The 56,527-nt window shown below is 64.4% G+C and carries 55 protein-coding genes and 1 pseudogene (2 of these 56 running past the window's edge); 39 read left to right on the top strand and 17 right to left on the bottom strand.

Annotated features, from left to right (window positions below; all coding sequences use genetic code 11):
• The 3 genes in view from ureC to SE92_RS10340 are tightly spaced (each overlapping or abutting the next) and all read left to right on the top strand, a layout consistent with a single transcriptional unit that may run on beyond the window.
• Window positions 1–1,673, top strand: the 3' portion of a protein-coding gene (gene ureC, locus SE92_RS10350) for an urease subunit alpha (RefSeq protein WP_063195612.1). Its footprint begins 34 nt before the window's first position; 1,673 of the gene's 1,707 nt are visible here — the last part of the coding sequence; its start codon lies beyond the left edge, outside the window; its stop codon occupies window positions 1,671–1,673.
• On the top strand, window positions 1,670–2,320 hold the full coding sequence (gene ureG / locus SE92_RS10345) for an urease accessory protein UreG (RefSeq protein ID WP_063195611.1): 651 nt from the start codon (window positions 1,670–1,672) through the stop codon (window positions 2,318–2,320). The genes ureC and ureG overlap by 4 nt, the downstream gene beginning before the upstream one ends.
• Window positions 2,317–3,135, top strand: coding sequence for an urease accessory protein UreD (locus SE92_RS10340; RefSeq protein WP_245324528.1), 819 nt, complete (start codon window positions 2,317–2,319; stop codon window positions 3,133–3,135). The genes ureG and SE92_RS10340 overlap by 4 nt, the downstream gene beginning before the upstream one ends.
• Here the strand turns inward: SE92_RS10340 and SE92_RS37100 are convergent.
• A pseudogene (locus SE92_RS37100) lies at window positions 3,099–3,236 on the bottom strand (hypothetical protein); the annotation flags it as partial. The gene SE92_RS10340 and the pseudogene SE92_RS37100 overlap by 37 nt on opposite strands.
• A 7-nt stretch (window positions 3,237–3,243) precedes the next feature.
• Between SE92_RS37100 and SE92_RS10335 the strand changes: the two are divergent.
• The 11 genes from SE92_RS10335 (at window position 3,244) to SE92_RS10285 (ending at window position 13,841) form a co-directional block, all read left to right on the top strand.
• On the top strand, window positions 3,244–3,480 hold the full coding sequence (locus SE92_RS10335) for a penicillin acylase family protein (RefSeq protein WP_157095300.1): 237 nt from the start codon (window positions 3,244–3,246) through the stop codon (window positions 3,478–3,480).
• A 245-nt stretch (window positions 3,481–3,725) separates the two neighbouring features.
• The gene (locus SE92_RS10330) at window positions 3,726–4,886 is read left to right on the top strand and encodes a transporter substrate-binding domain-containing protein (RefSeq protein ID WP_063195609.1); all 1,161 of its coding nucleotides are present in this window, start codon (window positions 3,726–3,728) and stop codon (window positions 4,884–4,886) included.
• Window positions 4,883–5,548 (top strand): ANTAR domain-containing response regulator, encoded by a 666-nt coding sequence (locus tag SE92_RS10325; RefSeq protein ID WP_063195608.1) that lies wholly within the window; start codon window positions 4,883–4,885, stop codon window positions 5,546–5,548. Before SE92_RS10330 ends, SE92_RS10325 begins: the two co-directional genes overlap by 4 nt.
• Before the next feature lie 10 nt (window positions 5,549–5,558).
• Window positions 5,559–6,812 carry an urea ABC transporter substrate-binding protein gene (locus SE92_RS10320; protein WP_063195607.1) on the top strand — a complete coding sequence of 418 codons (1,254 nt, stop codon included), beginning with the start codon at window positions 5,559–5,561 and terminating at the stop codon, window positions 6,810–6,812.
• 84 nt (window positions 6,813–6,896) lie between these two features.
• Entirely contained in the window at window positions 6,897–7,769 is an 873-nt protein-coding gene (locus SE92_RS10315) for an ABC transporter permease subunit (RefSeq protein WP_063195606.1), read from the top strand.
• Window positions 7,770–7,784: 15 nt separating this feature from the next.
• Window positions 7,785–8,849, top strand: coding sequence for a branched-chain amino acid ABC transporter permease (locus SE92_RS10310; protein WP_063195605.1), 1,065 nt, complete (start codon window positions 7,785–7,787; stop codon window positions 8,847–8,849).
• A complete protein-coding gene (locus SE92_RS10305; protein ID WP_063195604.1) occupies window positions 8,849–9,565 on the top strand; it encodes an ABC transporter ATP-binding protein in 717 nt (238 codons plus the stop codon). Before SE92_RS10310 ends, SE92_RS10305 begins: the two co-directional genes overlap by 1 nt.
• A gap of 1 nt (window position 9,566) precedes the next feature.
• A complete protein-coding gene (locus SE92_RS10300) occupies window positions 9,567–10,286 on the top strand; it encodes an ABC transporter ATP-binding protein (RefSeq protein WP_063195603.1) in 720 nt (239 codons plus the stop codon).
• 31 nt (window positions 10,287–10,317) lie between these two features.
• Window positions 10,318–11,307, top strand: a complete 990-nt coding sequence (locus tag SE92_RS10295; RefSeq protein WP_063195602.1) for an acetamidase/formamidase family protein — start codon at window positions 10,318–10,320, stop codon at window positions 11,305–11,307.
• Between the two features lie 13 nt (window positions 11,308–11,320).
• Window positions 11,321–13,060: a nitrilase-related carbon-nitrogen hydrolase gene (locus SE92_RS10290; protein WP_063195601.1), complete on the top strand. Its 1,740-nt coding sequence runs from the start codon at window positions 11,321–11,323 to the stop codon at window positions 13,058–13,060.
• A 19-nt stretch (window positions 13,061–13,079) separates the two neighbouring features.
• Complete coding sequence (locus tag SE92_RS10285; protein WP_063195600.1) at window positions 13,080–13,841, top strand: SDR family NAD(P)-dependent oxidoreductase; 762 nt, start codon at window positions 13,080–13,082, stop codon at window positions 13,839–13,841.
• A 100-nt stretch (window positions 13,842–13,941) separates the two neighbouring features.
• Here SE92_RS10285 and SE92_RS10280 read toward each other — a convergent pair whose 3' ends face one another.
• The 6 genes from SE92_RS10280 to SE92_RS10255 are packed head-to-tail and all read right to left on the bottom strand — an operon-like array spanning window position 13,942 to window position 19,527.
• Window positions 13,942–15,246 carry an LLM class flavin-dependent oxidoreductase gene (locus SE92_RS10280; protein ID WP_063195599.1) on the bottom strand — a complete coding sequence of 435 codons (1,305 nt, stop codon included), beginning with the start codon at window positions 15,244–15,246 and terminating at the stop codon, window positions 13,942–13,944.
• 28 nt (window positions 15,247–15,274) lie between these two features.
• Window positions 15,275–16,033: an ABC transporter permease gene (locus SE92_RS10275; protein ID WP_063195598.1), complete on the bottom strand. Its 759-nt coding sequence runs from the start codon at window positions 16,031–16,033 to the stop codon at window positions 15,275–15,277.
• A complete protein-coding gene (locus SE92_RS10270) occupies window positions 16,030–16,839 on the bottom strand; it encodes an ABC transporter permease (RefSeq protein WP_063195597.1) in 810 nt (269 codons plus the stop codon). The genes SE92_RS10275 and SE92_RS10270 overlap by 4 nt, the downstream gene beginning before the upstream one ends.
• Window positions 16,836–17,852, bottom strand: coding sequence for an ABC transporter substrate-binding protein (locus SE92_RS10265; protein ID WP_063195596.1), 1,017 nt, complete (start codon window positions 17,850–17,852; stop codon window positions 16,836–16,838). Before SE92_RS10265 ends, SE92_RS10270 begins: the two co-directional genes overlap by 4 nt.
• A gap of 23 nt (window positions 17,853–17,875) precedes the next feature.
• Entirely contained in the window at window positions 17,876–18,667 is a 792-nt protein-coding gene (locus tag SE92_RS10260) for a class II aldolase/adducin family protein (protein ID WP_063195595.1), read from the bottom strand.
• Window positions 18,664–19,527 (bottom strand): ABC transporter ATP-binding protein, encoded by an 864-nt coding sequence (locus tag SE92_RS10255; RefSeq protein WP_084251786.1) that lies wholly within the window; start codon window positions 19,525–19,527, stop codon window positions 18,664–18,666. Before SE92_RS10255 ends, SE92_RS10260 begins: the two co-directional genes overlap by 4 nt.
• Before the next feature lie 263 nt (window positions 19,528–19,790).
• Between SE92_RS10255 and SE92_RS10250 the strand changes: the two genes are divergently transcribed.
• From SE92_RS10250 to SE92_RS10225, 6 genes are all read left to right on the top strand, one after another.
• Window positions 19,791–20,468, top strand: coding sequence for a GntR family transcriptional regulator (locus SE92_RS10250; RefSeq protein ID WP_198172605.1), 678 nt, complete (start codon window positions 19,791–19,793; stop codon window positions 20,466–20,468).
• Window positions 20,469–20,536: 68 nt separating this feature from the next.
• On the top strand, window positions 20,537–21,316 hold the full coding sequence (locus SE92_RS10245) for an SDR family oxidoreductase (protein ID WP_063195593.1): 780 nt from the start codon (window positions 20,537–20,539) through the stop codon (window positions 21,314–21,316).
• A 7-nt stretch (window positions 21,317–21,323) separates the two neighbouring features.
• Window positions 21,324–22,469, top strand: a complete 1,146-nt coding sequence (locus tag SE92_RS10240) for a pyridoxal phosphate-dependent aminotransferase (protein WP_063195592.1) — start codon at window positions 21,324–21,326, stop codon at window positions 22,467–22,469.
• An 11-nt stretch (window positions 22,470–22,480) separates the two neighbouring features.
• On the top strand, window positions 22,481–23,362 hold the full coding sequence (locus SE92_RS10235) for an alpha/beta fold hydrolase (protein WP_063203439.1): 882 nt from the start codon (window positions 22,481–22,483) through the stop codon (window positions 23,360–23,362).
• A gap of 4 nt (window positions 23,363–23,366) precedes the next feature.
• Window positions 23,367–24,620 carry a Zn-dependent hydrolase gene (locus SE92_RS10230; protein ID WP_063195591.1) on the top strand — a complete coding sequence of 418 codons (1,254 nt, stop codon included), beginning with the start codon at window positions 23,367–23,369 and terminating at the stop codon, window positions 24,618–24,620.
• An 8-nt stretch (window positions 24,621–24,628) separates the two neighbouring features.
• Window positions 24,629–25,123 carry a flavin reductase gene (locus SE92_RS10225; RefSeq protein ID WP_063203438.1) on the top strand — a complete coding sequence of 165 codons (495 nt, stop codon included), beginning with the start codon at window positions 24,629–24,631 and terminating at the stop codon, window positions 25,121–25,123.
• 90 nt (window positions 25,124–25,213) lie between these two features.
• On the opposite strand, the gene SE92_RS10220 is transcribed toward SE92_RS10225, so the two are convergent.
• Together SE92_RS10220 and SE92_RS10215 are read right to left on the bottom strand one after the other, a co-directional pair.
• On the bottom strand, window positions 25,214–26,632 hold the full coding sequence (locus SE92_RS10220; protein WP_063195590.1) for a cytosine permease: 1,419 nt from the start codon (window positions 26,630–26,632) through the stop codon (window positions 25,214–25,216).
• 265 nt (window positions 26,633–26,897) lie between these two features.
• Window positions 26,898–27,341: a MarR family winged helix-turn-helix transcriptional regulator gene (locus SE92_RS10215; RefSeq protein WP_063195589.1), complete on the bottom strand. Its 444-nt coding sequence runs from the start codon at window positions 27,339–27,341 to the stop codon at window positions 26,898–26,900.
• 236 nt (window positions 27,342–27,577) lie between these two features.
• Here SE92_RS10215 and SE92_RS10210 point away from each other — a divergent pair, with 236 nt between their 5' ends.
• The 10 genes from SE92_RS10210 (at window position 27,578) to SE92_RS10165 (ending at window position 38,318) form a co-directional block, all read left to right on the top strand.
• Entirely contained in the window at window positions 27,578–28,885 is a 1,308-nt protein-coding gene (locus tag SE92_RS10210; protein ID WP_063195588.1) for an amidohydrolase/deacetylase family metallohydrolase, read from the top strand.
• A gap of 9 nt (window positions 28,886–28,894) precedes the next feature.
• Window positions 28,895–31,288: a xanthine dehydrogenase family protein molybdopterin-binding subunit gene (locus SE92_RS10205; RefSeq protein WP_063195587.1), complete on the top strand. Its 2,394-nt coding sequence runs from the start codon at window positions 28,895–28,897 to the stop codon at window positions 31,286–31,288.
• Window positions 31,285–32,121 carry an FAD binding domain-containing protein gene (locus tag SE92_RS10200; protein WP_063195586.1) on the top strand — a complete coding sequence of 279 codons (837 nt, stop codon included), beginning with the start codon at window positions 31,285–31,287 and terminating at the stop codon, window positions 32,119–32,121. The genes SE92_RS10205 and SE92_RS10200 overlap by 4 nt, the downstream gene beginning before the upstream one ends.
• Window positions 32,118–33,305, top strand: a complete 1,188-nt coding sequence (locus SE92_RS10195) for a xanthine dehydrogenase family Fe-S subunit (RefSeq protein ID WP_063195585.1) — start codon at window positions 32,118–32,120, stop codon at window positions 33,303–33,305. The genes SE92_RS10200 and SE92_RS10195 overlap by 4 nt, the downstream gene beginning before the upstream one ends.
• A gap of 77 nt (window positions 33,306–33,382) precedes the next feature.
• Window positions 33,383–34,537, top strand: a complete 1,155-nt coding sequence (locus SE92_RS10190; RefSeq protein ID WP_063195584.1) for an ABC transporter substrate-binding protein — start codon at window positions 33,383–33,385, stop codon at window positions 34,535–34,537.
• 61 nt (window positions 34,538–34,598) lie between these two features.
• The gene (locus SE92_RS10185; RefSeq protein WP_063195583.1) at window positions 34,599–35,471 is read left to right on the top strand and encodes a branched-chain amino acid ABC transporter permease; all 873 of its coding nucleotides are present in this window, start codon (window positions 34,599–34,601) and stop codon (window positions 35,469–35,471) included.
• Window positions 35,468–36,514, top strand: coding sequence for a branched-chain amino acid ABC transporter permease (locus SE92_RS10180; RefSeq protein ID WP_063195582.1), 1,047 nt, complete (start codon window positions 35,468–35,470; stop codon window positions 36,512–36,514). Before SE92_RS10185 ends, SE92_RS10180 begins: the two co-directional genes overlap by 4 nt.
• A complete protein-coding gene (locus SE92_RS10175; protein WP_063195581.1) occupies window positions 36,514–37,296 on the top strand; it encodes an ABC transporter ATP-binding protein in 783 nt (260 codons plus the stop codon). Before SE92_RS10180 ends, SE92_RS10175 begins: the two co-directional genes overlap by 1 nt.
• Window positions 37,289–37,993, top strand: coding sequence for an ABC transporter ATP-binding protein (locus SE92_RS10170; RefSeq protein ID WP_063203436.1), 705 nt, complete (start codon window positions 37,289–37,291; stop codon window positions 37,991–37,993). The genes SE92_RS10175 and SE92_RS10170 overlap by 8 nt, the downstream gene beginning before the upstream one ends.
• A complete protein-coding gene (locus tag SE92_RS10165; protein ID WP_084251785.1) occupies window positions 37,965–38,318 on the top strand; it encodes a Rieske (2Fe-2S) protein in 354 nt (117 codons plus the stop codon). Before SE92_RS10170 ends, SE92_RS10165 begins: the two co-directional genes overlap by 29 nt.
• 120 nt (window positions 38,319–38,438) lie before the next feature.
• Here SE92_RS10165 and SE92_RS10160 read toward each other — a convergent pair whose 3' ends face one another.
• Both SE92_RS10160 and SE92_RS10155 read right to left on the bottom strand, forming a co-directional pair.
• On the bottom strand, window positions 38,439–39,299 hold the full coding sequence (locus tag SE92_RS10160) for an alpha/beta hydrolase (RefSeq protein ID WP_063195580.1): 861 nt from the start codon (window positions 39,297–39,299) through the stop codon (window positions 38,439–38,441).
• A gap of 244 nt (window positions 39,300–39,543) precedes the next feature.
• Complete coding sequence (locus SE92_RS10155; protein WP_198172603.1) at window positions 39,544–40,767, bottom strand: glycosyltransferase; 1,224 nt, start codon at window positions 40,765–40,767, stop codon at window positions 39,544–39,546.
• Between the two features lie 231 nt (window positions 40,768–40,998).
• Between SE92_RS10155 and SE92_RS10150 the strand changes: the two genes are divergently transcribed.
• From SE92_RS10150 to SE92_RS10135, 4 genes are read left to right on the top strand one after another with little or no spacing between them, the layout of a single operon-like run.
• Window positions 40,999–42,249: an efflux RND transporter periplasmic adaptor subunit gene (locus SE92_RS10150; protein WP_063195578.1), complete on the top strand. Its 1,251-nt coding sequence runs from the start codon at window positions 40,999–41,001 to the stop codon at window positions 42,247–42,249.
• Window positions 42,246–42,977 (top strand): ABC transporter ATP-binding protein, encoded by a 732-nt coding sequence (locus SE92_RS10145; protein WP_063195577.1) that lies wholly within the window; start codon window positions 42,246–42,248, stop codon window positions 42,975–42,977. Before SE92_RS10150 ends, SE92_RS10145 begins: the two co-directional genes overlap by 4 nt.
• A 9-nt stretch (window positions 42,978–42,986) precedes the next feature.
• Window positions 42,987–44,147 (top strand): ABC transporter permease, encoded by a 1,161-nt coding sequence (locus SE92_RS10140; RefSeq protein WP_063195576.1) that lies wholly within the window; start codon window positions 42,987–42,989, stop codon window positions 44,145–44,147.
• A 2-nt stretch (window positions 44,148–44,149) separates the two neighbouring features.
• Window positions 44,150–45,316 carry an ABC transporter permease gene (locus SE92_RS10135; RefSeq protein WP_063195575.1) on the top strand — a complete coding sequence of 389 codons (1,167 nt, stop codon included), beginning with the start codon at window positions 44,150–44,152 and terminating at the stop codon, window positions 45,314–45,316.
• A 132-nt stretch (window positions 45,317–45,448) separates the two neighbouring features.
• On the opposite strand, the gene SE92_RS10130 is transcribed toward SE92_RS10135, so the two are convergent.
• From SE92_RS10130 to SE92_RS36590, 6 genes are all read right to left on the bottom strand, one after another.
• Window positions 45,449–46,822, bottom strand: a complete 1,374-nt coding sequence (locus SE92_RS10130; protein WP_157095292.1) for a hypothetical protein — start codon at window positions 46,820–46,822, stop codon at window positions 45,449–45,451.
• A 93-nt stretch (window positions 46,823–46,915) separates the two neighbouring features.
• Complete coding sequence (locus SE92_RS10125; protein WP_063195573.1) at window positions 46,916–48,304, bottom strand: hypothetical protein; 1,389 nt, start codon at window positions 48,302–48,304, stop codon at window positions 46,916–46,918.
• Complete coding sequence (locus SE92_RS10120) at window positions 48,297–49,685, bottom strand: WS/DGAT/MGAT family O-acyltransferase (protein WP_063195572.1); 1,389 nt, start codon at window positions 49,683–49,685, stop codon at window positions 48,297–48,299. The genes SE92_RS10125 and SE92_RS10120 overlap by 8 nt, the downstream gene beginning before the upstream one ends.
• Before the next feature lie 2 nt (window positions 49,686–49,687).
• A complete protein-coding gene (locus SE92_RS10115; RefSeq protein ID WP_084251784.1) occupies window positions 49,688–51,106 on the bottom strand; it encodes a condensation domain-containing protein in 1,419 nt (472 codons plus the stop codon).
• Window positions 51,107–51,937: 831 nt separating this feature from the next.
• Entirely contained in the window at window positions 51,938–52,306 is a 369-nt protein-coding gene (locus SE92_RS10110) for a hypothetical protein (RefSeq protein ID WP_063195570.1), read from the bottom strand.
• 262 nt (window positions 52,307–52,568) lie between these two features.
• Window positions 52,569–52,814, bottom strand: coding sequence for a hypothetical protein (locus SE92_RS36590; protein WP_063195569.1), 246 nt, complete (start codon window positions 52,812–52,814; stop codon window positions 52,569–52,571).
• A 234-nt stretch (window positions 52,815–53,048) separates the two neighbouring features.
• On the opposite strand from SE92_RS36590, the gene SE92_RS36585 reads away from it, so the two are divergent.
• The 5 genes from SE92_RS36585 to SE92_RS10080 all read left to right on the top strand — a co-directional run.
• Complete coding sequence (locus tag SE92_RS36585; RefSeq protein WP_063195568.1) at window positions 53,049–53,234, top strand: hypothetical protein; 186 nt, start codon at window positions 53,049–53,051, stop codon at window positions 53,232–53,234.
• Between the two features lie 71 nt (window positions 53,235–53,305).
• Complete coding sequence (locus tag SE92_RS10095; protein WP_063203435.1) at window positions 53,306–53,986, top strand: response regulator transcription factor; 681 nt, start codon at window positions 53,306–53,308, stop codon at window positions 53,984–53,986.
• A gap of 9 nt (window positions 53,987–53,995) precedes the next feature.
• Window positions 53,996–55,420 (top strand): sensor histidine kinase, encoded by a 1,425-nt coding sequence (locus tag SE92_RS10090; protein WP_063195567.1) that lies wholly within the window; start codon window positions 53,996–53,998, stop codon window positions 55,418–55,420.
• Between the two features lie 52 nt (window positions 55,421–55,472).
• Window positions 55,473–56,396 carry an RNA polymerase sigma factor RpoH gene (rpoH, locus tag SE92_RS10085; RefSeq protein WP_063195566.1) on the top strand — a complete coding sequence of 308 codons (924 nt, stop codon included), beginning with the start codon at window positions 55,473–55,475 and terminating at the stop codon, window positions 56,394–56,396.
• Window positions 56,397–56,476: 80 nt separating this feature from the next.
• Window positions 56,477–56,527, top strand: the 5' end (the start) of a protein-coding gene (locus SE92_RS10080) for an efflux RND transporter permease subunit (protein ID WP_063195565.1). It continues 3,132 nt past the right edge of the window; the window shows 51 of its 3,183 coding nt (coding positions 1–51); it begins with the start codon at window positions 56,477–56,479; its stop codon lies off the right edge, out of view.

Below are 56,527 nucleotides of genomic sequence, written 5' to 3'. Positions count from 1 at the left end.
TCTACGGACCGACCAGGGGCGATCTGGTCCGGCTGGCCGATACCAAGCTGCTTGCCGAGATCGAGCACGACTACACGACCTACGGACACGAGCTGCTGGTTGGGGCCGGAAAGAACCTGCGCGACGGCGAGGGCGTCAACGCGCACAGCACCTCGTCGCACAAGGCCCTCGACGTCGTGATCAAGAACGCGACCATCGTCGACGCTGTTACCGGCATCGTGAAGGCCGACATCGGCATCCGCGACGGCCGCATCGTCGGAATCGGTAAGGCGGGCAATCCCGACGTGATGCCGGACGTGCATCCTGACATGGTCGTGGGTCACAGCACCGCACCGATCGCCGGCGGTCCCTTCATCGTCACGGCCGGCGCGATCGAGTCGCACGCTCATTTGATCTCACCAGAGCAGTCGGATCACGCCCTGGCCGGCGGCATCACGACGATGATCGGCAACGGGTCGGGCCCCGTCTTCGACGTCGGGACGGGTGCGGCCGCGACGTTCGGGCGATTCCTTCAGGCAATCGAGTTCTCGCCGCTCAATTGCGCGCTGTTCGGACGCGGCGGGTCCAATCCCGAAGCGGTCGAGGAGGCGGTCGCCTCGGGCGGCATGTCGGTCAAGATCCATGAAGATTTCGGCGCGGCGCCCGACGTGATCGACAAGAGTCTGGTCGCGGCCGACCGCAACGATTTTGCGGTTCACCTCCATACTGACTCCATCAACGAGTACGGCTTCTGCGAGGACACGATGGCTGCGGTGGACGGGCGCACCATCCACATGTACCACGTCGAGGGCGCCGGCGGCGGTCACGCGCCGGACCTGCTCAAGGTCGTGTCGTGGGACAACGTTATCCCGTCCTCCACCAATCCAACCAACCCCTATACTTCCTACGGCATGGAGGAGGGGGTGCCGATGACGATGATCTGTCATCAGCTCAACTACAACGCACCCGAGGACGTCATGTTTGGCGAGGCGCGCGTGCGCGCGCAATCCATGGCCGCGGAAGACTTTCTCCATGACATGGGTGCGATCTCGATCTTCGGCACGGACACCCAGGGCATGGGCCGTCTCGCCGAGAACGTCGCCAAATGCTGGCAGCTTGCCAGCGTGATGAAGGATCGCATCGGCCGCCTGCCTGAAGAGACGACGGCGCGGGCCGACAATGAGCGCATCAAGCGTTACATTGCAAAACTCACCATCAACCCAGCCATCGCGGTCGGTATCGACCACGAGATCGGCTCGGTCGAGGTCGGCAAGATGGCCGATCTTGTGCTGTGGCCGCGTGCTTCGTTCGGCATCAAGCCCTACATGGTGATCAAGAACGGCTTCGTCGTCTGGGCCGCAATGGGTGACGGCAATGGCAGCCTCGGCCTGTCGGAACCGATGATCCAGAAGCGGATGTGGGGCGCGCTGGGCGCCGCGCCGGCGCGGCTGGGCGTCAACTTCGTGTCAAAGCTTGCGCTAGAGGCCGATATCGGGCGCAAGCATGGACTGACCCGCGATCTCGTTCAGATCAAGAATGTCCGGAAGCTGCGCAAGACCGATATGGTCCGCAACGTCGCCAAGCCGCATGTGGAGGTTGATCCGCAGACATTCGAAGTGCGGGCGGATGGCAAGCTTCTGATGTGTCCGCCCGCAACCAGGGTGCCGCTCGCGCGGAGGTACATGCTGCGATGAGCCGGATTGCATTGAGGAGTGCTACGGCCGAGCCGCAGATCGCGGCCGCGCGGGTCGGGATTGGAGGTCCGGTCGGCTCTGGCAAGACGGCGCTGGTCGAGCGTCTGATCCCGGCGCTTCTGACGCGCGGGATCGACATCGCCGTCATCACCAACGATCTCGTCACGGCCGAGGACGCCGAGCGGATCAGGCGCTCCGGGTTGATCGATCCGGCGCGCGTTTCGGCGGTCGAGGCGGGTGCCTGCCCCCACACGGTCATTCGCGAGGATCCCACCCTGAACATCGAGGCCGCGGACGAGCTCGAGCGCCGCTTCCCCGGCGTCGAATTGATCCTGCTGGAAAGCGGCGGCGACAATCTCGCTTCGACCTTCTCAAGGGATCTGACCGACTTCTGGATGTTCGTGATCGACGTTGCCGGTGGGGACGACATTCCGCGCAAGCGAGGTCCCGGCGTCATTCGGGCCGACCTCCTCGTCATCAACAAGATCGATCTGGCGCCGCATGTCGGTGTCGACCTGGATCGGATGCATCGCGAGGCCCTGGGCGTCCGTGGCGAACGACCGGTACTGCTCACCAATTGCCGGCGCGGCGAAGGGATCGATGCAATCGTCGATCTCCTCGAGCGTGAAGTGCTGTTCCGGACGTGACGCGCGACGCGACAACGGACGAGCCGCGGCTCGATCTCAGCTTCGTTCGCCGGGCCGGTCGGACGGTCATTGAGCGGCGCATGTTCGCGTGGCCGTTCGTTCTGACGCGCAGTTTCCATGTCGATGCGGACCGGCCGGGTCGCCTGAGCGTCATCGTGCAGACCGGAAGCGGCGCAGTCCACGGCGAAGACTGCCTGACGCAGCGCTTCGTACTCCATCCCGGTACGGATGTCTGCTTGACCAATCAGGGCGCAACATCCGTGCACCGCGCGGATCCGGCCGTCCTTGCAACGGAGACGGTGAAGCTGCACGTCTCGAGTGGCAGCAGCCTCGAATATCTGCCCGAGCCGCGCATCATGTTCCCTGATGCCGCACTCCGCCAATGCATCGAGCTCGATTGCGCCGACGACGCCAGCGCGCTTGTCGTCGATGCCTTCACGATGCATGATCCAGGCGGTCATGCTCGCGGCTTTCGCGAGCTGGAATCGGTGTTCCGTCTGCGGCGATCGGTTCCCGAGCCGTTGATGGTCGATCGCTCCCGTCTGTACCGTCCGCAGGACGCTATATTTCGTGGTTACCGTGCCTTTGGATCGGCGTATCTCGTGCGGCCGTCGCCGCACGATCTGGTAGCCACTCAGGCGGCGCTCATGGTCGCGTTGGACGAAATATCCGGGCTGTATGCCGCTGCAAGCGTGATGCCGGCTTCCTCGGGGCTCGGCGTGCGGCTCGCGGCGCTGGACCTCAGATCGCTGCGAGCAGCAGTCGAGATCATCAAGAGGGCCCATCGTCGAACCTGTGCGTCGGCGGCCTGGTAGAGCGTGTGGTGGGATTGCCAGTTTACTTCCACGGCCTCACGCCAGCGCCCGCCGCGTTCTGCTGACGCCAGCGCCTGATGATATTTCTCGAGGTTGGCGATATCGGCCTTGGAGATCCGGATGGTCGTATGCTCGACGGCCTATGGCGCGGTCGCACGCTACATCTTGGATGTCGGCAACTGGGACAGTGGCACCTTTGTCGTGTTCACGGCGCATCGAGGCGCCCGCCAGCCCGCATACGTCGATCAGCATGCTGCATGGGCCGCGGCCGAAATGGTTCCGATGCTGCATGACTGGAGCGTCATCGCGATGGCGGGCGACCGGCTTGTTCGATGGCCGGCATAGCACGCGCCTCCTCTGCACAGTTTTGCCGCACCTCGATAAGATTCGTGGCAATCTCCGCTGCAACAACGCGCTTGACATCGCATTCGATCTCAACGACCGTAACGGGCAAGCGTCGGGCAAGACAGCCCGTCAACGCGACAAGTTCAAACCATTTCCAACGCCACGCGCAAGCGCGTGTTTGGTTGGCGGCGAGGGCGCCCTCGGCTTGACAGCCGGTGGGCGTTTTTTTGTTTTTGGATCGAGTGATGACGCGCAAGCACTATCGTATCGGCGTGATGTTCTCGACGACGGGCTCCTATAGCGTCGTTGCGCGTTCGATCCTCAATGGCGCATTGTTGGCGTTTCAGGAGGTCAATGCCTGCAGCTCCGACGTCGAGCTCGAGCCGGTCGTCGTCAATCCCTCCGGCGAGCTGCCGCGCTACCGTTCGCTCAGCCTGGAGCTGCTTGGCTCCGGCATCCGCCAGGTGGTCGGCTGCTACACTTCGTCGAGCCGCAAGGAAGTGATTCCGTGCTTCGAGAAGTTCGACGGGCTGTTGTGGTATCCCTCGCATTACGAAGGCTTCGAGAGTTCCGACAACGTCATCTACACCGGTGCGGCGCCAAACCAGCACGTGTTGCCACTTGTCGACTATCTCGCATCCCGCGTCGGTTTGCGGGCCTTCTGCGTTGGCTCGAACTATATCTGGGCCTGGGAGAACAACCGGATCTTCCGCGAGGCGCTGATTGCGCACGGAGGCACGGTGCTCGCCGAACGCTATCTCTCGGTAGGCGACATCGAGGTCGACCAGGTCATCGAGGCGATCATCGACCAGCGCCCGGACTTCGTCTTCAACAATCTGATCGGCACCAGCGCCTATGCGTTCTTCCGCGCGTTCCGCGCCGCCTGCCGAGCGCGTGGCATCGATCAGGCTGCGGAAATTCCGGTCGCGAGCTGCACGCTATCAGAACCGGAATTGCCGGAGATCGGCCTCGACGCGGTCGACGGGCATCTGTCGTCAAGCGTCTATTTCTCGTCGCTGAATTCGCCGGAGAATGCCGCGTTCATCGAGGCCTATGCGCAATCCTTCCCGGACGGGCCGGTCTCGTCGGCCGATGCGGAGTCCTCCTACATCGCCGTCAAGCTGCTCGCAGCCGCGCTGTCTCAGGCCGGCACTGACGATGCGCGCAAGGTGCGCGCTGCCGTGGCCGACCGACGGCTCCGCGCGCCGCAAGGCGAAGTCCGTATCGACCGACAGACCTTTCACGCCTGGCTCACGCCACGGATCGGCCGCTCGGCTGCGAACGGGCAGTTCGAAGTGCTGCTGGAATCCCGTGAGCCGATCGCGCCCGATCCCTATCTCGTCCAGTCGTCGCCGCGCTTTGCCAGCGCAATGCGCTCTCCGCTTTTGAAAGTGGTGCAATCATGAGCTCTCGACTGCTTCAGAACTTCAAGGGTGGCCGCGCCATCGTCATCACCCGGCGCGGTGGATGGGAGAGCGCGCTCGAAACGACACTGGCCAAGCTCGGCGTCTCCACAGAATACCCCGAGATCGTCGATGGCCGCGCCCAGATCGACATTGCGAGTCTCCAGGCCGACCGCGATATCCTTTTCGTCGACGGCGATCTCGAGGGCGCTGTCGTGATCGAGCTCAATCCGACCTCGCATCTGCCGCCCGTGCCGGTGATCGGCCTCGTCGGCGTCGAGGCGCCGAGCCGGCTGAAAGCGCTGGTCAATCTCGGTGCGACCTCGTTCCTGCGCAAGCCGGTGCATGGCGGCGCCGTCTACACGTCTCTGTTCATGGGCATCAACCAGTTCCTGCTGCGCGCCGAAATGAGCGACCGCCTGCAGGACCTCGAGGAGCGCCGCCGCGGCCGCCGCGCGGTGATCCGGGCCGTGATCCTGCTGATGCAGCAGGGCGGCCTCGACGAGGAAAGTGCCTATTCCCAGCTCCGTCGCGAAAGCATGCGCGCGCGGCAGAACATGGAACTCTACTGCGAAGAGTTTCTGAGCAAGCGGGTGAAGCCACCCGACACGACCGGCCGCACGACCGGCATCATGCTGCAAGGCGGCAACAAGCGAGCCATTTAGGAGAAGCAAAATGAGCAAGTCTGTATTGCGGGGGCTGCGTGCCGCAGCCCTCACGGGGACGCTTGTCCTCGGATCACCTGTCGGATCACAGTTTGCAATCGCAGCGGAGAATCCGATCAAGCTCGGGGTGCTGGAGGATCAGTCCGGCGACTTCGCGGCGGCCACGATCGGCAAGGTCCACGCCATCCAGCTCGCCGCGGACGAGATCAACAAGGCGGGCGGCATCATGGGCCGGCCGCTGGAGCTCGTCCCTTACGACACCCAGTCCGACAACACCCGCTACCAGGAGTTCATGCGCCGCGTGCTCCAGCGCGACAAGGTCGATGTCGTGTTCGCGGGATTTTCCTCGGCTTCGCGCGAGGCGTATCGGCCGATCGTCGACCAGTTCAACGGCTTTGCCTTCTACAACAACCAGTACGAAGGCGGCGTTTGCGACGGCCACATGATCGTCACTGGCGCAGTACCGGAGCAACAGTTCTCGACGCTCATTCCCTACATGATGGAGAAGTACGGGAAGAACGTCTACACGCTCGCCGCCGACTACAATTTCGGCCAGATCTCGGCGGAATGGGTCCGCAAGATCGTCAAGGAGAACGGCGGCAAGATGGCCGGCGAGGAGTTCATCCCGCTCGGCGTGTCGCAGTTCTCGCAGAGCATCCAGAACATCCAGAAGGCCAAGCCAGACTTCGTAGTCACGCTGTTGGTCGGCACAGCGCAGGCCTCCTATTATGAGCAGGCGGCTTCTGCCAACGTCAACCTGCCGATGGCATCCTCCGTCAACGTCGGCCAGGGCTACGAGCACAAGCGCTTCAAGCCGCCGAGCCTGAAGGACATGTACGTCACCACAAACTACATCGAGGAAATCGACTCGCCGAAGAGCAAGGAGTTTTACGCCAAGTTCAAGGCGAAGTTCCCGAGTGAACCCTACGTGAACCAGGAGGCCGAGAACTCCTATCTGGCTGTCTATCTCTACAAGCAGATGGTGGAGCGGGCGAAGTCGACCAAGCGCGAGGACATTCGGAAGGTGATCGCGATGGGCGACGTCTGCATGGACGCGCCGGAAGGCAAGGTCTGCATCGACCCGAAGAGTCAGCACATGTCCCACACGATCTATCTCGCCAAGGTCGGCGCCGATCATTCGATCTCCTTTCCGAAGACCTGGGAGGACATCAAGCCGTACTGGCTGGGGGAAGCCGGCTGCGATCTCACCAAGAAAGATCCGATGGCGCAGTACACGCCGTCGAATCCGCCGCCGAAACCCTGACCGGCGGTTGATCGTCCCGACCCTCGCGGCGGGCCGGGACGATCACGGATATCTCACCGCGTCTTCCCACACATCGGTTGGTTCATGGACATCGCGACCCACGTCTTTTCGGCGCTCTATCAATTCGGCGACGCCTTTGCGTTTCTGGTGCTGTCGGCCTGCGGGCTCGCAGTGATCTTCGGCATGATGGGCGTGATCAATCTTGCGCATGGTGAGTTCATCATGTGCGGAGCCTATGTTACCGCGGCGGCCGTGCATGCCGGCCTGCCGCTGCCGCTGGGTATCCTGGCGGGCACTGTCGTATCGGCGTTGGTCGGGGTCCTGGTCGAGCTTGCGGTGATCCGCCATCTCTACGACCGTCCGCTTGACACGATCGTCGCGACCTGGGGACTCAGCTTGATCGCGACGCAGGGCACGCTGATCATGGTCGGCTCGACCATGGCTGGTGTCGGCACCCCGTTCGGCAGTTTTCAGGTTGGCGACTACTCCTATTCGATCTACCGCCTCGTGCTGTTCTGCGCGGCGCTCGGCGTACTCGCCGCGCTCTACGCGCTATTTAACTGGACGCGCTTCGGCGTGCTGGCGCGGGCCACCATCCAGGTGCCGCACATGGCGGCGGCGCTCGGTGTCGACACGCGCCTGATCTACAGCCTCACCTTTGCCTGCGGAGCAGGGCTCGCTGGCCTCGCCGGCGGACTCTACGCGCCGACTATGACGCTGGTGCCGACCATGGGGGCGACTTTCATCATGGAGGCTTTCGTCACGGTCGTGATCGGCGGCGCGGACGTCTTCCTCGGCACGGCGCCGGCGGGCGGCGTGCTTGCCGTGGTGAAATCCGTGATGACATCCTGGCAGGGGCAATTGTTCGGCCAGATCGGCCTGCTGGTCGCAGTCATCATCGTGGTCCGGGTTCTGCCGAAAGGCATCTCCGGTTTCGTGCTGCGCGAGCGTACCTGACGGAGTGATGGCGTCGTGACTGGATTGTTCTCGCTGTTTCGCCGTCTTGAAGGCCCGCAGACCGTCGGTCGCGGTCCCGGATTCTGGAGCCTGTTTGCGTTCGTGCTCGCGGTCGCGTTGGCCTATCCGCTGTTCAGCGACGGTTACACTGTCGGCAACACCGTGTATTTTCTCGTCTGGGTCTTCATCGCGCTCAGTCTTTGCGTGATCTGGGGGTATGGCGGCTCACTCTCCTTCGGGCAAACGGCGTTCTTCGGGATCGCCGGCTACGGCTACGGCGTCCTCACTCTCAATTTCGGCTCGGGCTACGGCTTTACGCTGCTGGCGCTGGTGATTGCGGTGGCGATCGCCGCGTTGTTTGCGGTGTTGCTCGGCTATTTCATGTTCTTCGGCCGCATAGCGGGCGTCTTCCTCGGCATCGTCACGCTTGCCGTGACCCTGATGCTGGAGCGCTTCATGGCGCAAACCGCAGGGCCGGAATGGCACATCGGCACTGCACGGCTGAACGGCTTCAACGGGATGAGCGCGATGCCGCCGCTCACTATCCCCTGGCCGGGCGAACCGATCGTGCTGTTCGCCGATGTCGGGCTCTACTATTTCGTGCTGGGCCTTCTGGTCTTCGTCTATCTCGCGCTGCGCATCCTGATGAACTCGTCGTTCGGCAACGTCATCGTTGCGATCCGCGAGAACCCGGAGAGGGCGGAGATGCTCGGCTACGACATCCGCAGATACCAGCTCATAACGTTCGTCGTCGGCGCCGCGCTCGCGGGACTCTCCGGCGTGCTCTACACCGCGTGGGGGCAGTACATCACGCCATCGAGCATGGGCATGACGGCGGCGGCGCTGCCGCTCATCTGGGTCGCAGTTGGCGGCCGCAGCGATCTGACCTCGACGGTGGTCGGCACGCTGGTGGTGCTCGCCGCCTTCCAGGCGCTGACGATCTACGGCAGCCAGTACGCGCTGGTCTTCATGGGCGTGCTGCTCGTGCTCACGGTCCTGATCGCGCCGAACGGTCTTGTGCTCGGGGCGATGAACTGGATCGGTCGCCTGGCGGCCCGCTTCACGCAGAGGGCCGGCTGATGTCACTGCTGGAGCTGCGCGATCTCAACAAGCATTTTGGCGGCCTTCACGTCACCAACGCCGTGAACCTCACATTGGAGCCAGGCGAGATCCATTGCCTGATCGGTCCGAATGGTGCGGGCAAGAGCACGTTGTTCCGGCTGATCCTGGGCGAGCATCATCCGGGCAGTGGCGAGATCGTTTTCGCGGGTGAGAACATCACGGCGCTGAAATCCTTTGCGCGAATTCATCGTGGCCTGTCCGTCAAGTTCCAGGTGCCGGGCGTCTTCAAGGGCCTGTCCGTGCGCCAGAACCTCGAGATCGCCTTGCAGAGCCGGCATCGCGGCGCCGAGCTTGATGCCGAGATCGACCGGCAGCTCGGTTTTCTCGGGCTCGAAGCTGAGCAGGCGCAGACGGCGGGCAATCTCAGCCACGGCCAAAAGCAATGGCTGGAGATCGGCATGGCGATCAGCCTGAAGCCGCGCCTCCTGCTGCTGGACGAGCCGACTGCCGGCATGTCACCGGAGGAAACTCACATGACCGGCGAGATGGTGCAACGGCTCAATGCCGGCGGCATGACTGTGCTGGCGATCGAGCACGACATGGCGTTCGTGCGTCAGGTCGCTCAGCGCGTCACGGTGCTGCATCTCGGTCAGGTGTTTGCGCAAGGCTCGATCGACGAGATCGTGGCCGATGAGCGCGTGGCGGCGATCTATCTGGGGCAGGCCCATGCTTGATATGCCGCGCAAGGAAGTGATCCTCTCGACGCTGGGCCTTCGCGCCGGCTATGGCGGCAAGCCGGTGCTGCAAGGCCTCGAGATCGAGGTGCGGGAAGGCGAGATCGTCGCCGTGATCGGACGCAACGGCGTCGGCAAATCGACGCTGATGAAGAGCCTGATCGGCCTCGTACCGGCGATGAGCGGCTCGATCGTCTATCGCGGCGAGGCGGTGGAGACACTGCCGGCGCACAAGCGGGCGCGCCTCGGCATGGGCTATGTGCCGCAGGGGCGCGACGTGTTTCCGCGCCTCACCGTCGGCGAGAACGTCGCTGTCGGCGCCGCGATCAAGGGTGGCCGCATTCCCGAGGCGGGGCGGCGCAAGATCGTCGAGGCCTTCCCGATCCTCGAAGAGCGCTGGCACCAGCGTGCCGGCACCATGTCCGGCGGCCAGCAGCAGCAGCTCGCGATCGGACGGGTGCTGATTGCCGATCCCAATCTGATTCTGCTCGACGAGCCCTCGGAGGGCATCCAACCCAACATCGTCCAAGACATCGCGCGCAACATGGTCGAGCTCAACCGCAGGACCGGCGTGACCATTATCCTGGTCGAACAGAATCTCGACATGATCCGCGCCATGGCGCAGCGCTGCTATGTCATGGACAAGGGTCGTATCGTTGCAAGTCTCGGTCGATCCGCCCTCGATGACGAGGCGGAGATGCGCCGCCATCTGGCAGTTTGAAAGAAAAGACGCCCAACCAAGGAGAACAGCAATGGCCTGGCAGAACGATTCCATCATGGCGCGCAAAGGCGTCGCCAAGGGCGAGCGTGGCAAGCAATACACGATCACGGAGGCCGAGCAGGGCAAGTACCACTACGTCTACGGTCCTTATGTAGGGCCGGTGCTGACCGTCGATCCCGGTGCGGTCGTCGCCGCCGAGACGCACGACGCGTTCGAGGGCGCCATCAAGAAGGAAACGGACAGCCCGTCGAAGATCCTCAACTTCCCGTTCCTCAACCCGCAGAATGGGCCGATCCATGTCAACGGCGCCGAGAAGGGCGATGCGCTCGCGGTCTATATTGAGAGCATCGTGCCGCGCGGGCCGCAGCCGCGGGGCACGACAGTCATCATGCCTGACTTCGGCGGCTTGGTCAGCACGGGCAATACGGCGCTGCTCAATCCGGCACTGCCGGAGCGCGTCAAGAAGCTCGAGATCGATGCGAAAACCGGCACGAAATGGAACGACAAGATCACGCTGCCCTATGAGCCTTTCATCGGAACCATCGGCACGTCGCCCGAGATCGAGGCGATTTCCTCGCTGGTTCCGGACTATTACGGCGGCAACATGGACCTGCCGGATGTCGGCGTCGGGGCCGTCATCTACCTTCCGGTCAACACCAAGGGCGCGCTGCTCTATCTCGGTGATTGCCACGCCGCGCAAGGCGACGGCGAGCTCTGCGGCGTCGCCATTGAGCATCCGACCGTGACGACCGTGCAGATCGACCTCATCAAGAACTGGACCATCGCCTGGCCGCGGCTCGAAACCAGGGATTTCATCATGACTATCGGCTCGGCGCGGCCGATGGAGGATGCGGCCCGCATTGCCTATCGCGAGCTGTGCCGCTGGATGGCGGCCAACTACGGCTTTGACGAGATCGACGCCTACATGCTGTTGACCCAGGCCGGCCGCATCCGCCTCGGCAACATGGTCGATCCCAAATATACGCTCGGCGCCTCGATCAAGAAATCTTATCTCGTTTGAGGTCGGCCGGATCATGTCCACCAAGCATAAAGTCGCCGCCGTCCAGTTTGAGCCTGTCATGTTCGAGAAGGAGCGCAACGTCGCGCGCCTGCTTGAGCTTTGCGGGCAGGCGGCGGAGGCCGGTGCAAAGCTGATCGTCACGCCGGAGATGGGCACGACCGGCTATTGCTGGTTCGACCGTGCCGAGGTCGCCCCCTTCGTCGAGGCGATTCCGGGGCCGACCACGGACCGCTTTGCGGCGCTGGCGGCCAGGCACGACTGCTATATCGTTGTCGGCATGCCTGAGGTCGACCAGGACGGCATCTACTTCAATTCGGCCGTTTTGATCGGGCCCGACGGCATCGTCGGCCGCCACCGCAAGACGCATCCCTACATCTCCGAGCCGAAATGGGCGGCGGCGGGCGATCTGCACAATCAGGTGTTCGACACGCCGATCGGGCGGATCGCGCTGCTGATCTGCATGGACATCCATTTCGTGGAGACCGCGCGGCTGATGGCGCTCGGCGGCGCCGACGTCATTTGCCACATTTCGAACTGGCTGGCGGAGCGCACGCCGGCGCCTTATTGGATCAGCCGCGCGTTCGAGAACGGTTGTTATGTCATCGAGAGCAATCGGTGGGGGCTGGAGCGGACCGTGCAGTTCAGCGGCGGCAGCTGCGTGATCGCGCCGGACGGGCAGGTGATCGCCGTGCTCGACAAGGGCGACGGCGTGCTGCTGTCGGAGATCGACCTCGACGCCGCGCGTGCCCGCCGCGTGCTTGGCGAGGCCGTTTTCTCGCAGCGCCGGCCGGAGCTCTATCCGGAGCTTCTGACCGACACGTTCAGCTGGAATCCGCGTGACTTCTTCGGTCTCTACGGCCATGAGCCGTGGCCGCCCGGCAAGACGTCACGCGTCAGCGTCGCGCAATTTGCGCCTCGCGACGACATCGACCAGAATTTCGAGGAGATCGCGGCACTCGCGCGTAAGGCCAGCGCGGAGGGTGCGGATCTCGTCGTGTTTCCGGAGCTTGCGGTCACCGGTCTCGGCGATCCCGCGACGTCGGCGCAGCCGATACCCGGTCCAGTGACCGATCGTCTTGAGGAGCTCGCCGCGGAGCTCGGTCTCTATCTCGTCTGCGGCCTTGCGGAGCGCGCCGGCGGCACGCTCTACAACAGCGCCTGCCTGGTTGCTCCGGATGGGGACATCTCGGTCTATCGCAAGACGCATCTTACCGCCGGCGAGCGAAGCTGGGCGACGCCCGGAGAGGGCTGGACCGTCGTCGACACGCCGATCGGCCGAATCGGGCTGTTGATCGGACACGATGCCTCGTTTCCCGAGGCGGGCCGGGTGCTGGCGCTGCGCGGCTGCGATCTCATCGCCTGTCCTGCCGCGATCAAGGGCCGCTTCAGCTCGGCGCATGCCGGCACGGAAGTCGAGCAGCCGAAGCCGATTCCCACAGGGCCGGATCCGCATCACTGGCATCATCTGCGCGTTCGCGCCGGCGAGAACAACTTGTTTGTCGCCTTCGCCAATGTCGCCGATCCCGAACGCTTCTATCCCGGGCTGAGCGGCGTGTTCGGCCCTGATACGTTCGCGTTTCCGCGGCGTGAGGCGATTGCGGCCGGCGGCACGGGCCTTGCAACCGCTTTGGTCGACACCACCAATCTCGACAGCGTCTATCCGACCAATGTCGTGCGCCGAAAGGATCTGGTCTCGATGCGCATGCCGCACAGCTATCGCGGATTGGTCAAGGCCGTCGCGAACAATTACTGAACCAAAAAGGAATCTGAACATGGATCTGGGACTCAAGGATGCCAAGGTTCTTGTTACCGGCAGCACCAAGGGAATCGGCCGGGCCATCGCCGAGACATTTGCCGCCGAAGGCGCCAATGTCGGTGTGTGCGCCCGCAACCTCGCCGAGGTCGAGAGCACGGTCGCCGCGCTCAAGGCCAAGGGCGTTGGAGCCTTCGGCGGCGCGGTCGACGTCGCCAATGCGGCCGTATTGAAGGCCTGGGTCGAAGACATGGCGGCAAAGCTCGGCGGCATCGACGTCGTCGTCGCCAATGTTAGCGCGCTTGCGATCGGACAGGATGACGAAAGCTGGGAGAAGGAATTCGCGACCGACATGATGGGCACGGTCCGGCTGGTGAATGCGGCCATGCCTTATCTTGAGAAGAGCGCTGCCGGCGCGATCGTGACCATATCGAGCGTCTCGGGGCGCGAGGTCGATTTCGCCGCCGGTCCCTACGGCACCTTCAAGGCGGCGATCATCCACTACACGCAAGGCCTCGCCAATCAGCTCGCCGCAAAGGGCATCCGCGCCAATTCGGTCTCGCCAGGCAACACCTATTTCGACGGCGGCGTCTGGGACATGATCAAGGACAACAACCCCGAGCTCTACAAGACCGCGCTGGCGCTCAACCCAACGGGGCGGATGGGGACGCCGCAGGAAATGGCCAACGCAGCGGTCTTCCTCGCCAGCCGCGCCGCTAGTTTCATCACGGGAACCAACCTCGTTGTGGACGGCGCCCTCACGCGAGGGGTTCAGTTTTGAGTTGTTGCGGGTGAGGCATCGGTTTCACCATGCTTCGTGTGCAACTGACAACGCCGCGAACAAGTTGCGGGCGGTGTCTCATGGCTGCGAAAGACGGCGCTTAGCTTGAGAAGCGAGCGTTCTCCGGTCGCAGCAAGCCGAGATGATCGCGCAAGGTTACGCCGCCATAGTCAGCGCGGAAGAGACCACGTTCCTGGAGGATCGGAACCACCAGCTCGACGAAATCCTCAAACCCTTCGTGAAAGTAAGGAGGCATGACGTTAAAGCCGTCGGCGGCGTGCTCCTCGAACCAGAGCTGGAGCGTGTCGGCGATGCGCTCGGCGGAGCCGCACAGCACCCAATGGCCGCGGGCGGCGGCCGTGAGATTGTAGAGATCGCGCAGCGTCATGTTCTCGCGGCGACCCTTGGCGAGCATGACGCTGGCAAAGCTGTGATAGTTGTCGGACGGGGCGATATCAGGAATCGGCCCATCGAGATCATAGGCCGACATGTCGCGCCCGAAGCGGTCGGACAGGATGGCGAGCGCATTGCTGCCACTGACGAAACTCTGCAGCGTGTTGAGTTTCTCGAACGCGTCCTTGTCGGTGCGACCGACAACGGGCATCACGCCCGGCAGCACGGTGACATCCTCGGGCCTGCGGCCGAACGCGGGCAGGCGTGTCTTCAGTGACGCGTAGCCGGCCTTGGCCTCCTCGATGTCCTGCACCACCGAGAACACGATGTCGGCCGTACGCGCAGCCAGCGCTTGTCCGGCCTCGGAGCCGCCGGCCTGGAGCACGACGGGGCGGCCCTGCGGGCTGCGACCGATGTTGAGCGGGCCCTTGACCTTGAAGAACGCGCCTTCATGGTCGATCGGGCGCAGTTTTGCCGGATCGATATAGAGGCCGCTCGTGCGGTCGGCGACGATCGCATCATCCGCCCAGCCGTCCCACAATCCGTTGACGACGTCGAGGAATTCGCCGGCCATTTCGTAGCGGCGCGCGTGGTCGGGATGGGTGGTGCCGAAATTCGCCGCCGTTGCCGGATTGGCCGTCGTCACTGCGTTCCACGCAGCACGTCCCCTCGAGATGTGATCAAGGGAAGCAAACACGCGCGCGACCGAGAACGGATCGCTGTAGGTGGTGGAGACAGTGGCGCCGAGGCCGATATGGCTGGTCGAGGTCGACAGCGCCGCCAGCATGGTCAACGGCTCCAGCCGCAGCGTGTAGGAGGGATGAGCGGCGGCATCGGCGTAGAGATTGTCCCCCATGAAGATCAAGTCGAATTTGCCGCGCTCGGCGGTGCGGCCAATCGCCTGGATCGCAGCAAAATCCTGAAAGCTGTCGACCGCGCCGGGATAGCGCCAGCCCGCGACATGGCTGCCGGTCCCCAGGATGAACAGGCCGAGATGCATCTGTCGTTTCATGGTGTCGTTCCTGGCGTGGTTCCTGGCGTCATGTCCAGAACAGGATTCTTCGTTCGAGGAAACCGATCAGGCCGAAGAAGGCGAGGCTCGCCGCGGAGGCGACAAAGATGGCCGACCAGACCTGGACGAAGTCGATCTGGAGCACGGCCTGATAGATCACCCAGCCGAGCCCGCCTTGTGCGCCCAGCATTTCTGTGACGATCGCCACGATCACGCTGCGCACCGTGGAGACGCGCATGCCGGAGAGCAGCAGCGGCAGGGCGGTCGGCAGCCGCAGGCGCCACAGCACGCCAAAACGGCTGGCGCCAAAACTCTTCATGAGATCGACGGCGCGGCGATCGACGCGGTCCAGCCCGGCCAGCATGGACAGCAGGATGGTGAAGCTCACGGCCATCGCCACCATCACGATCTTCGAGCTGACGCCGATGCCGAACCAGAGCAGGATCAGCGGCGAATAGCCGACCACAGGCACCGAATTGATCGCGGTCGCGAGCGGCAGGATTGCGCTACGCAACGCCGGCACCAGCGCGATAGCGATGGCAAGGCCGATGCCGATCAGACAGCCAAGACCATAACCCGCGAGTGCCTCAAGCAGGGTGTAGCCGGCAGCATCGATGAGGATTGCGCGCTTGGACCAAAGGCCCAGGAGGATGTCGCTGACGGCTGGGAGCACATAGGCCGGCAGATGCAGGCCGCGTGCGGCACCCTCCCAGCAGGCGATCAGGAGCACGGCGCCGAGGATGCCGCGCTGGACGGCGAGCGAGGGAGCGGCAACAGCGGGGTTCATTGCTCGGCACTCCAGAACACGAGCCGCCGCTCGACCGCAGCGACGACCGCATAGAAGCCGGTGCCGAGCAGGGCTGCGGCGAGCAGGGCGCCCCAGATCGCGACGACGTTCTCGGTGAACATGGCCTGCAGCAGCAGCACGCCGAGGCCGGTGGTGTCGCCGAACCATTCGCCGACAATGGCGCCGACGAGGCTCAGCGATGCCGCGAGCCGCAACGCCACGAAGATCTGCGGCAGCGCCGTTGGAAGCTGCAGGCGCAGCAGGAGCTGGCGATTGGAGGCGCCAAAGCTACGCATCAGGGCGACCTGCTTGGGATCGACGGTCTCCAGTCCCAGCAGCGTGTTCACGGTCACCGGAAAGAAGGTCAGGTAGAACGCGATGATTGCCTTGGCGAGCAGGGTGTTGCCGAACCACAGCACGACCAGCGCGCCGAAGGCGATGACCGGAATGGTCTGCGACACCACAAAGATCGGGAAGATCATCTCGCGCAGCGCCCGGACGCGGAAGAACACGATGCCCATGAGCACGCCGAAGGCGCCGCCCGCGGCAAAGCCGATCAGCGTCTCGGCAAGCGTGCGCAGGAAGCCATCGATATAGGCCCGAGGCGTCGCCGCCATCGCCATCAGGATCGTACTGAGCCGCGGCAGATAATAGGGCCGGATGGCGAACAGCAGCACCGCGCCTTCCCAGATCACCGCCGCGACGGCGAGGCCGAGCAGCAGCCGGGCCAGCTTGCGCAGCGGAACCGGAATCGACCGCGTGGCCGTACGGTCTTCAACGAGCGATGTCGCGGCAGGGCTGCTCACGGCAGCCGGTCCGCCGCCGGGACGCTCTGGATGAAGCTGGCGTCATAGGCGGCAGCGAGATCGACCGGCTTGGAGATCACACCATATTTCAGGAAGAAGTCGTGGGCGGTCCTGACCGCATCGGTGTCGATCCAGAACATGCCGTTCTTCGCCGCCGCGCCGGCGGTCATTAGCCGCTTTACCTCGGTCAGCATGAACTCCTGCTGCGCGCGGTCGAGTGTCGGGGCCGCGGCCATCACGGTGTCGACGGCGCCCTTGGGGTCAGCGAAGGCATCTTTCCAGCCCTTCAGCGAGGCGCGCAGGAATGCCTTGACGAGCTCGGGCTTCTCCTTGGCGGTCGCCTCTGCCACGATCAGCGTGTCGCGCGGGAAGGTGATGCCGTAATCCTCGGCGACGAAGGTCTTCAGGCTGTCCTTCGGCATGCGCGACTGGATGGTGTAGAACTCGTTGTAATAGGTCGCCGTGACCACATCGACATTGCCGTCGACGAAGGGCGTCACTGAGACCTGCTGCGGCTGGATCTTCAATTCGTCCGGCTTGATGCCTTCCTTGGCCAGCATGCCGTTCAGCACGTGATTGGCGCCGGTGAACCAGGTGGTGACGGTCTTGCCCTTGAAGTCCTGGATCGTCTTCACCGGCCCGTCCTTGCGGGTGACGAAGATGAACGGCGTGATCTGATGGGACACGCCGATGCAGACGATCGGCAGGCCCTTGTCGCGGGCCGCGAACACGCTATCGGTGCCACCCGACAGACCGAACGTGTCGGCGCCGGTCGCAACCAGGTTTTCGGTGAGCAGATTGGGTCCGCCGGGATTGATGGTGAGGTCGATACCCTCGGCCTTGTAGTAGCCCTTGGCTGCCGCGACGTAGAAGCCGGCGAACTGTGCCTGCGGCAGCCATTTCAGGCGCAGGCTCGCCTTCTGCAATTCAGCGGCGGGCGCAGCCGTGACAAGCGAGCCGGTCGCCAGTGCGATGGCGGAGAGGGCGGAGAGGGCGTGGCGTCGGCTCAACATGGTCAAACTCCAGGCGGTGACAATCAATTGCGATAGGACGGATCGGTGCGATCGAGCTGGCGCATCAGCGCCGGCCATTCGCGTTCGCCGGGCACGAGGATGTCGCCCTGCAGTTCCCAGAACTGGCGCGCGGCTTTCTCGCAGACCTCGTGCGGCGGCATCACCAGCTTGGCGCCGGCTGCGGCCGCCGCCTGCATCTGGAGCTGGATCCGCGCGGCGCGCTCAAAGTAATAAAGCAGCATGAAGGCCTCGCCCGGCGACCGGCCCACGGTGAGGATGCCGTGGTTGCGCATCAGCATGACCTTGTGGGGACCGAGATCGCGCACCAGGCGGACCTGCTCGTCGAGGTCGATGGCGACGCCTTCATAGTCGTGGAAGGCCTGGCGCTCGTAGAAGCGCATCGCGAACTGGCTGAGCGGCAACAGGCCCTTCTCTTGTCCTGAGACCGCGACGCTCGCGTCGGAGTGGGTGTGCAGCACGCAGGCTGCGTCGTGGTTCGAGGTGTGGATCGCGGCATGGATGACAAAGGCCGCGACGTTGACGGCCTGCGGCGTGTCGTCGAGCTTGTTGCCTTTGGTATCGATCTTGACGAGGCTCGACGCGCTGATCTCGTCGAACAGCAACCCATAGGGGTTGATGAGGAACTGATCCTCATGGCCGGGCACGCGTAGGGAGATGTGATTGTAGATCAAATCGTCCATGCCGAGTCTGGCGACCATGCGATAGCAGGCCGCGAGCTTGATCCGGGCCTCCCACTCGGCCGGATCGACGCCCTGCGGGGCTGCACGGGGTTCTCTCATCGACATCGCGTTCATGGCGTCTTCTCTTGCGCGATGGAGGATTGGAACGATTTCATGCTTTCCTCCTCGATCGCATCGAGCAGCGTGCGTTTGAGGCGCACGAATTCGGGGGAGGTGACGATCTCCGGCCGGCGCGGGCGCGGGAGGTCGACGATTTGTTCGAGCTTCACCGAGCCGGGACGCGCGGTCATGACGAGCACGCGGTCGCCGAGGAAGATCGCCTCGTCGACGTCATGGGTGATGAAAAGGATGGTGCGGCGGTATTTCTGCCAGACGTCGAGCAGCCAACGTTGCATCATCGCCCGTGTCAGCGCGTCGAGCGCACCGAACGGCTCGTCGAGCAGCATCAGGTCGCGCTCGAACAGGAAGGTCCGCATCAAGGCGACGCGCTGGCGCATGCCGCCGGACAATTGATTGGGATATTGCTTCTCGAAACCGGCGAGGCCGAACTCGGGCAGCATCTTGAGCGCCTTGGCGCGCGCCTGGTCGCGCTTCATGCCCTCGACCTCGAGCGCGAGGATGGCGTTGTCCACCACGTTGCGCCAGGGAAACAGCAAATCGCGCTGCGGCATGAAGGAGACGCGGCCGAGCAGATCGGCGGCATGGCAGCTGTTGCCCTCGAAACGCAGGATGCCGCCGGCATCGGGCTCTTCGAGGCCCGCGACTATATTAAAGAGAGTGCTCTTGCCGCATCCGCTGGGGCCTACGACGGTAACGAACTCGCCGGGGGCGACGCTGGCCTGAAGTCCCGAGAGCGCCGCGACGGAGCCGAAGGTCTTGTCGATCGCGCGCAGTTCCAGCAGCGGCTCAGGCTTGGCTTGAGCCGGTGGGGTCTCAGTAGCCGGTCCGGGATGAGGGAGGCGGGCAGCCTGCACCGGGATGTCCTTGTATAATGGCGGCGGCCATTCGCATACGAAAGCGGACCGCGTCAAAATCTCTTAGCAACTCGTGTGCCAGTGCGATTTCTGGACAAATCAGGCATAAGACTTGCGAGATCGATGGCGAAAAGACTGGAGAGACCTGTGTTCTCCGGGAGAGACAGACCACTTCGCTGGGATAAGGGCGCCATTATGTATACCTATATTGGCTTTGGAGAAACATAATGGCGGATATTGGTGCACATGTCGGAGGCACACGCGTGAAAAACAGGCAGGATTCCCTGGCGCCAAGTCCCGGCATGACGCTCGCGGAGTGCCTGCGCCAGAAGCTCGAAGGCGCGATCGCAGCAGGACACCTCGAGCCGGGCAGCCGGCTCGACGAGCAGGAGATCGCGCAGCGTTTTGGCGTCTCGCGCACGCCGGTGCGGGAGGCGTTCCGCCTGATGGCCGCCAATAATTTGGTCGAGCTGCGCGGCCGGCAGGGTGCGACGGTCCGCAGCATCAAGGCGCAGGCCCTGATCGAGATGTTTCAGGTCATGGCGGAGCTGGAGGGCCTCTGCGCCCGGCTTGCCGCCCGCCGTGTCTCCCAGGCTTGGGGAGCTGAAATTGGCGAGATTCACCAGCGGCTTGTGACGGCCGGCAAAACCGCCGACATCGACGTCTTCTACGACATCAACCAGGAATTCCACGAAGCGATCTATGAAGCTTCGCGCAACGCCTTCCTGGCCGATCAGACCCGCAAGCTGCGCAACCAGGTGGCGGCCTATCGCCGGCGGGTGACGCGGATGCCGAACCGGATCGCCGATACCATTCGCGAGCACGAGGCGATCATGCAGGCGATCCTGGCGCATGATCCCGAGCGGGCGCACAGCGCCATGCGGGACCACGTCAACCTGCTCGGCGACAATCTCTTGGACTTCCTCGCCGCGTTTGAGTGATCCGCACCGCCTCTTGGTATGCAAATTGCTAGAACTTGTATATCTATGTTGCATCCTGGAGACCCGGAGTGGACCTGAAGCTGACGAACAAGACCGCCCTGATCACCGGCGCGTCGAAAGGAATTGGACTTGCGGTGGCCGAGCTCTTCGCGGCGGAGGGGTGTCACCTGCATCTCGCCGCCCGCAACGGCGAAGCCATGCTCCAGGCCAAGCGGGAGCTGGAGGTGCGCTTTGGGGTGAAGATCACCGTCCATGCGCAAGACCTGTCGAGCACCGTTGCGATGGAGAAGCTCGCGGCCGAGGTCGGCGACATCGACATCCTCGTCAACAATGCTGGCGATATTCCCGCCGGCTCCCTGGAGATCCTCGATGATGCCGCCTGGCGGCGCGGCTTCGATCTCAAGGTGTTCGGCTACATCACGCTGTCGCGTCTCTATTATCCGCGCATGAAGGGCAAGGACGGCGTCATCATCAACATCATCGGCAATTCCGGTGAGAACTGGGATGCGAGCTACATCGCGGGCTCGACCGGCAATGCGGCGCTGATGTCCTTCACCAAGGCGCTCGGCGGCCGCAGCCTCGACCACGGCGTGCGCGTCGTCGCGGTTAATCCGGGGCCCGTTGCGACTGACCGCATGCTCAAGATCATGAAGCGCAAGGCGATCGACATGCTCGGCGACGAAGGCCGCTGGGAGGAGCTGTTCGACAAATATCCGGGCAAGCGTCCTGCAACGTCGGAGGAAGTTGCCGATCTCGTCGCCTTCCTGTCCTCGCCGCGATCCGGCTACATCACCGGCACCGTGGTGACGATCGACGGCGGCATCGCCGCACGCGGTTCGGTGATCTGAGGCGTCGATGTCGAAGCCTGAACCCGCGGCACTGGTCCGCAACCGCTATTTCGACGAGCTCTCGGCGACGCCGGGGCTCTACTGGCTCGGCCAGAACACCAACCATATCGAGAGCCATCCCGCCGTGCGCGAGGCGATGTTGCGCTCGATCGAGGCGGGCGAGTTCAACGCCTATGCCCCGCCGCTCGGATTCGAGGCGCTGCGCGCGGCGATCGTCGCGGATCTCGGCACGCCCGGCACAGAAGCGCTGGTGACCGAGGGCGGCGTCAACGCGCTGGCCATGATCTGCCGCTCCCGCTGCAAGCCCGGCACCACGCTGGTCACGACGGATCCGACCTGGAAATGGCCGTGCCTGTTCGCGCGCCAGCAGGGCGCCGAGGTGATCGAGATTCCGATCTACGATCCCGCCTGCAACTACCGCCTGACGCCCGAGGCGTTGAAGGCGAATGTCGACGAGCGCACCGCGATCATCTACCTCGTCGATCCCAACAATCCGCTCGGCATCCGTTACACGCGCGAGGAGATCGAGAGCTTTGCAGAGATCGCGCGCGATTGCGGCGCATTGCTGGTGCACGACTGCACCTACCGCGATTTTGCCGATGGCCACACTCCGGCGCTTCATGTCGCCCCGCAAGGCTCGGTGGTCTCGACCAGTTTTTCGAAATGGCTCGGGCTCGCGGGCTTGCGGATCGGTGCGCTCGTCGCCGCGCCCGATCTGTTCGAGGAACTGGCGCAGACCTCCAGCAGCGTGCTCGGCGCCAGCGTCATCGCCCAGCGCGCGGCGCAGGCGGGATTGTCGGTCAAAGCCGAATGGATGAAGAAGGTCCGCAGCACGGACCGCTCCAACAAGGCGATGATCCAGGAGGCGGCGGCCGGAATTGAGGGTCTGGCGCTGCCGATCATGCCCTCGCACGGCAACTTCCTGGTGCTTGAAACCATTGCCGCCGGCATTCGCCCGGAGGCGCTGGTCGAGTGCTATCGCCGTCAGGGCATCATGATCCGCCAGGGCACCTACCACACCCAGCGTTTCGGCGACCGCTTCGTGAAGATCAGCACCTCCGTGCCGCAAGCCTGGGTCGAAAAGCTCTGCACGCTGCTGCCGGAGATGGTCGCGCAGGCACGCACGCTCAACGACCTGCCGCCGCAATTCTAGGAACGATGCCGATGACGATGATCACGACGAAAGACGGCGTGAAGCTCCACATGGAAGAGGCGGGCGAGGGCACGCCGATCCTCTTCATCCACGAGTTCGGCGGCAATCACGCAAGCTGGGAGCCGCAGCTGCGCTATTTCAGCCGGCGTCATCGCTGCATCACCTATGCTGCGCGCGGCTATCCGCCGTCGGATGTGCCCGACGGTGTGGAGGCCTATTCGCAGGCGATTGCGGCGGACGATGCGGTCGCCGTGCTCGATGCGCTCGGGATCGACAAGGCGCACGTCGTTGGCCTGTCGATGGGCGGCTTCTGCACGGTGCATTTCGGCCTGCGCACGCCGGAGCGCGCGCTCTCGCTCACCGTGGCCGGCGCCGGCTATGGCTGCGAGAAAGAATTCGAGGACTATTTCCGCGGCGTCTCGCTCGAAGTCGCCGACAATTTCGAGAAGCAGGGCGCCAAGGAGTTTTCCAAGATCTATGCACTTGGTGCGAGCCGGGTGCAGTTCCAGAACAAGGATCCGCGCGGCTGGCAGGAATTCGCCGATCGCCTCGCCACCCATTCCGATCGCGGCGCCGCCAACACCATGCGCGGTGTCCAGGCGCGTCGCCCCTCCTTCTACGATCTGGAGGACGACCTCAAAAAGATGATGGTGCCGACGCTGGTCGTCGTCGGCGACGAGGACGATCACTGTCTCCAGCCCGGCATCTTCCTGAAGAAGACCATTCCGGCCTGCGGCCTCTCGGTCTTTCCCAAGACCGGCCACACGCTTAATCTGGAAGAACCGGCGGCGTTCAACGCGCTGCTCGCCGAATTCATCGCCCAGGTCGAGGCCGGGCGCTGGCTGCCGCGCGATCCGCGCGCGCTGCCGGGCCAGATCATGCGCACGAAGTAGGTCGATGGGATCTGGCACCTTGATCAACGCGGATCGGCTCTGGACGCGCTTGATGTCGCTTGCCGAGATCGGCGCGACTCCTGCCGGCGGGGTCAATCGCCAGGCGCTAAGCGACGGAGAGATCGCCGCCTGGCACCGCGTGATCGGCTGGGCGCGCGATGCGGGCTTGACGCCGTCGACGGATGCCGCGGGAAACCTGTTCCTGACGCTGGCGGGCCGCGACCGCGCTACGCCGCCGCTTCTGCTCGGCAGTCATCTCGATAGCCAGCCGACCGGCGGGAAATTCGACGGTGCGGCCGGAGTGATGGCCGCGCTCGAAGCGGTCGTCTCTCTGGCCGAGCAGGACGGCAAGGCCGCGCGCGACGTCATCGTCGTCGCCTGGATGAACGAGGAAGGCTCGCGCTTCGCGCCGGGCATGATGGGTTCGGAGGCGTTTAGCGGTGAACGCGACATCGATGCGATCCGCGCGGCGCGCGACGCGGACGGCGTCAGCGTCGGCGAAGCGCTCGATCGCCTCCACCGGGCTTTTCCCGATCTGCCGCACAGGCCGCTCGGCGGCGCGGCCGGGGCCTATCTGGAGCTGCACATCGAGCAGGGACCGCGGCTGGAGGCGGCCGCCTGCACGATCGGCGTTGTGACCGGCATCCAGGGCAAGAAGACCTTTCATGTGATGGTCGAGGGCGCCGAGGGACACGCCGGCACGCTCCCGCAGCAGGAAAGGCGGGATGCACTCGCGGCCTTCGCCCGGATGGCGAGTGCGCTCCATGCCGAGATCGGCGCCGTCGATGCCGACATCAAGTTTACCATCGGCCGGGCTACGGTCGTGCCGAACGCGCCGTCAGTCGTGCCATCTCGCGTCAGCTTCAGCATCGATCTGCGCCATCCCGACAATGCGGTGCTCGACGCGGCCGGTGCGCGTATCGCAGTTCTTTGCCGCGAGCACGCCCCACCGTGCACGGTGACGGTGACGCCGCTCGTCGATGCGCCGTCGAACGCCTTCGATCCGCGCCTGCGGGCGAGCATCGCAGCGGCGGCGCGCGAACAGGGCTATCCTGCGATGGCCATCCTGTCGGCCGCCGGTCATGACGCGCGTCATCTCGCAAAGATTTGTCCGGCCGCGATGATCTTTATTCCGTGTCGTGACGGCGCAAGCCATGTCGAGCACGAATGGGCCGAGCCTGATCATGTCGCCGCCGGCGCGTCCGTGCTTGCACAGGTGCTGCGCGAATTTTCGGTCGCGGCTGTCATCGAGACGTGAGGACGACGATGCAGAACGTGGCCTCTCAGGATTACCGCGACGCCATGGCCTATCTCGGTGCGGCCGTCACTCTCGTGACAACCGACGGCAGCGCGGGCCGCGCCGGTTTTACCGCATCTGCGATTTGCAGCGTCACCGACGATCCGCCGACGCTTCTGGTGTGCATGAACCGCGCGTCGTCGGCCTATGCCAGCGTGACGCGTAACAGGGTGGTGTGCGTCAACGTGCTCTCGGCAAGGCACGCGCCGCTGTCTCGTCTGTTCGGCGGCAAGGTGCCGGCCGAGGAACGCTTTGCCGCCGCCGCGTGGTCGACACTCGCAACCGGCGCGCCGATCCTGGCCGACTGTGCGCCCGCTTTCGACTGCCGGATTTCCGAGGTCGTCAGCGTCGGCACGCATGACGTGCTGTTCTGCCGGGTCGTGGCCTTGCAAAGATCGGTCTGCACGGACAATCTGATCTATTTCGGCCGTGCTTACCACACCATTGAAGCAAGCGCAGGCTGAGCTCGTCGCGAGCTCGCCCGAGTTGCGTCACAGCTTGGAACGCCTGCCGTGGCGCGCGTGTCAAGCATTCGCGCCCAGTCTCCCTCGCTGCTATCTGCCCGCGCCGCTCGCAACGATCGAGGAAGGCGAGGTGACAAGCTTGCTCAGCGCAAGATAGGTCAGGCCCGCCACGCCAATTCCAAACAGCCAGCTCAGATCGGCGCCGCCGAGCAGGTTGGTCGAGATCGGCCCCTGCAGCGCACTGACGAGTCCGTCCTGCACCAGCCAGCCCGCAACGAGGCCGGCGAAGAAGGCGATCATGCCGGCCCAGTTGATGTCGCCATAGGTGCTGGTCTCCGGCGAGCGGTAGAGCTCGGCAATGTCGATCTGGCCCTTGCGCTTGATGAAGAAGTCCGCGAGCACCACGCCGGCCCAGGGGCTCATCCACAGCAGCAGGCCGATCATCCAGTTGTCGAACGCCTTGGCAAAGGACGGCGCGAAGATGAAGTAGAGGGTGACCAGATAGCCTGCGATGCCGACGATGACGGTGAGCCAGAAGCGCGAGAACTTGAGACCCGCACTCAGCGCCGCCAGCGTTGCCGAATAGACGTTGAGGATGTTGGTGGCGATCGGGCCGTGCAGCACCATCAGCAGCACGAGGATGCTGACCGGGCCGCCGAATACCGCGCTCACCATCTTGGCGGGATCGGTGTCCAGCGTCGTCGAGGCGATGGTGGCACCCAGGATGCCGAGCCAGACCGTCGGCACGAACATGCCGACATAACTGTACCAGAACACGGATTTCGACGGCACGCTTTTCGGCACGAAGCGCGAATAGTCCGAGGCCCAGGTCACCCAGGAGATGCCCCAGCCGACGCCGATCGCCGTCATCAGCAGCGTCAGCATTGCGAGATGCGCGCCGGGCGGCAGCGAGGTGGTCAGGCTCCAGTTGACGACGCCGGGACGCGTCCAGGCCAGGACGCTCATCAGCACCATGATCGCGATGGTCGGCGGCACGGTGTATTTCTCGAAGGTGCGGATCGCATAGAAGCCGTAGATTCCGATCAGCACCTGCACCGCCATCACCAGCGTGATGACGACGATCTCGATCAGCCAGGTGTCGGGCACGCCGAACTGGCCGAGAATGCCCATCGAGACTTTCACCGGGAAGTAGGTGTTGACGCCGATCCAGCCCAACGTCATCAGGAACATCAGGATGCTCGGCAGATAGGCGCCACGGACGCCGAAGGCGGACCGGCTCAGCACCATCTGGTTGACGCCGGTCTTGTGTCCCATCACCGCGAAGGTCGCGAAGATCGCGCAGCCCACGATGTTGCCGAGCACGATCACCGCGATCGTCTCCATCAGGCCGAGCTTGAGGATGATGCCGAGCGCGCCGAGCGCCCAGTTGACCGGTGCGATGTTGGCGCCGGCCCAGATCCACATCTGCTGCGGCCCGGTGGAGTCCCGGTCCGCATCGGGAATTGGCTCGATGCTGTGTCCATCAGCGCGAAGTTCGGAATCCGTCATGACATCCCCCAATACGAAGCACGCTTCGCATCATCGCAGCATAAATCATGCCATGGGTCGCGCGGCCGGGCAGGGGCGTGCCGCCGTCGGCGGATGCGGCGTGGCACGCGCAGGATTGCGACTGCGTTTTCAAATGCCGTTTGATGTCTCCAGCGCCGTCGCCGCGGCACGCCCGGATTGCCGGCCAGCAGGGGAGCGTTGCCCGGGCGGGCAGCGGTACGATGATAAATTGAGCAGCCCAACTCCAAAAGCGTAGCAGCCGCGCCTAGTCGAATAGGGCAGCGGCACTGTCGCGACTGGGGTTGCCGGCCACGATGCGCTGCATCATTTCAATGAACAGCGCCTGTTCCTTTTCGCTGAGATCACCGAGCGTCGCACGGTGCGCCCGTCGTGCGGCACCCTCGATCTTGACGAGCAGGGCAGCGCCGGCCGGTGTCAGGCGGCACGATCGCGCCCGGCGATCGTCCTTGTTGACGGCGCGCTCGACCAGGTTTCGCGCCGCCAGGCGCTTCAATGCGCCGGTGGTCGTGGTCCGGTCGAGGGCGATATCGGCCGCCAAAGTGGTCTGATCGGCGGTTTCGCGCACCGCCAGCGCGGAGAGCAGGCTGTATTGCAGCGGCGTGACCTCGAACGCGCCACAGGCGTCCTGAAACAGCGCGACGTGAATCTGATGCAGCCGCCGGATCAGATAGCCGGGGCGTTGCGACAATGGCCATGGCCGGTGCCTGGTCCCGCCGCGACGCTTCTGTGCTTGCCGCAATGCACGCTCTCCCAACCCAAAACCTTGCCGCGCTTAGCTCGATTCGACTGCGTCCGCCACCGCTTGATCATGGCACGATGCTTGCTTTTGTCAAAATACGAAGCATGCTTCGTATATCGAAATGCGAAGCATGCTTCGTAATTTGCGGGCGAGGCAACCGCCCGCGCGGGACCGAGGAGAGCGCCATGTCTGTTACTGCCAGCTCTGTTACTGCCAGCTCCGTCACAGCGAGCTTCGACCTTCTGCTGCGCGGCGGTCGCGTGATCTGCCCGGCCTCGGGCGTGGACGGCATCCGGGATGTCGCGATCCGCAACGGCAAGATCGCAGCGCTCGCGCCCGACATTCTGCCGACCAGCGCGAAGGAGGTCGTCGATGTCGGCGGCAAGCTGGTGCTGCCCGGGCTGATCGATACCCACGCGCATGTCTATCAATATGTCTCGGGACGTTTCGGCATGAACCCCGACATGGTCGGCGTGCAGTCGGGCGTGACGACGCTGGTCGATCAGGGTGGTCCGTCCTGCATGACGCTGCCCGGTTTTCGCCATTTCATCGCGGAAGCTTCGGCCTCGCGCGTCTATGCGTTCCTGTCGGCCTATCTTGTCGGCGGACTCGAGGGGCACTTCTATCCGCAGCTCTACAGCCCGGATGGCGTCGATATCGACGCGACCGTCAAGGCGGCGACGGCCAATCTCGACATCGTCCGCGGCATCAAGGCCCATGCCGAGATCGGCGGCTTCGCGCGCTGGGGCATCCGCGTCATCGAGATGGCGGCGGAAATCGGCAAGCGCGCCGATCTTCCGGTCTATGTGCATTTCGGCCAGCTCTGGGGTCTGCCCGAGAGCGGCGCCAATGGCGAGGATGCCGACACCATCCTCACGCGCGTGATCCCACTGCTGCGCGAGGGCGACATCCTCGCCCATCCCTTCACGCGCCATCCAGGCGGCTTCGTCAACCGCGAGGGCGAGGTGCACCCGGTGATCCAGGCCGCGCTGGATCGCGGCCTCAAGGTCGATGTCGGTCACGGCAGCCACTTCTCGTATCGGCTCGCGAAGAAGGCGATCGCCGCCGGCATCATTCCGAGCACGCTCGGCGCCGACATCCACGGTTACAACACCCATGTGCCCGCGCCGGCCGGAACGCCCGACCAGCATGAGGACGAGGAGAACCATCCCTTCGCCGGCCAGGCCAAGTTCAGCCTGGTCCAGGCGATGAGCTCGATGATGGCGCTTGGCCTGTCGCTCGAGCAGGTGGTGCCGATGGTCACCTCGAATCCCGCGAAAATGCTGGGCCGCAGCGAGGAGATCGGCGCGCTCAAGGTCGGCATGGCGGCCGACGTCTCCGTGCTGTCGGAGCAGAACGGCCGCTTCGTCCTGAAGGACAACGAGAACAACGAGGTGATCGCCGAGCGTCTGCTGCAGCCGGCCTTCTGCCTGCGCGCCGGCACGCGCTTCGACGCGGTCGCGCCGATCCTGCCGCAGGCCGTCGCGGCATAAGGCCGGGCGGTGAAGGAGGGCGCCGACGTGCGGAGCGAGCGAGAGTTTCCTTCGGGCCAATCCGGGCAGGGCGTGGGCGCACGACTGCCACGGAAGGAGGACGACCGCCTGATGCGCGGCCGGGGCCAGTACGTCGCCGACATCAGGCTCGCAGGTCTTCAGGACGTCGCCTTCGTGCGCAGCCCACAGGCGCATGCGCGGATCTGCGGCATCCACGTGCCGGAGCGTCATCGCGGCAGCGTGTTCACGGCGGCCGATCTCGTCGGCATCAAGCCGATCCGCGCGGTGTCGGGACTTCCGGGCTTCAAGATATCCGAGCAGCCGGTGCTCGCCACCGGAAAGGTGCGCCAGGTCGGTGAACTCGTCGCGATGTGCGTTGCGCCGACCCGCGCCGAGGCCGAGGACATCGCGGCCTCCGTGACGCTCGACCTGGAGGAGCTGCCCGCCATCACGGACATGCTGAAGGCACGCGAGCCCGCCTCGGCCCTGGTGCACGAGCATTGGGGCGACAACGTCTTCCTCGAGACCAATTACGAGGTCGACATCTCCGCCGCGCTCGACGCGCCGATCAAGGTGACGCGCGAGATCTCGACCGCTCGGCAATGCATGTCGCCGCTGGAAGGCCGCGGCGTGGTCGCGACGTTCGACCGGCGGCTCGATCAGCTCACGCTGCATTCGGCGGCGCAGATGCCACACATCACACGCAGCGGCCTTGCCGAATGCCTGGGCATGGAGGAGGGCCAGATCCGGGTCATCTCGCCGGATGTCGGCGGCGGTTTCGGCCACAAGGGCATTCTCCTGCCGGAAGAAGTCTGCCTGTCCTGGCTGACCATGCAGCGCGGCCATCCCGTGCGCTGGATCGAAGACCGACGCGAGCACCTCGTCGCCAGCTCGAATTGCCGCGAGCATCATTACAGGATCACGCTCTATGCCGACCGCGACGGCACGCTACGCGGCATCGATTGCGAGGCGACGGTGGATTCCGGAGCCTACTCGTCCTATCCGTTCTCGGCGTGCCTGGAGGCCGCGCAGGTCGCGAGCATTTTGCCCGGCCCCTACAAGATGCCGGCCTATCGCTGCCGGACCTTCTCGGTCGCGACCAACAAATGCCCGATCCTGCCCTATCGCGGCGTCGCGCGGACCGGCGTCTGCTTTGCGCTGGAGCTGATGCTCGACCTCGTTGCGGCCGAGGCCGGGCTCGAGCCCGGCGAGGTGCGGCTGCGCAATCTGGTGCTGCCGGAGCAGATGCCGTTCGACAACATCACCAAGAAGCATTTCGACAGCGGTGACTATCCGGAAGCGATGCGCCGCGCGCTCGCCGCGGTGGACATCGATGCCATTCGCGCCAAACAAGGCCGGGGCGAGGCTGACGGCCGCCGCATCGGCGTCGGCGTCTCCATCTATTGCGAGCAGGCAGCGCACGGCACCTCGGTCTATTCCGGCTGGGGTATCCCGATGGTCCCGGGCCACGAGCAGGCATCGGCGCGCCTGACGCCGGACGGCGGCCTCGAATTGCGGGTCGGCGTGCATTCGCACGGGCAGGGCATGGAGACGACGCTCGCCCAGGTCGCGCATGAAATGCTGGGAATAGACGTCGCGAAGATTCGCATCATCCTCGGCGACACCGCGATGACGCCCTATTCGACCGGCACCTGGGGCTCGCGCTCGATGGTGATGGCAGGTGGCGCAGTGGCGACAGCCTGCCGCGAGCTCGGCGAACGCGCCAGGCGCATCGGGGCAAAGCTGTTGCAGCACGATCCGGCCTCGGTGGTGCTGCAGAACGGCGAGGTACGCGGCGTCAACGGCAGCGTCAGCCTGAAGACCATCGCCCACACCTGGTATCGCCGCCCGCAGGATCTGCCGGCCGATGTCGATCCCGGCGGACTGGAGGTGACGCAAGGCTACAAGCCCGTGCGCGACAGCGGGACCTTCAGCTATGCCGCGCATGCCGCCGTCGTCGCTGTCGATCCCGATCTCGGCGAGGTGGAAATTCTGGACTATGTGATCGTCGAGGACGGCGGCGTGCTGGTCAATCCGCTCGTCGTCGACGGCCAGATCTACGGCGGTCTCGCCCAGGGCATCGGCACCGCGCTCTATGAGGAGATGCCGTTCGACGCGTCCGGTCAGCCGCTGGCGACGACGCTGGCCGATTATCTGCTTCCCGGCGCGACCGAAGTTCCCGCAGCGCGCCTCGATCACATGGAAACGCCGTCGCCCTATACGCAGTTCGGCGTGAAGGGCATCGGCGAGGGCGGGGCGATCGCGCCCCCCGCTGCGATCGCCAACGCCGTCAACGACGCGCTACGCCCGCTCGGCGTCGAGCTGATGCAATCGCCGATCACGCCGCATCGCGTCGTCGCAGCGGTGCTCGCCGCGCGCGCGACCGAGAGGAGCGCGGCATGAAACCGGCGCCCTTTGCTTACGAACGTCCGCGCGATCTCGATGCCGCGCTGTCGATGCTGGCCGCAAGCAACGGATCGGCCAAGATCATTGCCGGCGGCCAGTCGCTCGGGCCGATGCTCAATCTGCGCCTGGTGCAGCCGGAGCTGATCATCGATATCTCCGGCCTTACGGAACTCAAGCGCGCGGACGTGTCCGGTGGCGAGCTGGTGCTCGGCGCGCTGGTCACCCATGCCGACATCGAGGACGGTCGCACGGCGGATGTCACCCGCGGCGCCATGCGCGCCGTCGCGGCCAACATCGCCTATCGTGCCGTGCGCAACCGCGGCACGATCGGCGGCTCGCTCAGCCATGCCGATCCCGCCGCGGACTGGATTTCGGCGCTGGCCGCGCTGGGCGCGCGTATGACGCTGCGCAGTTGTGCCGGCGCGCGAACGATGACGATCGAAGCCTTTGTCGTCGGCGCTCTGGAATCGGCGCTTCAGGCAGGGGAGATCGTCGAGTCGATCCACGTCCCGACCCGGTCGGCTTCGGCGCATTGGGGCTACGCCAAGAGCTGCCGCAAGACCGGCGAGTTCGCCCACGCCATCGGCGCGGTGCTGATTGATCCGGCTGCCGCCACCGCCCGGGTCGTGATCGGGGCGATCGACACGGCGCCGATCGTCCTTACCGACGCGGCCGGGCTGTTCGGCGGGCGGATCGCTGCGGACTACAAGGAACGTTTCGACGCAGGAATCGCCGACGCTGTTCTGGCCAAGGCCGGGATCGACGACGTCGTGCAGCGCCACATCCATGTCGGCGTGCTGAAGCGCGCGGTCCAGGAGGCCGCGGCATGACCACGATCGCGCTCAACGTCAACAAGCAGGCGGTGGAGCTATCGGCCGAGCCGCGCACCTGCCTGGCAGATTTCGTCCGCGACAAGCTCGATCTCACCGGAACGCATCTCGGCTGCGAGCACGGCGTCTGCGGCGCCTGCACCGTGCTGCTCGACGGTGTGCCGGTGCGATCCTGCATCACCTATGCGGTGGCCTGCGAGGGCGCTGATATCACCACGATCGAAGGTCTCGACGAGGACGAGGTCACGACCGAGCTGCGCGCCGCCTTCACGCGCGAGCACGCGCTTCAGTGCGGCTATTGCACCCCCGGCATGCTGGTTTCGGCGCGCGACCTCGTCCTGCGTCTGCCTGACGCCGACGAACGCCGCATCCGCGTTGGCCTCAGCGGCAATCTCTGCCGCTGCACCGGCTATGTCGGAATCGTGCGCGCGGTTCAGTCCGTGATCGAGGCGAGGCGCGCGCGCAGCATCGCGCCGCTGACCAATGGCGGCCGCACCGGTCTCGGTCCCGCCGGATCGGGGCGTGCCGCAGCCGATCGCAGCGAGCCGCAGCCTGCGCGGCAGTCGCCGGTTCCGGCACGGGAGAGTATCGCGCCGGGCAGCATCGCCGACTTTACCCCGGCGACCGTGCTCGATCAGGGTTTCACGCTGGCGCACCCGCCGGCAAAAGTGTTCGCGATGTTCGATGATGTCGCAGGCATCGCGGCCTGCCTCCCCGGCGTATCGCTGACATCGCCGCCGAGGCCGGAGCGCGTGGAGGGTTTGATCCGCGTCAGGCTCGGCCCGATCGCAGCAAGCTTCGAGGGCGCTGCGCGCGTCGAACGCGATCCCGCGACGCTCTCGGGGCGCATCGTCGGCATCGGCACCGACCAGCGCAGCCATTCGGCGACGCAAGGCGAGATCCGTTATTGCCTGCTGCCGCTCGAGGGCGGCGCGGCGACCGCCGTCGAATTGTCGATCGGCTACACGCTCACGGGGACGCTCGCCCAGGTCGGTCGTCCTGGTCTTGTGCGCGATCTCGCCCGGCGCCTGGTCGCGGATTTCGCCGCCAATCTCGATCGCCACATGTCCGGTGTGCCGTCGGGGCCGAAGACGTCGGCGGAGCTCAGTGTCTGGTCGATCGTATCGGACGTTCTGCGCGCGCGGATCGCCCGCGTCCTTGGCCGCCGGAGCGGAGCGGGGTGACGGTGTGCTCGCACATTGAAAAGTGACGAAGCCTGGACTGCATTAGACATCAACAGCGTGGGATTTGGAGAGACAACATGACACGGGCACTTGGACTGGTTCGGACAATCGCGCTGACGACGGCCTTGGTCGGCGGCGCCGCGGGGGCGCAGACCATCAAGATCGGCGTCAACGAGCCGCTCACCGGCGCGTTTGCGGCGTCCGGCACCTACGTCGTCAACGGCGCGAAGATCGCCGCCGACGAGATCAACGCCAAAGGTGGCGTGCTCGGCAAGAAGATCGAGCTCGTCATCGAGGACAACAAGAGCAACCCGACGGAGGCTGCCGCCGTTGCCGAGAAGCTTATCACCAGCGACAAGGTCCCGGTGCTGATGGGCGCCTGGGGCTCGAGCCTGACGCTCGCGGTGATGCCGAAGCTGATGGAATACGAGACGCCGATGGTGGTGGAAACCTCGTCCTCCGGCAAGATTACGACGACGGGCAATCCCTTCATCTTCCGCATCTCGCCGCCCTCGGCAGTCGAGGCCGCGGCGTTCAAGGTCATCGTCGACAAGCTCGCGCTGAAGAAGGTCGACTTCCTCGTCATCAACAACGACTGGGGCCGCGGCACCGCCGAAGACTTCAGCAAGATGATGAAGGAGAAGGGCATCGCTATCGGCCTGGTCGAGACCATGGACCAGGGCGCGCAGGACATGAGCGCGCAGCTCTCCAAGATCAAGAGCTCGGATTCCGAGACGGTCATCGTCACGACCGCGGTCGATCAGTTGACGCTGATCTTCAAGCAGGCGGCTGCGCTGGGCCTGAAGAAGCGCATCATCACCACCGGCGGCTCGCAGAACCCGGACCAGATCATCGCCCAGGCGGGAGCAGCCGCCAACGGCACCATGCATCTGACCACCTTCCTGCCGTGGTTCCCGGACAAGACCCCGAACCCGGAAGCAACCAACTATTTCATCACCGAATGGAAGAAGCGCGGTTTCGAGTTCGCCGGCTGCACCGAGAGTTTCCGCGGCTATGACGGCATCCGCACCGTGGCGGCCGCGATCGAGAAGGCCGGCAAGGCCGAGCCGGCGGCGATCAAGGCGGCGTTCTGGGACATCAACATCAAGGGGCTGAACGGCGACATCGTGTTCCGCAAGTCCGGCCCCGAGGGCAAGGAGAGCGGTCAGAGCCAACCGAACGTCTATCTCATCGAGATCAACGACGGCAAGGTCGGGATGAAGACGCTCTAGCGTCGGGTCAAGCGCGAGGACGGCATACCGCCGCTCTCGCCCAAGTCATTCGGGAACGGTTTTGAGCGAGTTTCTCCAGCATCTGGTCAACATGCTCGTGCTCGGCGGCACTTATGCGCTGCTGGGCATCGGGTTGACGTTGATTTTCGGCATCATGAACGTCGTGAACTTCACGCACGGCGTGCTCTATACGTTCGGCGCCTACATCATGTTCATCGTGGTGCAGCAGCTCGGACTGAATTTCTTTCTCGCGCTCCCCGTCGCCGTCCTGGCCGGATGGCTGCTCGGGGCGGCCATCGAGCTGACATTGCTGCGGCCTTTGCGTGGCTCCGACATCGACACCACGATGCTGGTGATGATCGGGGCCTGGATCGCGATGCAGTCGGGCGCGCTGTGGATCTGGGGCGGCGTCGCCAAATCGGTCACCACGCCGTTTCCCGAGGCGCCGCTGGTGCTCGGGCCGGTCTCGGTCTCCTGGCTGCGTCTGTTCGTCCTCGCCGCAGCGGCGCTGCTGATCCTGGTGACATATCTGCTCATCAACAGGACCAGCCTGGGACGTGCGATGCGGGCGACGTTCCAGGACCACGACACGGCCGCGCTGATGGGCGTCAATGTCGACATGATCTACACCTCGACTTTCGCGATCGGCTCCAGCCTCGCCGCCGCGGCGGGAGCTCTGCTCGGACCGGTCTACGTCATCTTCCCGCAAATGGGTGACCTCGCCGCCGTCAAGGCGTTCGCCATTGTCATCCTCGGCGGCCTCGGCAACATCACCGGCGCTGTGATCGGCGGCTTCATTCTGGCGCTCGCCGAGGAGCTCGGCGCCGGTTACGTCTCGTCGGGCTATCGCGACGCCATGGGCTTTCTGATCATCATCGCGGTCCTCATCTTCAAGCCGACCGGCCTGTTCGCGCGCGCGGAGCGCGTCGGATGAGGGCGGTCATCACCATTCTCCTTGTCGCGGCCCTGGCCTCGGTGCCGCTCTGGCTGCGCGATCCCTATCTTCTCAACGCGCTGATCACGACCGGAATCTTCGTCATCGGCGCGATGAGCCTCAATTTGCTGCTCGGCTTTACCGGCCAGCTCAGCCTCGGCCATATCGCGTTTTTCGGCATCGGCGCCTATGTCAGCGCGCTGACGTCGCTCGGTTTCGATGTCGGCCTGCCCGGAGACTTGCGGCTGGTGCACGCGCCCTGGCCGCCCATCGCGGGCTTCGTGCTGGCGATCCTGGTCGCCGGATTGTGCGGCTATTTCGTCGGGCTGCTCTCGTTCCGGGTCCGCGGCGCCTATTTCGTCATCGTGACGATCTCCTTTGCGGAGGTCGTGCGGCTGGTGGCGCTGAACTGGGTCGAGCTGACACAGGGGCCGCTGGCGCTGACCAATATTCCCTCGATCGCGCTGCCTTTGCCTGGCTTCGGCGAGATGACGCTGCGCACCAAGATGCACAACTACTATCTCGTACTGGTCGTGGCGCTGATGGCCTATCTCCTGATCGCGCGCCTCGTTCATTCCCATTTCGGCCGCGCCATGCGCGGGCTGATGGAGAACGAGACGCTGGCCGTCTCTGTCGGCATCGACGTCACCAGGACGCTCACGATCGCAGCCGTGATCTCGGCCGCGATCGCGGGCGCCGCCGGCAGCCTCTATGCGCACTACATCCGGATCATCGACCCCGAAGTCTTCGCCTTCATCAACACCGTCACCATGGTCATCATGGTGATTAGCGGCGGCAAGGGCTCGCTGGCCGGCCCGGTCGTCGGCGGCCTGATCTTCGGCCTGCTGCCGGTGGCGCTGCGGCCGGTGATGGCGCCGGAAGCGCAATGGATAGCCTATGGCGGCGTGCTGATGGCCATTCTGTTCGTCTTGCCCCGTGGCATCGTGCCATCGCTCGCCCAGCGGTTCTCGCGGCGGCGGAGCAATGCACCGGCGCTGGCTCCGGTGGCTCTCACCGAAACCGGCGCCAAGGAGCCGGCGTGATGACGGCGCGCAATATTGCCATGACGATCGATCAGGTCGCCGTCCGCTTCGGCGGGCTGGTCGCGATCTCCGACATGAGCTTTACGGTGGGCGAGGGCGAGATCGTCAGCCTGATCGGGCCGAACGGCGCCGGCAAGACCACCGCCTTCAACGTCATGACCGGCTTCCTGACGCCGAGCGCGGGCCAGGTCACCTATCAGGGCACGACGCTCACCGGATTGAAGCCGCACGAGATCGCCGATCTCGGCCTGATCCGCACGTTCCAGCGCACTTCCGTGTTCCCCAACGACACCGTCTACCACAATCTCCTGATCGGCCTGCATCGTCAGGGCCGGGTGCGGCTGCTCGATGCCATCCTTGGCCTGCCCGGCGCGCGCGCTTCCGAGCGCAAGCTCCGGCAGAAGGCGGGCGAGCTGATCGAATGGGTCGGGCTCGAACGCCGTGCGCACGATCTGGCCGGTTCGCTCTCGTACGGCGAGCAGCGTCTCGTCGGTGTCGCACTGGCGCTCGCCGCCGAGCCGTCGATGCTGCTGCTCGACGAGCCCGTCTCGGGCATGAATGCCTCGGAGACCCACCGGTTCGTCGAGCTTGTCCGCAGTATCCGCGACCGCGGCATCACCATCCTGCTGGTCGAGCACGATATGCCAATGGTGATGACGGTTTCGGACCGCATCGTGGTGCTCAATTACGGCCGCATCATCGCCGAGGGGACGCCAGACGTGATCCGCAACGATCCAGCCGTGATCGAGGCCTATCTCGGACATGGAGCGGCGCGTGCTTGAGATCCGCGACATGGTGTGTGGCTATGGCGGCGTCACCGCGCTGCGTGGCATTTCGCTCGACGTGAAGGCCGGACAGCTGGTGGCCCTGATCGGCGCCAATGGCGCCGGCAAAAGCACGACGCTGCGCGCGATTTCCGGTCTCGTACCGCCGCGCTCCGGGCAGATGCGGTTCGAGGGCATCGACATCACCGGCGCAAGGCCTCCGCGCGTACTGGCCAGTGGCATCGCGCATTGTCCGGAAGGACGGCGAGTGTTTCCGCACATGAGCGTCGAAGAAAATCTCGACATGGGGGCTTATCTCCGTCGTGGATCGGGCGAGATCGCGGCCGATCGCGACCGCATCTACGCGGAATTTCCCCGGCTCGCCGAGCGACGCAAGCAGGCCGCGGGCACGCTGTCGGGCGGCGAGCAGCAGATGCTGGCGATCGGGCGTGCGCTGATGTCGCGGCCGCGGTTGGTCATGTTCGACGAGCCTTCGCTCGGACTCGCGCCGAATATCGTCGAACGCACCTTTGCGATTATCCGCGGCATTCGCGATGCCGGCACCACGGTGCTGCTGGTCGAGCAGAACGCCTTCGCCGCGCTCGAGATGTGCGATCACGCCTATCTGCTCGAGAATGGCCGGATCGTGCTGTCCGGCGCCGGCGCCGAGCTGATCGAGAACGAGCATGTGCGCAAAGCCTATCTCGGTGGATGACGAGGCCGGGTGGATTCCGATCTGCGATCTCGACCGGCTGAAGGGAGAGATGATCGTTCGCGTCGCCGGGCGCGATTTGCTCGTGATCTGGAACGACGGCGATGTCGTCGCCTGCGCCCGCGCCTGTCCGCACGAACAGGCCGATCTCGGACTTGGGCATGTGGCGGCCGGGCGGCTGTTCTGCCCGCGCCATGCCGCGTCATTCGATTTGCGGGACGGCGCGATCACTGCGGGATGGCCCAGTCCGCCGTTGCGGCTCTATCCGGTGCGGATCACAGGCGGGCAAATCTGGATTGGGTCGGAGGAGTCGCGGTCGGGGCGATGATGTCATCATGCCCCTGTTTTGCCCGGCGCGTCGATGCCGTCCACGACGTCAATCTGCGGCCAGAAATTCGCCTTTGAGAACAAAGGCATTTGTACTGTGCATGGGGTTGTTTTCGCAGTTTTAGTCCAGCAGCCCGCGGGCAGCGTCCACCAGGATGCCGCCCGGCCTCCGCAATGCCTCGAGAATGGTGAAGTGATCGGCGCCTTCGACCGGGATGAGCTTGCCCGGCGCCTTGGCCGCCGAGCGCTTGTCGTGTAGAGCGATTGAATCGCAGACGAGCGCCGGCAGCTCGTTGCTGCCATAGGCGATGTCGAGCCGTTTCTGCGTCACGGGCAGGCGAAGCGGCGAGAGTTTGGCGATCTCGTCATCGGTCAACTTCAACGCGTTGTTGAGACCGGTATCGCGGATCGGGGCGAGATCGTAGACGCCCGAGATCGCCAGTCCAGCATGGACGGCCGGATGGTCCAGCGCCATCGCGACGAGATGGGCACCCGCGGACCAGCCCGACAGCACGAGCGGTCCGGCAACGCCATGGGACGCGCCATTTGCGGCGAGCCAGTCGAGCGCGCGCGGGACCTCGGCGACGATGTCGGTGAGGGACACCTCGGGCGCCAGCGAATAGCCGGGAATGGCAACCGACCAGCCATGGGCGGCGATGCCCTCGACCAGCATGGCGAACAATTCGCGCGAATTTCGCTGCCAATAACCGCCATGCAGGAACACCAGGCAGGGCGCTTCGGGCCTCGCGGCCGGATAGAGATCGATCTTGTTGTTCGCCCGCTCGCCGTAAGGCAGATCGAGGTGGGATTTCAGCGTGCTCCGCAGCCGGCCGGAGGCCTCGTTCCGTTCGGCGATCAGGGCCGCGCTGTTCTTGACGGCCGCGTTGTTGTCATAGGCGGCGTCGCGTTCTGCTTGGGACAGCCCGGACCATGCGGAACGGGGATCGAACGGCCGACCTGTCGAATGAGCATTCTCAACCATAATCTCTCCGATGCGGCCCGGATGGCGCCCTTGTCCAATTTGGGCCGGCTATTCACCGACAATTGAGGTGTTGGGCCAGCCATGCCAGGATTGGACAAGGCTGCCTCGGCTTATGCCATGCGGGATCATTGTTGCTTTCTCTTGTCTACGCCACTTTTTTGTTGCGGTTGCACCAGACGCCCATTCAGGAGTCCATCGCCGTCGCCACCAGCCTGCTGCTCATTCGGCGAGGTACAGGCAGACATCACGCGCGCTTAGCGGCCAGCCCTTCGAGGAGGGCTACGGTAGTTGTCAGGCTCTGGCTCGGCGGTGTCATCTGATTGCCCACCTCGCGCGCCCGAGCGGCGCATCGTGACCCGAGAACGGTCCGCAGGTCATCGTGAAGGGTCTCCCGCGTCATTGCGGACAAACGACGCGAGGTGCCGATCCCAAGGCGTTTGATCTGTGTAGCCCACACCGGCTGGTCGGCGCCCACCCAGAGCACAAGAGTTGGGACGCCGGATCGCACGCTGGCGGCAGTGGTGCCGGCGCCGCCATGGTGAACGATGGCTCGGCAGCGCGGCAAGAACTCGGCGTGGTTGACCGAAGGCACCATCATGGCATCCTTCGTGGGAGCTCTGCCTTCAACGCGCAAGACTCCCGAACAGATCAGCGCGCGTTCGCCGAGCTCCCGACACGTGTTTATGATCAGCGCAATGGTCTCGGCCGGTTTGTCGACCGGCATACTGCCGAACCCGAAGTAAATTGGCGGTCGGTCAGCTCCGATCCAGGACCTCACGGACCCGTCGGAATGCGTGGCGGATTCCAAGGTCATCGCGCCAACCAAAGGTCTCTTCCAGCCCCATTGCTCCTCAAGCCCGGGAAAGAACACCTTGTCGTAGGCTTGAATCTCCAGCGCGCCATAAGCGACGAGTCGGCGCACGGCACGAATTTTGGACTCCGGAAGCCCCAAGGTCTGGCGCTGTTCATCGTAGGCCGGTTTCAATAGGCGCCAGTGCGACCACTCGACGACTGACCACAAGGGCTCGATCAAACTCGGGGGCAAATGAACCGGCAGCATGTGATTATTCGCCCTGACGGGGAAGTAATGCAGGGCGGCAAGGGGGACCCCTTGGGCCTCGGCCACATTGCCGGCGACCTCTTGATAAGTCGTTCCGCTGAGTATCAAATCAGAGCCGACTGCCAGCCTGGTGAGAGTCTCGCTCATTTCGGCCCAGCCGTTGGTGAGGTACTCTCGAGCCTGCCGCAGGACCTTGATGGGATTGCGCAACTTGAACCAGTCGTGGAAAATCTCGGCCTCTAGTTGCTGTTGGGAATCCGGGCCGTAAGAATCCACCGAAGATAAGCCAGCCGACTCAGCGAACCCAACGAGATTGGGAGGCACGGCCATGTTGATCTCATGACCGCGGCGCTGCAACTCGCGTGCAACGGCCGCGGCGGGTTCGATATCTCCCCGTGTCCCGTGCACTGCGACGGTGAACTTAATGATCGCGCTCCGGTTTTCGCAGTTTCAAGTCATAGCAATCGCTTTGGTGTGGGCGCCGTCGGCTTGTTTCAGAGTTTAGAGAAGAGCAGAACAGTTGGATGTCAAGAGCCGCCTTTAATGCTAATTGACAGTCGTCCAGCGCATGGCTTACGGCTTTCTCAACGAGATATTTTCTTCAGAGTCTGCGCGAATTGCTCGGAAATTGATGATAAAATGATGTCTCTGCCCCAAACCCTGAGCGATGGCGTACCCGCCGCCTCCGATCTATCCGCGCTAGCGATCGACCGTGGCGCCGGCTCGCGGCGTCACAGCCGATTGCGCCGCATCCTGGTGCGGGTACTTCTCCTCGCCATGCTTGCCGGCATTGGGGTCGGAACGTGGGCATGGCGCCGGCATGCGCAGATCGTCGTCGAGACGGCGGTCATCTACTCTGTCTATCCATCACAAGCATTGACGCTGTTGAACGCGACCGGGTACGTCGTTGCGCAACGCAAGGCATCCGTCGCCTCGAAGGCGACAGGCCGTCTCGAGTGGCTTGGCGTACTCGAAGGCAGCAAGGTGCAGGAGGGTGAGGTGATCGCCCGGCTCGAGAGCAGCGACACGCAGGCGATGCGCGACCAGGCAGCCGCTAACGTGCAGGTTGCGGAAGCCAACCTCGCCCAGGGGCGGGCGGAGCTCACGCAAGCGGAAATCGCGTTCAGGCGCTCCGAGGCCCTCGGCGAGAAGAACATCATAAGCGACTCGACGCGCGAAACCGCTGAGGCACGCCTCGCCAAGGCGCGAGCAGCGTTTGCCGGGTACGGGGCTGCCATCGCCGCTGCGCAGGCCAATCTCCGCGTGTCCGACGTTGCCGTCGGCCAGACCCTTATCCGAGCGCCCTTCAACGGCGTTGTCCTCACGCGGCACGCCAACGTCGGCGACACGATCACGCCGTTCTCGCAGGCGGTCGACACCAAGGGCGCGGTCGTCACCATTGCCGACATGGACTCGCTTGAAGTGGAGGCCGACGTAGCGGAGTCGTCGTATCTGAGCATCCATGTGGGGCAACCGGTGGAGATCCAGCTGGACGCTATCCCCGCCGAGCGCTTCGAGGGCGTGGTTAGCCGGATGGTCCCAACCGTGGATCGTGCCAAGGCGTCAACCCTCGTGAAGATCCGGTTCACGCAGCGCGACTCGCGGATGCTTCCGGAAATGAGCGCAAAGGTGGCCTTCCTCGATCGTGAACTCGCCGAATCAGAGCGCAAGCCTATTCTTGCAGTGCCGATGGCGGCCGTCGTTGAGGAGGGTGGACGACAGCAGGTCTACGTCGTCGAGAATGGCAAAGCCCGTCTGCAGCCTGTGGATCTCGGTATGAAGGTGGGCGACCAGATCGAGGTTCGTGACCTCAAGGCCGGCACACGAGTGGTGATCCGACCGCCGGGGGATCTTGTTGACGGACGCGCCGTCAAGCAGGCCACGAAGTGAGCATAACTGGCGTCTCCGAGGCGCCGACCGGGGAAGATGTGCTCATCGCGCTGCGCGACGTCAGCAAGGGCTACCGGCGCGGTGGGCAGATCGTCCCTGTCCTGTCCAAATTCACATTCGACATCCGTTGTAAGGAGTTCCTCGCCTTGATGGGCCCGTCCGGGTCGGGCAAGTCGACACTGCTCAACCTGATCGCCGGCATCGACAGTCCAGATCACGGCTCGATCAAGGTGGCTGGCGAGGACATCACGCGCCTCCCGGAAGCCGATCTCGCTGACTGGCGCGCGGCGAACGTGGGCTTCATATTCCAATTCTACAACCTGATGCCTGTGCTCACAGCGCTGGAGAACGTCGAATTGCCTCTCACGCTCACCGGCTTAAAGCGGCGCGAACGCCGAGACCGCGCGCAACTCGCGCTCAGTCTCGTTGGCCTGAGCGATCGCGTCAAACATTTGCCCTCGGAACTCTCGGGCGGACAGCAGCAACGCGTGGCGATCGCGCGGGCGATCGTCACCGACCCGACGATGCTGGTGGCCGACGAGCCGACGGGCGACCTTGACCGGCAGTCTGCGGAGGAGGTGCTTGGAATTATGCAGCGGTTAAACCGCGAGATGGGCAAGACGATCGTGATGGTGACCCATGATGGCCGCGCGGCGGCGCATGCGAAGCGCATCATGCATCTGGAGAAGGGCGAGCTTTCCTACCTGGTGGAGCAGCGCCTTGAGTGAGTGCCAGCGATGAGCCAATGGCTCAAGCTCGTGGCGCGCAACGTCTTGCGCCACCGGCTCCGCACGTCACTGACGCTCTTCGGGCTCGTTGTTGCGATTCTCGCCTTTGGTGTGCTCCAGACCGTCGTCGACACGTGGTACGCGGGGGTCAATGGCGCCATTCCTTCGCGGCTGCTGACCCGCAACGCCATGTCTTTCGCACTGCCGCTGCCACAAGCATATGAGAAGCGCATAAGCGCTGTCGACGGCGTGCGACGCGTCACCTACATGAACTGGTTCGGCGGCATCTACAAGGATCCGAAGAATTTCTTCCCGCAGTTTGCGATCGATGCCGCGAGCTATCTAGATATGCACCCCGAGATCCTCGTTTCGGACGAGGTACGGCGATCCTTCCTGCGCGACCGCCGCGGCGCGATCGTAGGACGCAAACTCGCCAACCGCTACGGCTTCAAGCCGGGCAATGTGATTCAGCTACGCGGGACGATTTTCCCCGGTAACTGGGAGTTCGTGATCGCTGGCATCTTTGACGGCCGAGACCCTAAAACCGACACCTCGCATCTTTACTTCCGCTGGGATTACCTGAACGAAATACTCCGTGTGCGTTCCAAGGCACAGGCTGACCAGGTCGGCTTCTTCGTTGTGGACGTCGTCAGCATTGATCGCGTCGCGGAAGTCAGTCAGGCAATCGACGCAGTGTTCCGGAATTCGTTTGCCGAGACGCTCACCGAGACTGAGCGCTCTTTCCAGATCGGCTTCGTGAAGCAGACCGAGGCGATGCTCATTTCCATTCGGATCGTCTCATTCGTGGTTATCTTTATAATCTTGTCCGTTATGGCCAACACAATGGCGATGACGGCGCGCGAGCGACTCCGCGAGTATGCAACGCTGAAGGCCATTGGCTTCAGCCCTGGCTACGTGGCACGATTGATCCTTGGCGAATCCGTCGTGATAGCGTCGATCGGTGGCGCGATCGCTATAGCGCTCACGCCCCCGGTTGCCGCGCACCTGGCCGTACTCTCCGCGACGCTCTTCCCAGCACTGATCGTGAGCGCCAGCACTGTCATGTTGCAGGCACTTTCGGCCTTGGTGGTCGGGGCCCTCGCCGCGGTATTTCCGATGCGCCGGGCAGCACATGTCAGCATCGTCAATGGTCTTCGGGCGGTAGGCTGAACATGCCGTTGCTGCTCGCCTACAGCTGGCGCAACCTGCAGGTGCGCAAATTCACCAATTTTCTCACCGCGACAGGCATGGCCCTCGTGGTGTTTGTCTACGCTGCCGTGCTCATGCTTGACTCCGGACTCAAGCGAACTCTTGTCGCCACCGGTGAGGACACGAACGTCATCTTCGTACGCCGCTCCGCGGAAGTCGAGATCCAGAGCCTGATCGACCGTCTGCAGGCCAGGATCATCGAAAGCCAGCCCGAGGTGATCATCGGGGCCGAAGGCGTGCCGCTCGTATCGAAGGAAGTGGCTGTGCTGATCGCGCGGCCAAGAAGCAAGACCAAGCAGGCGAGTAACATTTTGGTCCGCGGCGTTGGCCCAGCCGTTCTGGCAGTGCGTCCGCAGGTGCGGCTCGCCGAGGGACGCATGTTTCGCCCGGGATCGGACGAGATCGTAATGGGCGGAGCGCTCGCGGGGCGTTTCGAAGACCTCGAGGTTGGATCAAGCCTCAGGTTCGCTCACCGGAACTGGAAGATCGTAGGCCGGTTCGACGCAGGGGGCAGCGGGTTCGACTCCGAGATCTGGTGCGATAACGAGCAGCTCATGCAGTCGTTTCGGCGAGACTTTTTCTCCTCGGTCACAGTGCGCCTCGCTGATCGCTCCAGCTTTGATGCGCTCAAGGCGCGCCTCGAATCGGATCCCCGCCTTACCGTCCAAGCCAAGCGCGAGCGCGTCTTCTATGAGGAGCAGTCGCGCCTGCTCTCCGGGTTCATTCGGCTGCTCGGGATCACGCTCTCAGTGATGTTCTCGCTGGGCGCGGTCATTGGCGCGACGATAACGATGTACGCGGCCGTCGCCAGCCGCATGGTGGAGGTCGGGGTCCTGCGCGCGCTCGGATTTCGGCGCTCGCGGATCCTCATGGCTTTCCTTGTCGAGGCGCTGCTGCTCGCGCTCGTCGGCTGGGTGGTGGGGCTTTCGTTCGCATCGCTCATGATGCAGGTGAAGATAACGACTCTCAACTGGACGTCGCTCTCCGAGCTCGCATTTCGGTTTGTCCTGACGCCCGGGATCGTGCTGCAGTCGCTCGTCTTCGCGCTTGTGATGGGCTTTCTCGGCGGCTTCCTGCCGGCTGTACGGGCCGCTCGCATGAAGATTGTCGACGCGCTACGCGTCGCTTGAGTGTTCTGCAGCCGCTTTGGCCGCCATGCGGTGCATCTTGGCGCTCGGCAGGAGTTGATCGATCAAGCTTCACCTTCCGTTGCGCCAAGTGTTGGCCAAGGATGCAACGTCCCCCTTGTTTATCCGTTGTCGTCAACGGACCGTCCCGCACAGGCCCATGTCCGCGAGCGCATCACGCACCAATGGTGCCAATTCGGCGCGTGTCGTTGCACGGCCTGGCACGTAGCCGGAAACGGTAAAGCAAAGCCGTTCACCGAGACGGTAGCAGCCGATGAATAGCACGCCGCCCAGCCTTTGGAGGTCCGGGACCGTGTAGTGCTCCAGAATGGAGAGCTGCAGAAGCGATGCCTCGCCGCAGGGGCGGTTCACGTCCAGCGGCAACTCGCCTACCAGGCTACAGCCAACGGGCAGCCCAGCGCCGAGCGCCTCCCGCTCCAGACGACGCACCAGCCACAGCGGCACATACGGAATCAGCGGAAACAGCGGCGACAGATCATCGCCGTGCCGGATCAGAGAGGCCAGCGCAGCCCTGAGATCTCGCTGTAAGCCGCGCGGATCGTTGCGGCAAGCCTCGGGGTCCGCCATCACAGTGATCGACCGCAGCGCGTTGCCCCGCCGGTCATCTGAACGGCGGTCGCTGACCGGCAGCACCAGCTTCGCCTGTCCTGAGGCGTCCACGCGGCCCACCCGGAAAGCGATCCGTGCTGCGACCGCCACGATCAGCGTGTTGCTTGCCACGCCCAGATCCGACGCGCGCTGTTGGCAAGCCGCTGCGTCCATGACCACCTCGACAAGTGGCACATCCGCTGCCGGCTCAAAGTGGTCGTGGCCGGTTCGAGCGCGGGAGCTCGGACGCGACACGCCCGCGCTCCCATTGCGCGACCGCCGCACGAGAGCCACCAGAGCGCGCCAAACGCCAGGCAGGGCGCGTAAGCTCTCGACACCGTCGCGCGCCAGCATCACCGGAGACCAGCGCCAGGACGGGGCTGGGAGTCCATGGTCGACATGTCGTCCAGCCACCGCGTCAGCGATGGCCAGATTGGTGGCTTGCATGTCAGCGATCGTGTGCGACACCAGCATGGTCAGCGCGCAGCCACCGTCCTCAAACGCTTGAACGGCCAGGCGCCAACCTGGTCCGCGCTCGGGATCGACAGGTAGATCGAGCAGCGTCCGGCGCAACTCAAGCAGCCTCTCCTTGGGGAGCCGGTCGCGAAACCATGTCACCGGGCCCGGCACAGGGTTGGCCACCCAACGGTGCCGCCCCCATGGCAATGGTGAACGCTGCAGGAGGCGTCCCAGAAACCCTCGTGCGAGTCGCTCGCTGAACTGTCTCACGGCGGCTTCATCGATCGGGCGGGGATATAACCAGGTGATCTGCAGCGCTGGCCCGCGTCCGAGCGCGCGCAATCCAACGAATGAGCCGTGGTCCATATAGCACAGCACGTCATCTGCGCCGGCGTCGTTGGCCCCGCCGCGGCGTTCGCGCAACCTGTTGGCAGGAGTCACCTCTTGAGCTCCCTGTCTCTTATCGCTGCACTATGAGTTTGCCGCATCATGGCCGGTAATTCCAGGCGATGTACGACGCTGCGCCCCAATGTGTCAGGCCTCAATGATCGCATCGAGTCCGAAGTCGGCGAGTGTCAGGGAGGTCACGCGACGAAGTTCATCGGTCGTGGTTGGCGTTGGTTCCAACTGGCAGGCCTCGATGCAGAGGGAAATGGTGTTCTCGAAACGCGAGGCCACAACAACGAGATGACCGTGCGAGCGCTCCAGGTCTTGGCGCGTGACGTTGACATCCACCGCTCGTGTCAGCACATGGCTGCACGGCGCGCCGTCTATGCGCGCAAGCCCGTCCGGCAGAATTCCCAGGTCGGAACAGCTTACTGGCAGCTCATCGCCATAATTGAATACCCGGTTCACGAGCATCTTCGCGGCCGTGCGCGGCATCCAGGCGATCGCCGGCAGGCACGAAACCAGTGCGGCGGCCGGATTGTTCCTCGCACCACGAAGAAGGGCCTTGAGCGGCGCATTCACGGGCCGCAGGTCGGTGGTCAGGCCTGCAGGCGCGATGTTCATCATATGGAATTCGATCGCCAGCGCTCGTTCGTCCTCCAGTCCACGCCTTCGGTTGATGGGAACAAGCAGGCTGATAGCGCCGTCCGAGAAACGGCGCCTGCCGAGAGTAGACGCGAGCGACGATACGAAGCCCGGCAGCAGCGTATTCAAGCCGCCCCCCAGCCGCTGCTCGCACGCGAACCAAGCACGCGATTCAACAGTCACCGCGACAGCCGGAAGCTCGACGATCGTTGATGGGTCATGGCGCGGTTCGGTGACAGTAGCCGCCGGCCTCTGTAGAGAGGCGGCGGGCCTGTACCGGTACGCGCGCGCACTGTGAGCGAGTGCAGCCATCGTGCGCGGAGCGTCGGCGAGGATCTGCCAAGCGTCCGACACCCACCCGGACAGCCGCCCACGCGCGCCTTTGGGCAAATACCGGTTCGGGACGCCGATGCCCACTGCAGCAGCCTCGATAGCGCGCAAGGCTCCCATTCCGTCGAGGAGTACGTGAGATCCGACGATGCTCACGGCTGTGCTGCCATCGTCGAACGGCTGGATAGCCATTCGCCACCCCGGACCGACGACCGGGTCTATGGGCGCGCGCGCGTGCCGATTAGCCCACTGCAGGAGCCGCGACCGAGGCAGCAGGTCCGAACTCTGCTCGGGCAGAATGGGCGTCTCCGCCGGTTTCACCCAACGAGGCCTTCCCCAAGGCAAGGGTGACGGCTCAATGAGCCGATTGAAGGACAGTGCGGCGAGCCGCTCAATTGTTCGCGCCAGCGGGGCAAGATTCACGTCACGATCATAGAGCCAGAGGCATTGCATCAATTGCCTTCGTCCGGTGACCCTGAACAATTCGTAGGCCACCTGGTCCACCCAGGCGAGGCGGTCCCGCGCGTATGCAGGGGCGCCGGGCGCGCTCGTCTCAAGCATCGAAAAACTCGCCATGAAGTTCGTAGTCAGCCAGGAGGCGTTCGATGAGAGCACGAAGATGCTGAGGGCTCGTTACAACGCCGGGCTGGTAGGCAACGAAGCTCAAGATGATAAACCCGGGAATGATGCCGGCGAAGAGGGTCGCCACACCGCGGCGCTCCTCGATCGCGCGCCGCTCGACCGGATGGTCGATGCCGCGAAAGCAGAAACGATCGGCCGCGCCGCCATCGATCCGGAGCACGTCCTTGGGACAGTGACCCAAGTTCGAACAGGTGACCGGCAGGTCGCCGAGCGTGGCAAGCGCCAGACGGGTGGCAGCCGAAAATGCACGTCTGGGCACAAAGGGCACCAAGGGCAGCAGTGCCGCAAGTCGATTGGGTTCGCGTCTCGTCCGCAGCAACGTAGCCCGCAGACGCCGCTGAAACGTATGCAGGCGCCCTCGCAGTTCGCCGACACGCACCTTCAAGGTGGCAAGCGCGACCCCGTTCCCGCCGGTATGCGGCAGACCCGCTCGTTCACTCACGGGAATCAGCAAGGTGACACTATCATCGCGGACGCGACCGAGCGCTTCGGCAAACGCCGCGGTGACCGCGGTCAGGAGCGTGGATCGGTTCCCACCGCGGCACTGTGCTCTGGCATCCCAGAGGGACATGGGCAGGCGTATGAAGGCCGACGGAAATACGATCCTCCGGGTGTCGGCGATCGTCGCGGCCGGCACCACGGTGGGCACGGTGTATGTGGGGCGCGAGTTGTATGCCGCACCGGCCAGTTGGGCGAGCGCCCGGAGCGTCGCCGGCGCGTCCCGGACCATGCGCTGGAGTTCGGCACCCAGTATTGTCGCGGCGCGGCGCGCCGACCAGACTGACCATGCGGGAGAGAGTGGCGGCCGTTGCACGCCTCGCACGGCTTCGCTGATGGCCGTTAGAACTGTCAGTCCGTCCGCGATGCAGTGCGACACCACGAGCGAGGCCACGGTGGAGCCGTCGGTGAAGGTTTGGATCGTGAAGGTCCATGCTGGTCCCCGCGCGGGGTCCAAGGGAAGCTCCACCTGCGCGTCGGCCCATGCCTGTATCGCCTCCGGGGCAAGCGGCGGCTCGGCAACAGCGAGAGCAGCGGATGGGGCTGGCGCGCTCACCCATTGGTGCCGCCCGAACGGAAGCAGCGCCGGCCTGATCAGCCGTGCGAGCAGCCCGAGCGCCAGATTGTCACGGAACTGTCTCAGCGCGTCCAGGTCCACAGGCCGGAGATAGCGCCACAGCACCTGAATGACCGCATGCTGCCCGAGTGAGGTATGCGCAAGGTAAATGCCCTGGTCCGCGAAAGACACGAAGCGCGGCGGCAGGCTCGGCACGTTCTCTGGGTGAGACATGGCGTAGGTCATCGCTAAGCGCCGACATCGGAGTAGGTCGGCATCAATGCGTCGGCCGCCTGGCGGCATGCGGCCGTAAGCGTCTTTACATACCGGTGCATCGAGGCGCGGGCTGTCCGGTTTGCCGGATAAGCCACCGTCAGCGAGAGCCCACGATGCGTACGGAAGAACCAGAGCGCAACCTGCGCGGCCATGCCTTGGTTGATATAGCCTCGTCCATTCCCCTGCTGCAATTCCCGCGCAACGTGTGCACTGCGCGGAGGAAAATTCGAGTCCATATAGGATAGCATGACGCCACCCGTGGCGACGGGTCGGATCGTCGGCAGCCCGGCGGCGAGTTCAAGTACGAGCTCGATCGGCACGTGGGCGAGGCCTCGCCGTTCGTCAAAGTTACGCTGGGCCGTGAAGGCGAGTTGCGCAAACGTTCGTTCTTGGACCTCGAAATCGATGGGCACCAATCCAACGCACCAGCCGGTCGTTCTGAAACCCGGTGCCGATCTTCGCGTCGTTGTGGGAGTGACAATACTGTAGCGCAAGCGCCCAGCCAATTCCCGTTCGGTCAGGGCCGCGCAGGCCAACAGGCCTCCGATCACCCGCGCGCCGGAAGCGTGGCATGCGGACTCGAACGCGGCCATGACGGCATCATCTAGGACATCCACGTGTACATACTCGGCCTGATAGCGATCCTCCAGCACCCCGAGCGGCAACGCGAAAGACGGCGTCCGCCCATCGTTGCGATGCAGGAACGCGATCCACTCCTTCACCTCAGGATCCGCCAACGTTGTCGTGGCTGCGCGCTGGCGCTGACTGCTGCAGTAAGCTAGATAGCTCCCCGGCGGACCGAATTGAAGCGACGTCTGGCCGTCGCGCACAGCGCGATACGCTGAGCGGATCTCCGCCATCAGGAACGCGACAACGGTCGCATCGGCGTGCAAGTGGTCAATGCTTGCAAAGCAAGTGAACCCGGTTGTGTGCTGGAGAGCGCCGAAGCGAAAGCAATCCCACGCGAACGGTGCAGGGGTCGCAATGACATGCTCTTGCCAATCCTCCGCGCTGACCTCACCCAACGTCGAACAGTCCATCTCGATCGCCGCAGGATCCGTCAGTACGTGTCGTACTATTGCTTCGCCGCGCTCCTCGAACCAGCTATGATAAGTGTCGTGCCTACGCAGATGTGCAGTCACAACATGGGTCATGGCCCTGAGGTCACACCGGCCGGCTTCGTCCCACACAACGACAAGCAGCCGCGCCATCGACTCGTGCCGCTGCTCACACGCGCGGAAGGCGCGCAGATGCTGTTCCTGTTCGTAACTGGGTAATACGGGCGACACCGGTGCGAGCTTCGCACTTTCCATTGATGCAGCAGACGGGCGCCAGAGAGTCAGCGTTGCAGGAGGTCCCGACCAGTCGTGCAGCGGACGCAGATCAGTCATGGGCAACCGCTTAGGCTAGATGCAGTCCTTGCATCACCCCGGTTTGTCGGCCAGTGCGCGTACGGTCGTCGCGTCCCCGGCGGGGAGCCGAATGCCGGTGTCGGCTTCAAGTGATCAGCAGTTGGAGCGTCCCGAGTCAGTCGAGGTCGCAATCGCAAAGTGAGCGGCCTGGATTCCCCCTGCGGCGCAAGATGATACCGAGATCCTCGATGATCATATGCCGCAACAACGCGGGCCGCTCGATGGGCGGCGTGCGTCGGGACTCCAGGGGAAGGCGGTCCGCCGGTTCGGCCGCGGCCCCCAAATCCCGCAACGTGGCCGCTCCGGACGGACTCCGCTGCGTCTGGCGAGACGATATATCCCGGTAGTCTGAAGCCAATGCCGACGGCAATAGCACTCACAATCGAAACCTTCTTCCGGCAGATACTTACAATCCAAATACGATACCAAACTAGTGAACTTCAGATCGATCGTCCAGCACGCTGATTGCCAGAGGTCTCACTCCTATTCGGCTGCAAACTCAATGTGCAGGGCCGCGGCTTTCTTCTGCGCGGTCCCAAGATCGCCAGCAACGGAAACGTACCCTCGATTTTTGAGATCGTTGGCGCACTCCTCCTTGGGCCTACAATTTCCATGACGTTCACGCGAGCGGCAGCCTCCTGGAAAGTCCGCAGTCGTGCGCATCGTGGTGCAACAACGATACTCGCGATTGCGGGCATGCGTGGAGTTCGAGATGCTCTCGAGAGAGCATCCCGTGGTTGCACCGTCTCCGTCCTAGACGAAGGCGCCGTGCGCTCGATCGGACCGGACCGATCGACGCGTGATCGCTGGTCAGCTGCAGCTCAGCGGCAGCGGTTGGGAAGGATGGAAATCATACCAGTCATAGCAATCCGGATAGGCGCCGTAGAATCCATAGCCGGACCGGATGCGGCCGAAGTGGTGGAATGCGTGCTGGCGAAAGTCGCCGCCATGACCGGCGAAGCCGAGATGCTCGCCGCCGAACCGGGCGCCTCCGCCGCCAAAACCTCCCGCGTGGCCTATGCCGCCGAAATGCGCGCCGCCGCCGAAGCCCGCATGGCCGCCGCCGAAGCCCCCACCGCCAAAGCCGCCGTGACCACCGCCACCATGCGCGTTGGCCGCACCGATGGCGAGTGTCGAGGCGAGCGCTGCTGTCGCCAGAATCATGATTGTCCGTTTCATGGATGACTCCTCTCGTGTTGCGCTGCTCGGCCATGCTGTGCCTCGAGCAGCGGATGAACAGGCCAGTGATCAGGGAGAGGTAGGGACTATGCGCGCCAGTCCAACTGAATTCGCAGTCAGAGACGTCTGCGCCGCTCGCCAAGGTGATCCCGCCGCATCGCCGCGACGAAAGTGAGGGAGCGGGCCTGCCAGCGCGGCCCGCTCCCTTGTCATTCCATGTGCTGCGTCCCGCCGCGTGATCCGGCTGGTCGCGTCGACGTGATCAGTAGCTGCCCGTGCCGGGTTCGCAGGGCACGTTGTTGCCGGTCCACGGCGCGGTGGCGAAAGCGCCGACGCGCGGTGCCGGAATGCAGGCGCGTTCGCCCTGATAGAACGGTGCGTTCGTTGCGACGGTGTCGGCTTCCACCATGGGCTGCTGCACCATGCGATGGTGCTCACGCGCCATGGCGGGGCCGCCCAGCATGGCGGCTGCGATCAATCCCATCGAAAGCAGTTTGGACGTGGTCATTCGATCTCTCCATTGACGGCATCGGGCCGGATCGAGCCGGCTCGCCTTCGATGTGCGAACGATCGGACGCGATTCAAACGCACGATTTCCTCACCGCGGTTCAACCGCCCGTGAGCTGATCCTGTCTCGCAACCACGATCGTGCGAAAGCATAACATCCGTGGTCCTTGAAACGACAGCGCCTGCGTTGACTGCCTATGTTCGATCCGGCGCAGCTCGCAATGGAGCCCGGAAGATGATCACCACATCGGCGAGACCGATCGCCTCTGCAGTTGTGCTGCGCGTGGAGAGCGAGGCCGACATCATGAACTCGAATTTAATGGCACCCCGGTGGTTGCGGCATTACCTCGTCACGCAGCGGGTGGCCGGCATCAAGCGGCATCAGCGCCGCGCCTCGGCAACGGGCGGGGGTCGATCATGACACCGCGTGCCGCCGAGCAGGAGCATTTGCGCCGCAAGCCAAAGCGCTCTGCGGAACGCCGGATGGCAGCCATGAACCGGATTCTCCTGATCGAGGACGACACCGAGACCGCCGAGGTCATCGTCGCCGAGCTCGCCGATCGCGGCTTCGAGGTGCAGTGGACCGCCGACGGTGTAGACGGTCTCGGCCGGGCCCGCACGTCGAGCCACGATGCCATGATCGTCGATCGCATGCTGCCGGGCATGGACGGGCTGACCGTCATCGAGGCCTTGCGCAAGGATCAGGTCAGGACGCCCGTTCTGGTGTTGAGTGCGCTGGGCGCCGTCGACGATCGGGTGCGCGGGTTGCGCATGGGCGGGGATGATTATCTCACGAAGCCGTTCGCGCTGGTCGAGCTCGTCGCCCGGATCGAGGCGCTGCTGCGTCGGCCGAGCGACAGCCGCCAAACGGTCCTTCAGGTCGGGCCGCTGCAGCTCGACTTGATCGAGCGGACCGCGAGGCGCGGCGAACGTGAGCTCGACCTGCTGCCGCGCGAATTCCGGTTGCTCGAATACATGATGCGCCGGAGCGATCAGCTGCTGACCCGCGCGATGCTGCTCGAGGAGGTCTGGAACTACAAATTCGTGCCAGCCACCACCAACCTGATCGACGTCCATATGGGCCGGCTTCGCCACAAGGTCGACGGTCCCGGCGAGGTGCCGCTGATCCACAACGTGCGAGGCTCCGGCTTCGTTCTGCGCTCGCGGCGGTAGGGGCGGGCCATGCACCAGATCCAGTTGATCCGCTCCAGCACGTTCCTCTGGGCCCTCGCCGTTGCGGCCGCCTTCGCGCTGTTCGTGGTTGCCCTGTTCGCATTCATCTACTGGAAGCTCGATGCCTATCTGGTCGCGCGGTCCGATCGCATGATCACCACGCAGATCCGCTTTATCGCAGACTTGCCCCCGTCCCGCCGCCTGAACGCCATCGCGGATCACCTCGCGCAGGATTCAAGAGGTGTGCAATACGCGGGACTGTTCGATGCCGGCGGCAACAGGCTGGCCGGCAACATCGACCATCTGCCGCGCCAGCTCGAACCCGATGGCGCCGTGCAGGGCGTGCAACTGGATCTATTGCAGAAGCCGACATCCCACGTTCCGGTCGTCAGGGCCGTCGGCAGGCGCCTCGATGGCGGCGATGTTCTGGTGATGGGACGGAACGTCGACGAGACGCGCGAGATCGCGAGCGTGGTGGGCGAGGCTCTCGCCCTGGGCCTGCTGCCGGCCTTCAGCCTTTGCCTGCTCGCCGGTGCCTGGCTCAGCTTCCGCGCGCAAAGACGCGTGGAGGAGGTTAACCAGCGGGTCCAGCGCATCGTCGCCGGCGAGCTTCGCGAACGGCTTCCGGAGAGCGGCGCGGACGATCCGTTCGCGCGGTTGGCCAGGATCGTCAACGGCATGCTCGACGAGATGGAGATGATGATCAATGCGCTCGCCGGCCTCGGAAACGACATTGCTCATGATCTCCGGACTCCGCTGACCCGGGTCCGCCTGGCGCTGGAGCGCGGGCGGACGCATGCGGCAACGCTGGAACAGCTCCAGGACGTCACGGACAAGGCCATCGCCGGCATCGACCAGTCGCTCGCGATCGTGACGGCTCTGCTGCGCCTGACCGAGATCGAGAACAACCGGCGCATGGCCGGCTTTGGCGACGTCGCGCTCGACGAGATCCTGCGCGAGGTCTGCGACCTCTACGAACCCATCGCCGAGGACAAGCGCATCAGGCTCGGTGCCGTCACCGAGCGTCACGTGCAGGTGTGGGGCGACCGGGACCTCTTGTTCGAGGCGGTCGCCAATCTCGTCGACAATGCCATCAAGTTCACGCCGTCAGGCGGACGGGTGGAACTTCGCCTCGACGCCGAGGACGACACTGCGCTGGTGCGCGTGAGCGACACCGGGCCCGGCATCAGCGAGCAGGAGCGCGAGGCGGTGCTGCGGCGATTCTACCGCTCCGACAAGATGCGTAACACGCCCGGCGTCGGGCTCGGACTGAGCCTGGTCGCCGCCATCGTCAAGCTGCACGGCTTCCGGCTGGTCATCGGCCCGGCTCCCGGTGGGCGGATCGAGATCCTTGCCTCGATCGGACGTGCGAGCAGGCCCGTCACGCGCCGGTCGCGGACCTTGCTGCACGCAGACGCGGGCGGGGTGGGATGAGCCCATGACACGCGCTGAGATCATCCAGATTTCTGGACTTATGGAGTGACACATGCAGACCAGCCATGAAATCGTGAGGCGCGATCCTGTTGCCGTGCCGGTTGCAGCGGTGTCGACGCCGTTCCTCACCGCGTATTCCGCGACCATCAGGCGCTTCGATCTGCTCGAGCCGGGGCAGGAGCAGCAACTGGCGCGCCGCTGGCAGGAAACGCGGGACCGGCGCGCTGCGGATGCGCTCGTCACCAGCCATCTTCGCCTCGCCGCGAGGCTGGCGCGAGGTTACCGGGGATATGGCCTGCCGCTGGTCGATCTGATCGCGGAAGCAAATCTCGGCCTCGTGATCGCAGCGTCGCGCTTCGAGCCCGGTCGCGGCGCGCGGTTCTCCAGCTATGCGATCTGGTGGATCAAGGCCAGCATCCACGACTACATCCTGCGGTCCTGGTCGCTGGTCAAGATCGGGACGACCGCTGCGCAGAAGAAGCTGTTCTTCAAGCTACGCGGCGAGATCAGAAAAGCCTCCGGCGGCGTGATGGCGGGGCTCACGCCTGAAATCGCCGAATTGATCGCCGGGAAGCTCGACGTGACAGCGCGCGAGGTGATCGAGATGGACGCGCGGCTCAATGGCGACCTGTCATTGAACGCACGCGTCGGAGACGAGGATAGCGGAACCGAGCTTGAGGCCCTGTTGGTCGACGGGGCGGTCGACGCGGAGACGATGCTGGCCGATCACGAGCAGACGGAGCAGCGCAGCAAGGCCTTGCGTGCGGCGCTGGATGGGCTGGCGCCGCGGGACCGTCGTGTCTTCGAAGCGCGGCGGCTGACGGAATGCCCCGTCACGCTCGATCAGCTCGCCAGGGAGCTGTCCATCTCCAGCGAGCGGGTTCGCCAGATCGAGATCCGCACCTTCGCCAGGGTCAGGCGGGCCGTCATGTTCGCCGCAGAGGATGTGTCGGGCTCCGTCGCGGGCGGAGACTGAATTGCTTTTCATTTGAACGGAGCTCCGCCCCGTCTCACCTCTCCAACGATCCCGCATAAATTTGCTCCAGGCAGGCCATCATGGGAATTGTTCGATTCGCGCTGCGGCTTCCGCACACATTCTATGTGCTT

It is taken from the genome of Bradyrhizobium sp. AT1, assembly GCF_001590795.1.
Classification (GTDB): Bacteria; Pseudomonadota; Alphaproteobacteria; order Rhizobiales; family Xanthobacteraceae; genus Bradyrhizobium.
The sequence above is the reverse complement of the archived record's forward strand: the minus strand, read 5'-3'. Positions and strand labels throughout refer to the sequence as shown.

What these genes read in the sequence shown, in the direction of transcription:
- SE92_RS10095 (WP_063203435.1), top strand. Translation starts at nt 53,306, where the DNA reads ATGAACCGGATTCTCCTGATCGAGGACGACACCGAGACCGCCGAGGTC.
- SE92_RS10305 (WP_063195604.1), top strand. Translation starts at nt 8,849, where the DNA reads ATGTCACTGCTGGAGCTGCGCGATCTCAACAAGCATTTTGGCGGCCTT.
- SE92_RS10330 (WP_063195609.1), top strand. Translation starts at nt 3,726, where the DNA reads ATGACGCGCAAGCACTATCGTATCGGCGTGATGTTCTCGACGACGGGC.
- SE92_RS10280 (WP_063195599.1), bottom strand. Translation starts at nt 15,246, where the DNA reads ATGAAACGACAGATGCATCTCGGCCTGTTCATCCTGGGGACCGGCAGC.
- SE92_RS10125 (WP_063195573.1), bottom strand. Translation starts at nt 48,304, where the DNA reads ATGCTTGAGACGAGCGCGCCCGGCGCCCCTGCATACGCGCGGGACCGC.
- SE92_RS10230 (WP_063195591.1), top strand. Translation starts at nt 23,367, where the DNA reads ATGGGATCTGGCACCTTGATCAACGCGGATCGGCTCTGGACGCGCTTG.
- SE92_RS10175 (WP_063195581.1), top strand. Translation starts at nt 36,514, where the DNA reads ATGACGGCGCGCAATATTGCCATGACGATCGATCAGGTCGCCGTCCGC.
- SE92_RS10275 (WP_063195598.1), bottom strand. Translation starts at nt 16,033, where the DNA reads ATGAACCCCGCTGTTGCCGCTCCCTCGCTCGCCGTCCAGCGCGGCATC.
- SE92_RS10285 (WP_063195600.1), top strand. Translation starts at nt 13,080, where the DNA reads ATGGATCTGGGACTCAAGGATGCCAAGGTTCTTGTTACCGGCAGCACC.
- SE92_RS10200 (WP_063195586.1), top strand. Translation starts at nt 31,285, where the DNA reads ATGAAACCGGCGCCCTTTGCTTACGAACGTCCGCGCGATCTCGATGCC.
- SE92_RS36590 (WP_063195569.1), bottom strand. Translation starts at nt 52,814, where the DNA reads ATGACCACGTCCAAACTGCTTTCGATGGGATTGATCGCAGCCGCCATG.
- SE92_RS10150 (WP_063195578.1), top strand. Translation starts at nt 40,999, where the DNA reads ATGATGTCTCTGCCCCAAACCCTGAGCGATGGCGTACCCGCCGCCTCC.
- SE92_RS10235 (WP_063203439.1), top strand. Translation starts at nt 22,481, where the DNA reads ATGACGATGATCACGACGAAAGACGGCGTGAAGCTCCACATGGAAGAG.
- SE92_RS36585 (WP_063195568.1), top strand. Translation starts at nt 53,049, where the DNA reads ATGATCACCACATCGGCGAGACCGATCGCCTCTGCAGTTGTGCTGCGC.
- SE92_RS10320 (WP_063195607.1), top strand. Translation starts at nt 5,559, where the DNA reads ATGAGCAAGTCTGTATTGCGGGGGCTGCGTGCCGCAGCCCTCACGGGG.
- SE92_RS10220 (WP_063195590.1), bottom strand. Translation starts at nt 26,632, where the DNA reads ATGACGGATTCCGAACTTCGCGCTGATGGACACAGCATCGAGCCAATT.
- SE92_RS10315 (WP_063195606.1), top strand. Translation starts at nt 6,897, where the DNA reads ATGGACATCGCGACCCACGTCTTTTCGGCGCTCTATCAATTCGGCGAC.
- SE92_RS10225 (WP_063203438.1), top strand. Translation starts at nt 24,629, where the DNA reads ATGCAGAACGTGGCCTCTCAGGATTACCGCGACGCCATGGCCTATCTC.
- SE92_RS10180 (WP_063195582.1), top strand. Translation starts at nt 35,468, where the DNA reads ATGAGGGCGGTCATCACCATTCTCCTTGTCGCGGCCCTGGCCTCGGTG.
- SE92_RS10260 (WP_063195595.1), bottom strand. Translation starts at nt 18,667, where the DNA reads ATGAACGCGATGTCGATGAGAGAACCCCGTGCAGCCCCGCAGGGCGTC.
- SE92_RS10295 (WP_063195602.1), top strand. Translation starts at nt 10,318, where the DNA reads ATGGCCTGGCAGAACGATTCCATCATGGCGCGCAAAGGCGTCGCCAAG.
- SE92_RS10210 (WP_063195588.1), top strand. Translation starts at nt 27,578, where the DNA reads ATGTCTGTTACTGCCAGCTCTGTTACTGCCAGCTCCGTCACAGCGAGC.
- SE92_RS10090 (WP_063195567.1), top strand. Translation starts at nt 53,996, where the DNA reads ATGCACCAGATCCAGTTGATCCGCTCCAGCACGTTCCTCTGGGCCCTC.
- SE92_RS10120 (WP_063195572.1), bottom strand. Translation starts at nt 49,685, where the DNA reads ATGACCTACGCCATGTCTCACCCAGAGAACGTGCCGAGCCTGCCGCCG.
- SE92_RS10160 (WP_063195580.1), bottom strand. Translation starts at nt 39,299, where the DNA reads ATGGTTGAGAATGCTCATTCGACAGGTCGGCCGTTCGATCCCCGTTCC.
- SE92_RS10290 (WP_063195601.1), top strand. Translation starts at nt 11,321, where the DNA reads ATGTCCACCAAGCATAAAGTCGCCGCCGTCCAGTTTGAGCCTGTCATG.
- SE92_RS10325 (WP_063195608.1), top strand. Translation starts at nt 4,883, where the DNA reads ATGAGCTCTCGACTGCTTCAGAACTTCAAGGGTGGCCGCGCCATCGTC.
- SE92_RS10115 (WP_084251784.1), bottom strand. Translation starts at nt 51,106, where the DNA reads ATGACTGATCTGCGTCCGCTGCACGACTGGTCGGGACCTCCTGCAACG.
- SE92_RS10135 (WP_063195575.1), top strand. Translation starts at nt 44,150, where the DNA reads ATGCCGTTGCTGCTCGCCTACAGCTGGCGCAACCTGCAGGTGCGCAAA.
- SE92_RS10140 (WP_063195576.1), top strand. Translation starts at nt 42,987, where the DNA reads ATGAGCCAATGGCTCAAGCTCGTGGCGCGCAACGTCTTGCGCCACCGG.
- SE92_RS10265 (WP_063195596.1), bottom strand. Translation starts at nt 17,852, where the DNA reads ATGTTGAGCCGACGCCACGCCCTCTCCGCCCTCTCCGCCATCGCACTG.
- SE92_RS10300 (WP_063195603.1), top strand. Translation starts at nt 9,567, where the DNA reads ATGCCGCGCAAGGAAGTGATCCTCTCGACGCTGGGCCTTCGCGCCGGC.
- SE92_RS10240 (WP_063195592.1), top strand. Translation starts at nt 21,324, where the DNA reads ATGTCGAAGCCTGAACCCGCGGCACTGGTCCGCAACCGCTATTTCGAC.
- SE92_RS10110 (WP_063195570.1), bottom strand. Translation starts at nt 52,306, where the DNA reads ATGAAACGGACAATCATGATTCTGGCGACAGCAGCGCTCGCCTCGACA.
- ureG (WP_063195611.1), top strand. Translation starts at nt 1,670, where the DNA reads ATGAGCCGGATTGCATTGAGGAGTGCTACGGCCGAGCCGCAGATCGCG.
- SE92_RS10195 (WP_063195585.1), top strand. Translation starts at nt 32,118, where the DNA reads ATGACCACGATCGCGCTCAACGTCAACAAGCAGGCGGTGGAGCTATCG.
- rpoH (WP_063195566.1), top strand. Translation starts at nt 55,473, where the DNA reads ATGCAGACCAGCCATGAAATCGTGAGGCGCGATCCTGTTGCCGTGCCG.
- SE92_RS10165 (WP_084251785.1), top strand. Translation starts at nt 37,965, where the DNA reads ATGTGCGCAAAGCCTATCTCGGTGGATGACGAGGCCGGGTGGATTCCG.
- SE92_RS10190 (WP_063195584.1), top strand. Translation starts at nt 33,383, where the DNA reads ATGACACGGGCACTTGGACTGGTTCGGACAATCGCGCTGACGACGGCC.